The organism is Bacillus sp. EB106-08-02-XG196 (assembly GCF_013396335.1).
Taxonomy (GTDB): Bacteria; Bacillota; Bacilli; order Bacillales; family Cytobacillaceae; genus Neobacillus.
This window is the reverse complement of the sequence record NZ_JABWSY010000016.1, coordinates 1-57671: the sequence shown is the minus strand read 5'-3', so window position 1 is coordinate 57671 and position 57671 is coordinate 1. Positions and strand designations below refer to the sequence as shown.

At 38.1% G+C, this 57671-nt stretch carries 53 protein-coding genes (1 of these 53 running past the window's edge); 44 read left to right on the top strand and 9 right to left on the bottom strand.

Going from position 1 to position 57671, the window contains the following annotated elements; translation table 11 throughout:
• Window positions 1-482, top strand: partial view of a LysR family transcriptional regulator gene (locus MLOOGBEN_RS22520; RefSeq protein WP_179160524.1) — the 3' portion only. The gene continues 433 nt to the left of window position 1, outside the view; the window shows 482 of its 915 coding nt (coding positions 434-915); its start codon lies beyond the left edge, outside the window; the stop codon is at window positions 480-482.
• A gap of 89 nt (window positions 483-571) precedes the next feature.
• Here the strand turns inward: MLOOGBEN_RS22520 and MLOOGBEN_RS22515 are convergent, their stop codons facing one another.
• Entirely contained in the window at window positions 572-1591 is a 1020-nt protein-coding gene (locus tag MLOOGBEN_RS22515; RefSeq protein ID WP_179160598.1) for a YeiH family protein, read from the bottom strand.
• 139 nt (window positions 1592-1730) lie between these two features.
• Between MLOOGBEN_RS22515 and MLOOGBEN_RS22510 the strand changes: the two genes are divergently transcribed.
• The 7 genes from MLOOGBEN_RS22510 to MLOOGBEN_RS22485 all read left to right on the top strand — a co-directional run bounded on the left by MLOOGBEN_RS22510 (window position 1731) and on the right by MLOOGBEN_RS22485 (window position 9086).
• A complete protein-coding gene (locus MLOOGBEN_RS22510) occupies window positions 1731-2621 on the top strand; it encodes a LysR family transcriptional regulator (protein ID WP_179160523.1) in 891 nt (296 codons plus the stop codon).
• Between the two features lie 5 nt (window positions 2622-2626).
• Window positions 2627-2800: a hypothetical protein gene (locus MLOOGBEN_RS28985; RefSeq protein WP_218781291.1), complete on the top strand. Its 174-nt coding sequence runs from the start codon at window positions 2627-2629 to the stop codon at window positions 2798-2800.
• Window positions 2801-2886: 86 nt separating this feature from the next.
• On the top strand, window positions 2887-4401 hold the full coding sequence (locus tag MLOOGBEN_RS22505; RefSeq protein ID WP_179160522.1) for a long-chain-fatty-acid--CoA ligase: 1515 nt from the start codon (window positions 2887-2889) through the stop codon (window positions 4399-4401).
• Window positions 4402-4434: 33 nt separating this feature from the next.
• Window positions 4435-5490, top strand: coding sequence for a TauD/TfdA family dioxygenase (locus MLOOGBEN_RS22500; protein ID WP_179160521.1), 1056 nt, complete (start codon window positions 4435-4437; stop codon window positions 5488-5490).
• 93 nt (window positions 5491-5583) lie between these two features.
• Window positions 5584-6873 carry an MFS transporter gene (locus MLOOGBEN_RS22495; protein WP_179160520.1) on the top strand — a complete coding sequence of 430 codons (1290 nt, stop codon included), beginning with the start codon at window positions 5584-5586 and terminating at the stop codon, window positions 6871-6873.
• An 83-nt stretch (window positions 6874-6956) separates the two neighbouring features.
• Complete coding sequence (locus MLOOGBEN_RS22490) at window positions 6957-7955, top strand: TauD/TfdA family dioxygenase (protein WP_179160519.1); 999 nt, start codon at window positions 6957-6959, stop codon at window positions 7953-7955.
• 180 nt (window positions 7956-8135) lie between these two features.
• Window positions 8136-9086: an alpha/beta hydrolase gene (locus MLOOGBEN_RS22485; protein ID WP_179160518.1), complete on the top strand. Its 951-nt coding sequence runs from the start codon at window positions 8136-8138 to the stop codon at window positions 9084-9086.
• Window positions 9087-9227: 141 nt separating this feature from the next.
• On the opposite strand, the gene MLOOGBEN_RS22480 is transcribed toward MLOOGBEN_RS22485, so the two are convergent.
• Both MLOOGBEN_RS22480 and MLOOGBEN_RS22475 read right to left on the bottom strand, forming a co-directional pair.
• On the bottom strand, window positions 9228-9806 hold the full coding sequence (locus MLOOGBEN_RS22480; protein ID WP_095250039.1) for a biotin transporter BioY: 579 nt from the start codon (window positions 9804-9806) through the stop codon (window positions 9228-9230).
• 355 nt (window positions 9807-10161) lie between these two features.
• Entirely contained in the window at window positions 10162-10935 is a 774-nt protein-coding gene (locus tag MLOOGBEN_RS22475; RefSeq protein WP_179160517.1) for an SDR family NAD(P)-dependent oxidoreductase, read from the bottom strand.
• A 443-nt stretch (window positions 10936-11378) separates the two neighbouring features.
• On the opposite strand from MLOOGBEN_RS22475, the gene MLOOGBEN_RS22470 reads away from it, so the two are divergent.
• From MLOOGBEN_RS22470 to MLOOGBEN_RS22450, 5 genes are all read left to right on the top strand, one after another.
• Complete coding sequence (locus MLOOGBEN_RS22470) at window positions 11379-12434, top strand: TauD/TfdA family dioxygenase (protein WP_179160516.1); 1056 nt, start codon at window positions 11379-11381, stop codon at window positions 12432-12434.
• 154 nt (window positions 12435-12588) lie between these two features.
• Complete coding sequence (locus tag MLOOGBEN_RS22465; RefSeq protein ID WP_256989222.1) at window positions 12589-13878, top strand: MFS transporter; 1290 nt, start codon at window positions 12589-12591, stop codon at window positions 13876-13878.
• A 32-nt stretch (window positions 13879-13910) separates the two neighbouring features.
• Window positions 13911-14075 carry a hypothetical protein gene (locus MLOOGBEN_RS22460; protein ID WP_179160478.1) on the top strand — a complete coding sequence of 55 codons (165 nt, stop codon included), beginning with the start codon at window positions 13911-13913 and terminating at the stop codon, window positions 14073-14075.
• Window positions 14076-14387: 312 nt separating this feature from the next.
• On the top strand, window positions 14388-15110 hold the full coding sequence (locus tag MLOOGBEN_RS22455; protein WP_179160515.1) for a CoA transferase subunit A: 723 nt from the start codon (window positions 14388-14390) through the stop codon (window positions 15108-15110).
• A 48-nt stretch (window positions 15111-15158) separates the two neighbouring features.
• Entirely contained in the window at window positions 15159-15839 is a 681-nt protein-coding gene (locus MLOOGBEN_RS22450) for a 3-oxoacid CoA-transferase subunit B (protein WP_218781297.1), read from the top strand.
• A gap of 81 nt (window positions 15840-15920) precedes the next feature.
• On the opposite strand, the gene MLOOGBEN_RS22445 is transcribed toward MLOOGBEN_RS22450, so the two are convergent.
• Window positions 15921-16826: a LysR family transcriptional regulator gene (locus MLOOGBEN_RS22445; protein WP_179160513.1), complete on the bottom strand. Its 906-nt coding sequence runs from the start codon at window positions 16824-16826 to the stop codon at window positions 15921-15923.
• 142 nt (window positions 16827-16968) lie between these two features.
• On the opposite strand from MLOOGBEN_RS22445, the gene MLOOGBEN_RS22440 reads away from it, so the two are divergent.
• The 21 genes from MLOOGBEN_RS22440 (at window position 16969) to MLOOGBEN_RS22345 (ending at window position 39856) form a co-directional block, all read left to right on the top strand.
• The gene (locus MLOOGBEN_RS22440) at window positions 16969-17757 is read left to right on the top strand and encodes an SDR family NAD(P)-dependent oxidoreductase (RefSeq protein ID WP_179160512.1); all 789 of its coding nucleotides are present in this window, start codon (window positions 16969-16971) and stop codon (window positions 17755-17757) included.
• 184 nt (window positions 17758-17941) lie between these two features.
• Window positions 17942-18418 (top strand): 2,4'-dihydroxyacetophenone dioxygenase family protein, encoded by a 477-nt coding sequence (locus MLOOGBEN_RS22435; RefSeq protein WP_179160511.1) that lies wholly within the window; start codon window positions 17942-17944, stop codon window positions 18416-18418.
• Between the two features lie 250 nt (window positions 18419-18668).
• Window positions 18669-19451 carry an SDR family NAD(P)-dependent oxidoreductase gene (locus tag MLOOGBEN_RS22430; RefSeq protein ID WP_179160510.1) on the top strand — a complete coding sequence of 261 codons (783 nt, stop codon included), beginning with the start codon at window positions 18669-18671 and terminating at the stop codon, window positions 19449-19451.
• A 129-nt stretch (window positions 19452-19580) separates the two neighbouring features.
• Window positions 19581-20723: an acyl-CoA dehydrogenase gene (locus MLOOGBEN_RS22425; protein ID WP_179160509.1), complete on the top strand. Its 1143-nt coding sequence runs from the start codon at window positions 19581-19583 to the stop codon at window positions 20721-20723.
• 70 nt (window positions 20724-20793) lie between these two features.
• Window positions 20794-21237 carry a MaoC family dehydratase N-terminal domain-containing protein gene (locus MLOOGBEN_RS22420; RefSeq protein WP_368737818.1) on the top strand — a complete coding sequence of 148 codons (444 nt, stop codon included), beginning with the start codon at window positions 20794-20796 and terminating at the stop codon, window positions 21235-21237.
• A gap of 32 nt (window positions 21238-21269) precedes the next feature.
• Window positions 21270-21677, top strand: a complete 408-nt coding sequence (locus MLOOGBEN_RS22415) for a MaoC family dehydratase (RefSeq protein ID WP_179160507.1) — start codon at window positions 21270-21272, stop codon at window positions 21675-21677.
• 109 nt (window positions 21678-21786) lie between these two features.
• Window positions 21787-22551, top strand: coding sequence for an electron transfer flavoprotein subunit beta/FixA family protein (locus MLOOGBEN_RS22410; RefSeq protein WP_179160506.1), 765 nt, complete (start codon window positions 21787-21789; stop codon window positions 22549-22551).
• 20 nt (window positions 22552-22571) lie between these two features.
• Window positions 22572-23540, top strand: a complete 969-nt coding sequence (locus MLOOGBEN_RS22405; RefSeq protein WP_179160505.1) for an electron transfer flavoprotein subunit alpha/FixB family protein — start codon at window positions 22572-22574, stop codon at window positions 23538-23540.
• A 30-nt stretch (window positions 23541-23570) separates the two neighbouring features.
• Window positions 23571-24923, top strand: a complete 1353-nt coding sequence (gene accC / locus MLOOGBEN_RS22400; protein WP_179160504.1) for an acetyl-CoA carboxylase biotin carboxylase subunit — start codon at window positions 23571-23573, stop codon at window positions 24921-24923.
• Window positions 24924-24958: 35 nt separating this feature from the next.
• Entirely contained in the window at window positions 24959-25501 is a 543-nt protein-coding gene (gene accB, locus MLOOGBEN_RS22395) for an acetyl-CoA carboxylase biotin carboxyl carrier protein (protein ID WP_179160503.1), read from the top strand.
• A 32-nt stretch (window positions 25502-25533) separates the two neighbouring features.
• Complete coding sequence (locus tag MLOOGBEN_RS22390) at window positions 25534-27084, top strand: acyl-CoA carboxylase subunit beta (protein WP_179160502.1); 1551 nt, start codon at window positions 25534-25536, stop codon at window positions 27082-27084.
• Window positions 27085-27114: 30 nt separating this feature from the next.
• The gene (locus MLOOGBEN_RS22385; protein WP_179160501.1) at window positions 27115-27528 is read left to right on the top strand and encodes a hypothetical protein; all 414 of its coding nucleotides are present in this window, start codon (window positions 27115-27117) and stop codon (window positions 27526-27528) included.
• A gap of 70 nt (window positions 27529-27598) precedes the next feature.
• Window positions 27599-28687, top strand: coding sequence for a class III poly(R)-hydroxyalkanoic acid synthase subunit PhaC (gene phaC / locus MLOOGBEN_RS22380; RefSeq protein ID WP_179160500.1), 1089 nt, complete (start codon window positions 27599-27601; stop codon window positions 28685-28687).
• Between the two features lie 566 nt (window positions 28688-29253).
• Entirely contained in the window at window positions 29254-29823 is a 570-nt protein-coding gene (locus tag MLOOGBEN_RS22375; protein WP_179160499.1) for a hypothetical protein, read from the top strand.
• 299 nt (window positions 29824-30122) lie between these two features.
• Window positions 30123-31298, top strand: coding sequence for a thiolase family protein (locus MLOOGBEN_RS22370; protein ID WP_179160498.1), 1176 nt, complete (start codon window positions 30123-30125; stop codon window positions 31296-31298).
• Complete coding sequence (locus MLOOGBEN_RS29450) at window positions 31285-31416, top strand: hypothetical protein (protein ID WP_256989221.1); 132 nt, start codon at window positions 31285-31287, stop codon at window positions 31414-31416. The genes MLOOGBEN_RS22370 and MLOOGBEN_RS29450 overlap by 14 nt, the downstream gene beginning before the upstream one ends.
• Window positions 31417-31845: 429 nt before the next feature.
• The gene (locus MLOOGBEN_RS22365; RefSeq protein WP_179160497.1) at window positions 31846-33189 is read left to right on the top strand and encodes a 3' terminal RNA ribose 2'-O-methyltransferase Hen1; all 1344 of its coding nucleotides are present in this window, start codon (window positions 31846-31848) and stop codon (window positions 33187-33189) included.
• A complete protein-coding gene (locus MLOOGBEN_RS22360; protein ID WP_179160496.1) occupies window positions 33189-35789 on the top strand; it encodes a polynucleotide kinase-phosphatase in 2601 nt (866 codons plus the stop codon). Before MLOOGBEN_RS22365 ends, MLOOGBEN_RS22360 begins: the two co-directional genes overlap by 1 nt.
• 72 nt (window positions 35790-35861) lie before the next feature.
• Entirely contained in the window at window positions 35862-37154 is a 1293-nt protein-coding gene (locus MLOOGBEN_RS22355; RefSeq protein ID WP_306430763.1) for a glycosyl hydrolase family 18 protein, read from the top strand.
• A 134-nt stretch (window positions 37155-37288) separates the two neighbouring features.
• Complete coding sequence (gene dacB / locus MLOOGBEN_RS22350) at window positions 37289-38746, top strand: D-alanyl-D-alanine carboxypeptidase/D-alanyl-D-alanine endopeptidase (protein WP_179160494.1); 1458 nt, start codon at window positions 37289-37291, stop codon at window positions 38744-38746.
• Window positions 38747-38821: 75 nt separating this feature from the next.
• Entirely contained in the window at window positions 38822-39856 is a 1035-nt protein-coding gene (locus MLOOGBEN_RS22345; protein ID WP_179160493.1) for an ADP-ribosylglycohydrolase family protein, read from the top strand.
• A gap of 34 nt (window positions 39857-39890) precedes the next feature.
• On the opposite strand, the gene MLOOGBEN_RS22340 is transcribed toward MLOOGBEN_RS22345, so the two are convergent.
• Complete coding sequence (locus MLOOGBEN_RS22340; protein ID WP_179160492.1) at window positions 39891-40373, bottom strand: HIT family protein; 483 nt, start codon at window positions 40371-40373, stop codon at window positions 39891-39893.
• Window positions 40374-40532: 159 nt separating this feature from the next.
• Between MLOOGBEN_RS22340 and MLOOGBEN_RS22335 the strand changes: the two genes are divergently transcribed.
• A complete protein-coding gene (locus tag MLOOGBEN_RS22335) occupies window positions 40533-41258 on the top strand; it encodes a CBS domain-containing protein (protein WP_179160491.1) in 726 nt (241 codons plus the stop codon).
• Window positions 41259-41334: 76 nt separating this feature from the next.
• Here the strand turns inward: MLOOGBEN_RS22335 and MLOOGBEN_RS22330 are convergent, their stop codons facing one another.
• Window positions 41335-42066 (bottom strand): hypothetical protein, encoded by a 732-nt coding sequence (locus MLOOGBEN_RS22330; RefSeq protein WP_179160490.1) that lies wholly within the window; start codon window positions 42064-42066, stop codon window positions 41335-41337.
• A gap of 162 nt (window positions 42067-42228) precedes the next feature.
• On the opposite strand from MLOOGBEN_RS22330, the gene MLOOGBEN_RS22325 reads away from it, so the two are divergent.
• Together MLOOGBEN_RS22325 and MLOOGBEN_RS22320 are read left to right on the top strand one after the other, a co-directional pair.
• Window positions 42229-45180, top strand: a complete 2952-nt coding sequence (locus tag MLOOGBEN_RS22325) for a PD-(D/E)XK nuclease family protein (protein WP_179160489.1) — start codon at window positions 42229-42231, stop codon at window positions 45178-45180.
• A complete protein-coding gene (locus MLOOGBEN_RS22320; RefSeq protein ID WP_179160488.1) occupies window positions 45173-48373 on the top strand; it encodes a UvrD-helicase domain-containing protein in 3201 nt (1066 codons plus the stop codon). Before MLOOGBEN_RS22325 ends, MLOOGBEN_RS22320 begins: the two co-directional genes overlap by 8 nt.
• 42 nt (window positions 48374-48415) lie before the next feature.
• Here the strand turns inward: MLOOGBEN_RS22320 and MLOOGBEN_RS22315 are convergent, their stop codons facing one another.
• Together MLOOGBEN_RS22315 and MLOOGBEN_RS22310 are read right to left on the bottom strand one after the other, a co-directional pair.
• Entirely contained in the window at window positions 48416-48826 is a 411-nt protein-coding gene (locus MLOOGBEN_RS22315) for an acyl-CoA thioesterase (RefSeq protein ID WP_179160487.1), read from the bottom strand.
• A gap of 14 nt (window positions 48827-48840) precedes the next feature.
• Window positions 48841-49302, bottom strand: a complete 462-nt coding sequence (locus MLOOGBEN_RS22310) for an SRPBCC family protein (protein WP_179160486.1) — start codon at window positions 49300-49302, stop codon at window positions 48841-48843.
• A gap of 188 nt (window positions 49303-49490) precedes the next feature.
• On the opposite strand from MLOOGBEN_RS22310, the gene MLOOGBEN_RS22305 reads away from it, so the two are divergent.
• The 6 genes from MLOOGBEN_RS22305 to MLOOGBEN_RS22280 all read left to right on the top strand — a co-directional run bounded on the left by MLOOGBEN_RS22305 (window position 49491) and on the right by MLOOGBEN_RS22280 (window position 56201).
• The gene (locus MLOOGBEN_RS22305) at window positions 49491-50222 is read left to right on the top strand and encodes a DsbA family oxidoreductase (RefSeq protein WP_179160485.1); all 732 of its coding nucleotides are present in this window, start codon (window positions 49491-49493) and stop codon (window positions 50220-50222) included.
• Between the two features lie 168 nt (window positions 50223-50390).
• A complete protein-coding gene (locus MLOOGBEN_RS22300; protein WP_179160596.1) occupies window positions 50391-51035 on the top strand; it encodes an SDR family oxidoreductase in 645 nt (214 codons plus the stop codon).
• 185 nt (window positions 51036-51220) lie between these two features.
• The gene (locus MLOOGBEN_RS22295) at window positions 51221-51826 is read left to right on the top strand and encodes a DedA family protein (protein ID WP_179160484.1); all 606 of its coding nucleotides are present in this window, start codon (window positions 51221-51223) and stop codon (window positions 51824-51826) included.
• Window positions 51827-51879: 53 nt separating this feature from the next.
• A complete protein-coding gene (gene cls, locus MLOOGBEN_RS22290; RefSeq protein WP_179160483.1) occupies window positions 51880-53328 on the top strand; it encodes a cardiolipin synthase in 1449 nt (482 codons plus the stop codon).
• 162 nt (window positions 53329-53490) lie between these two features.
• Complete coding sequence (locus MLOOGBEN_RS22285) at window positions 53491-53931, top strand: hypothetical protein (protein ID WP_179160482.1); 441 nt, start codon at window positions 53491-53493, stop codon at window positions 53929-53931.
• A gap of 140 nt (window positions 53932-54071) precedes the next feature.
• On the top strand, window positions 54072-56201 hold the full coding sequence (locus MLOOGBEN_RS22280; RefSeq protein WP_179160481.1) for a sensor domain-containing protein: 2130 nt from the start codon (window positions 54072-54074) through the stop codon (window positions 56199-56201).
• Between the two features lie 32 nt (window positions 56202-56233).
• Here MLOOGBEN_RS22280 and MLOOGBEN_RS22275 read toward each other — a convergent pair whose 3' ends face one another.
• A complete protein-coding gene (locus tag MLOOGBEN_RS22275) occupies window positions 56234-56542 on the bottom strand; it encodes a hypothetical protein (RefSeq protein ID WP_179160480.1) in 309 nt (102 codons plus the stop codon).
• Window positions 56543-56778: 236 nt separating this feature from the next.
• Here MLOOGBEN_RS22275 and MLOOGBEN_RS22270 point away from each other — a divergent pair, with 236 nt between their 5' ends.
• Window positions 56779-57363, top strand: coding sequence for an undecaprenyl-diphosphatase (locus MLOOGBEN_RS22270; protein WP_179160479.1), 585 nt, complete (start codon window positions 56779-56781; stop codon window positions 57361-57363).
• Window positions 57364-57671 lie beyond the last annotated feature (308 nt).

Genomic DNA, 57671 nt, shown 5'->3' with positions numbered 1-57671 from the left:
TACATGCATCTATTAATGAATTAAAAAAAGAAAAAAATATTTGTTTTGAACATATTCATGAGGGTCACATTTGTATTGCGGTTGGTAAAAATTCACCATATTACTCTTTTGAATACGTAACTCTTAGTGATTTAGAGAATTCAAAATTTGTTCTATATCATTCATCGGATTATAAAAAGGTATTAAAATTAATAAAATTGAATCCCAATCAAGTTTTAATTAGATCAAACAGCAGCAGCCTTCTTTTTGAATTGGTAAAAGAAAGTCAAGCCGTTTTATTTTTGCATGATTTTTCTCTTAACCATAGTCCCATGGTTAAAAATGGAGAAATAAAAATCATTCCTCTAAGGGAAGAAAATTATTTTCCCATTGATTTCTGGCTTATATATTTAGAAACAAAAGGTTTAACAAAAGTAGCGAAGGAATTTATTGATGACTTTATTAAAAACCTAAAACAGCCTGAGTTCTTGCCGCCAAGCTAGAACTCAGGCTGTTTTATTTATATATATGTCGAGGGGCACTTCCATTATGTTGGGTCGCTGTTTTTAATTATTTGATATGATTTTTAAGTTTATATACTATAATACGTTAGTAAAGTTAAAAGCAAAGATGTAATGATTATGGCAATAAGCGGACGTATTGCTTTGGTACGTAATTCTTTTAAACTAATATTTAATCCTAAGCCGGTCATAGACATTGTTAAAATAAATGATGTCAAAGTTGCAATATCAGTCATAATTGAGTCTGATACTAAAACCTCAGAACCCATGATATAGGTCCCCACAAAGCTCATGACGATAAAACCAATTAAAAACCATGGAAACTCGAATTTTGCTTCTCCTTCCATTTTCCCATTCTTTTTCATCCAAAACATTAGGATAAAACAAAGTGGAATTAATAGAAATACTCGTGAAAGTTTAGCCAGTAATGCGTGAGCAAGAGCATCCTGCCCTGCTGGAACGGCTGCTAATGCAACATGACCTATTTCATGAAGACTAATTCCAACCCAGGTTCCGTAGTCTATAGAACTAATAGGCAATAAAGGAAATAATAACGTATAGATAATTGAAAAAACTGTGCCTACTAATGCTATAATGCCTACCCCCATAGCTGTATCTTCATCTTTTGCTTTTATAATTGGCGATACGGCTGCGATGGCAGCAGCACCACAAATACCAGTGCCAACACTTAGTAATAGAGAAAGATTTAAATCTGCTTTAAGCAATTTTGCAATGAACATTAAAACAACAATCGAAAAAATAATGGTTACGGCTCCTTTAAGCAATAGTGGAAAGCCCTCGTGAAATATGACGATCATGTTAAGCTTTAACCCGTAAAGTATGATCGCAAATCTTAAAAGTCTTTTTGCTGAAAATTGAATACCTGTACGTAATCTTTCTGGATATCCAAAAACCTGTCTATAAATAACAGCAAGTAAAATGGCACAAGCAAGTGGTCCAATGCGATTTAGACCGGGTATTGCTGCCAAAAAAAAGCCAGACAGGGCTATGATAAACGTAAAACCTATTCCATATACCAAAGATACATTTAGCTTTTTTTTCGCTTTTTGTTCATTATTTGGACTGGTCATTATTAATGCTTTTTGTTCCAATGGTTTTCATCCCCTCGATTGCTTTATGTATAATTATCGTAGCGAATGATTTACAATAAGTAAAATTAATGATTATTATAATGATAATAAGTAAAAACGATATAAAGAAGGAGATCGAATGGATCAACTATTATCTGTATTTATTTCTGTAGCTGATAAAAGAAACTTTTCCAGAGCTGCCGAAGAGCTTCATATGACCCAGCCTGCCGTTAGCCAGCAAATTCAACTATTAGAAAAATATATAGGCTCAAAACTGCTTCTGCGAACAAACAAAAGTGTGAAGCTCACAAAAGCAGGTGAAATTGTCTATTTCCATGCAAAAGAAATAACAGGCATATATAAACGAATGTCTATGCTCGTCAATGAATTAAATAACGAGCCAACAGGACTATTAAAAATTGGTGCCAGTTATACATTTGGTGAATATGTCTTACCACATATACTTGCAAAACTGAAGAACCTATTCCCGAATATTGTTCCTTCGGTACAGATTGGAAACACAAGAGATATTGCCAAAGCAATCCTTAGTCATGAGATTGATGTAGGGATAGTTGAAGGGGAAATATCTCATACAAACATATATATTAAAACAGTTTCCACAGACCAAATGTATATCATGGCAGGAGGTAAATATCCAATTTATTATAATAAGGAGGTTACACGAAGACAGGTAGAACAAGAGAATTGGATTGTCCGTGAAGAAGGCTCTGGAACAAGAGATGCAACAGAAAAATTATTTCAATCTTTGCAAATACGTCCCACTAGGTTAATGGAGTTCGGCAGCACACAACTAATTAAAGAAGCAGTCGAAGCGGGGCTGGGTATTAGTTTTTTATCAGAACTTACTGTTAAAAAAGAAAGACTGCTTGGTACTATTCAATTATTAAATGTAAAAGGAACACCAATAAAAAGGAATTTTTCAGTTATCACAGAATCTGTTGAATTGCATACGAAATCTATGAACTTATTTATTGAGTTAATAGAAGATTATCTAAAGAATCAATTATAGCAAAAATGAAAAAAGACAAAGCCTATGTTACTTGGGCTTTGTCTTTTTTTTTAGAAGTGAATGTAGAGAGCCTTGGAAGCAGCCCACCTGAACCTGGCTATGTTGAACCTTACTTTTGTATATTAGCAATTGTTATATACAAATTAAAATCTTTAATTTTATTTAATTATTATTTATGAGTATACTCAATGTAGTAATATTTAAAATATTCACAATAGTAAGCGTAAATAACGCTTCTAAGTGAGGAAAAGGGGTGGAAATCTTGATGAGTAATAATCTATACGAAAATCTGAAAAAAAGCGCAAGTAATTTCCCAGAAAGTATCGCTTATATCTATAGTGATAAAAGTGTTACTTATAGGGAACTAAATCAGCAGGTGGATCAATTGGCTGCTGGATTGTCTGCCCAAGGAATAGGGAAGGGAGATGGAGTGGCTCTTTTATTAGGAAATAGCTCTGAATTTCTCATTGCCTACTACGGCATTTTACGACTAGGTGCATTTGTTGTACCGATTAATCCTTTATTTACCCAAGGGGAAATCAGCTACATATTAGATAATAGTCAAGCCAAAGCGGTCATTGCTCACGTATCCGTAGAGCCGAAGTTATCAGAAGTAAAGAAACAATTGAAAAATCTAAAGTTAGTCATTTATACCGATGCTGATAATCAGGAATGGACATGGGAACATCTCATGGCAACAAGCCTGAATGTTTGTGGAAGCCCTTACATTGATCAAGAAGACCTTGCAGTCATTCTGTACACGTCAGGTACCACCGGGAAACCAAAGGGTGCGATGTTATCACATCGGAACTTAGCATCGAATGCAGACTCTATTTCAAAATTACTTGAACTCGATGAAAATGACCGTGTAGTAGCAGTCCTGCCAATGTTTCATGTTTTCTGTATGACAGTTTGTTTAAATGCACCAATTGCTTGCGGAGCAACAGTCCTGATCCAGCCTAAATTCAGCCCTTTCGAAGTGGTCAGCACCATTCGAGAAAGAAAGGCAACTGTGTTTGCAGGCGTACCTACAATGTACAGTTTTATCAATCAATTACCTGAAGTGACTGCGGTGGATTTCCAATCTATTCGCATGTGTATCTCTGGAGGTGCCTCGATTCCGGTCGAGATGCTGCATAAATTTGAAAACAAGTTTAACGTTTCAATCTTAGAAGGATATGGACTTTCGGAAACAGCTCCTCTCGTTGCGATTAATCCATTAAAAGGAACCCGCAAACCAGGTTCTATCGGCTTGAATATTCCAGCTGTCCAAAGCTTAGTTGTAGATGAGTTCGGTAAAGAATTGCCGAGAGGTGAAGTCGGAGAGTTAGTTGTTCAAGGGCCAAATGTAATGAAAGGATATTTGGGGATGCCGAAAGCTACATCAGCAGCTTTTAAAGACGGGTGGTTTTACACCGGTGATCTCGCAACAATGGATGAAGAAGGTTACATCTACATTGTTGACCGCAAGAAGGACATGATTATTGTGGGCGGTTACAATGTATATCCCCGTGAAGTAGAGGAAGTCCTGTATCAGCATCCTGCCGTTGTCGAGGCGGCCGTAATTGGAGTTCCTGATGGAGAATACGGAGAAAGCGTAAAAGCTTACGTCGTAGTTAAGGATGAGCAATTCACCATGAATGACATTATTGAATTCTGTAAGGATAAGCTGGTGAAGTACAAACTTCCTAAACAAGTGGAATTTTTTAAAGAACTGCCTAAGAACTCGACAGGGAAGATTTTGCGCAGAGAGTTAAGAGAATTGACTGAAGTAAAGTAAGAAAATAATCAAATTATTATAGGGGGATTATTTATGTCAACCATTTTAAAGGAAAAAGTTAAAGGGCCAGTAGCTTGGAAAGGCACTGACTTGGCTAAAGATGAATCATGGGTTTATTATTTGTCCGAAAAAACGATAGCTTCGCTTGATAACGCTTTAGCACATGTTAAACAAAAGGGTTTAAAAGCACCTGATTTTAACAAGGAGGACTTCCCGATTTCAGATCTCTTAGATGAAATCGATTACTTTGTTGAAGAGCTGGAGAATGGTAGAGGATTTCTATTAATTCGTGGATTACCAATTGAAAGGTATACAGATGAAGAAGCCAGCATCATTTACTGGGGTCTCGGCCTTCATATGGGCACTCCGGTATCGCAAAACGCTAATGGTGATCTTTTAGGGCACGTTAGGGATCAAGGTCTTAGCTTGGAAAATTCAAATGTACGCGGTTACCAAACGAAACTGCATCTTCCTTTTCACGCGGATGGATCTGACGTTGTCGGATTGTTAAGCCTGCGAAAAGGGAAATCCGGAGGTTACAGCAGTATCATTAGCTCGATGGCTGTTTATAATGAAATTCTGGAGAAGAATCCCGAATATTTAGGAATTCTCTGCCGCCCATTTAACTTTGATCGTCGTGGAGAGGAAGCGCCAGGAGAATCTCCAGTATTTACATCACCAATCTTTAGTTACTATGATGGAAAATTGAGCTGCCGATATGTCCGTTTATTTATCGAATCAGCACAAGCGAAAACAGGTATCCATCTGTCGAAAGTTGAAATTGAAGCATTAGACTTACTGGATTCCCTCCTTCATGATGAAAAGTTGCATTATAATATGCTGCTGGAGGAAGGTGATATGCAATTTGTCAATAATTATACGGTTCTTCACTCACGTACTCAATATGAAGACTATGAAGAACTGGATCGAAAACGTCATTTATTAAGATTGTGGCTCACGATGCCAAATGGCCGGGAAATTTCCCCGGATTTCGCGATGTTTATTGATGAGAATACGGGAAAACCGGGTCGCGGCGGTGTACCTCCTCGTAAACAAACAGCTGGCGGTATTGTAGAAACATTGAAGTAATTTTGCTTCAACATTTCGTAAGAACCAGTGGGAACACATTTTCAGATTTTAGGAAAATGTGTTCCTTATATAGGAAAAAGTGAGGATATATAGATGTCAAGCACTCCAAAGTATTCTTGGATTATTTTATTATTTCTAGTTCTTTCCGGTATGATCAACCAAGTAGATAAAATTATCATTGGTTTGGTTTCCGTTCCTTTAATGAAAGAGTTACATTTAAGTCCTTCGCAATGGGGAATTGTAGGAAGTTCATTCTTTTGGTTCTTTACCTTCTCCTCTTTCATTCTTGGAGGTATGGCCGATTCCAAAAACACGAAAAAAATGTTATCGTGGATTTCTTTGATCTGGTTGATTGTTCAATTTACAACCCCTTTCGTTTCCAGTTTGTCTCTGCTTGTGTTAACAAGAATGATTTTGGGAGCAGGTGAAGGTCCAGCTCCCGCTCTATCTACGGCAATCATAGGAAAATGGTTCCCGAAACATAGACACGGAATAGGCTTTGGTGCTGTTCTCTTAGGTACGACAGGGGGTTCAGCGATTGCTTCGCCATTATTAATCTCCTTGATTGAACATTATGGATGGAGATCTGCATTTATTGCCATGGGTATTCTTGGCCTGATTGTGTTAGTTTTATGGCAGATTTTCGGTAAAGAAAGCCCAAAAGAAATCGGGCTGTCTGACATTCATCAAAAGGAGCAACAGTCGTCTAGCCTCACTAAGGTTTCATGGCGCCAGTTTTATCCGCATCTTTTATCTAAAAATTTTATTTTGACCGTTTTGTGCGGTGGGTGTGCCTATTGGTTATTGTCCGTTCAAGCGGTATGGTTTCCAGCCTACTTTGCCAAAATTCAACAGTTTAATGGTCAAACATTAAAACTAGCCGTGTCTTTACCTTTTCTTTTTGCAGCTTTTTGCCAATTTGGATTTGCTTTACTTTCAGATCGGCTTTATCGGAAAACAGGAGATATTCGCAAAGCACGAATTAATCTTGCTGGTTTCATGATGGTGTTATCCGGTTTATGTATATATCTAGCAAATACCGTGACTTCAACGTCTATGTCCATAATATTCTTTACCCTTGCACCTGGTTTTGCGTATGTCATTCTTTCACTCGCGCCCGCCATTTTGATGGAGTTTTTTTCTCCACAAAACATTGGAAAGGCACAAGGGACCTTTATTGCTCTTGCAAGTACAACAAGTATTATTGCTCCACTCGTCTTTGGATATCTTATCCAAAATGCAGGGACTGAGGCAATAGGTTATGGTTATGCGTTTCAAGCCTCTTCTATAGGGATGCTGATTATCGGACTATTATTTTGGATCGGTGTACGTCCCGCAAAGCAAGGCCACACAATGATTGAAGCAGAGGAGAAAATAAGTTAAAAATAATATTTTTATATAATTGAAAATTATTAAAGTACAAAAATAGTAAATTGGCAATAGTCCATTTTGAAGGAGGAGTTTTAATGTCAATCATTTTAAATGAAAAAATCCAAGGGCGTTCTGCGTGGAAAGGTATTGAACTGGCTAAAGATGAATCATGGATTTATTATTTATCCGAGAACACGATTGCTGCTCTTGAAAAGGCTGTATTACATGTTCAACAAAAGGGATTAAAAGCACCTGATTTTAATAAGGAGGATTTCCCGATTCCTGATTTAGCTGACGAAATTAAATACTTTGTTGACGAGCTGGAGAATGGAAGAGGATTTCTATTGATTCGTGGATTGCCAATGGACCAGTTTACTGACGAAGAAGCGGGCATCATTTACTGGGGTCTCGGACTTCACTTGGGACTGCCGATAATCCAAAGCAAAACTGGGGAACTTTTAGGGCATATCAAAAACGTAGGTAAAGACTTTAGTGATAATACAAAAGTACGTGGTTACCAAACGAATGTACATCTTGATTATCACACAGATCTTGCTGATGTGGTCGGATTACTATGTCTTAAGAAAGCAAAATCTGGCGGTTTAAGCAGTATCGCAAGTGCGATGTCGATCTATAATGAAATTCTGGAGAAGCACCCAGAGTACCTTGAAATTCTCTATCGTCCATTTGCCCATGATCTTCGCGGGGAAGAAGCACCTGGTCAATCTCCAGTAGTTCAAACACCGATCTTTAGCTATTACGATGGTAAATTAAGCTGCAGATATATTCGCCAATATGTCCAATCAGCACAAACGAAAACAGGGATCCCTTTGTCGGAAGAGGAAATCGAAGTATTTGATTTTATCGATTCCCTCACTCATGATGAAAACTTCCATATAGATATGATGATGGAACCGGGTGATATGCAATTCGTTAATAATTATACTGTTTTTCATTCACGGACTCATTTTGAAGATTACGAAGAAGATGACAAGAAACGCCATCTATTAAGATTATGGCTCATGATGCCAAATGGAAGGAAAATTGCCCCGGATTTCGAGTTTTATATTGGAGGAGCACCCGTAACTAGATAAAAAGCTGGTGGTAGTTATAATCACCATTATTTCTTATATCAAGTGAGATGGTGATTTTATTCAACGAAATATGGTGAATAAAATCACCATTTTATGTTTTTAAATGCCTTTTGACAGGAATGAAAGGTTTGGATATAGCCGAGTTAATTTTAATATTAATTGAAGTGAGGATGATGTTCCATGGTAAATATAGATCCGCAAGCAGAAAAATATTTACAAGCATTTAATCAGATGCCGCCTATTCATAAAATGGATCCTAAGACAGTAAGAGATATGCTGGCAAAGGCACCGCGCCCTGCTGTCAAATTAGAACCGCTTTTAAAGGTAGAGAATTTGATGCTTCCTGTAAGCCAGGAAGAAGAAATCAAATGTCGGGTATACATACCAGAAGGGCAAGGTCCCTTTCCTCTATTTATATACTACCATGGTGGGGGATGGGTTCTTGGAGACATTGAATCGACGGATGCAAGCTGTCGAATGATTGCTAATAGAACGGAAAGCATTGTTGTATCCGTAAACTATCGTCTTGCACCAGAGTATAAGTTTCCGACTGCAGTCGAAGACGCATTTGAGGCTTTGGAATGGGTGTATGAAAAAGGGACTTCCTTTAATGGAGATGTTTCAAGATTGATAGTCGGAGGGGACAGCGTAGGTGGAAATCTAGCAACAGTAGTTACGTTGATGGCGAGAGACAGAAAAGGTCCCAACATCACTGCTCAGGTCTTACTTTATCCTCCGACAAACCTTGAGTGCAATACGGAATCCCATCAAACATTTGCAAAAGGATTTGGTCTGGATCGCGAACAGCTTATTTGGTTCCGTGATCATTATTTAAGGAATGAAGAGGACAGGTGTAATGAGTACGCTTCACCCTTGGTCGCTGAAGATTTAAGTGGCCTCCCGAAAGCATTAGTAATCACAGCGGAAAATGATGTGCTTCGGGATGAAGGAAGGGCTTATGCTGAACGTCTGAAAAAATTTGGTGTGCAGGTTGAATATGAATGTGAACCCGGTATGGTACACGGCTTTTTTGCACACATGGCTATTTTCTCTGAGAACATTGAATCAACAGTTAAGAGGATTGACAAGTTCTTGAATCGCGCAAAATATAAGATAGATTGTATGAAATAAAACTAGCCTCAATATTTAAAAAGTGTTCCGTATTTTGGTGCTTTCTTTATAATATGAAAAAAGAAATGACGTATGAATTGTAAGTACGTCATTTCTTTTTTTTTTAAATCGCGTTAGTGATTTTGTTTTTTACTGAAGTTTTTATGCTGATTTTGATAGATTATTTTTTTCTGAAAACAATAATTTAGCTGAAATTAATCGATTTCGAACTAAGATACCAATCCACGAAGCAAGGGAAGCCTTGATTAAACCAACAACTATAAATGGTGTAAATCCTCCCGCAAAGGCGGCTGTCCAAGAAAGATTTGCAGCAACTTTCAACCAAACAGTCCCAAATGTCAAAGTGATTAGCATACCAATACTATTTGCAATCACTGCATTTTTGAGGTTGAAGGATGTTTTTTCCATGAACCAACCAATAAGGAAGGCTGTTGGAAGGAAGCCAACTAAATATCCTCCTGTTGGTCCGATAAGCTTTGAAAATCCACCAGAAAATTCTGCAAATACAGGTACCCCTGAAGAACCGATAATTAAATATAAAATAACTGAAAATGATCCGTAACGTGACCCAAGGATTGTTGCTGCTAATCCAATGGCAAGTGTTTGTCCTGTAATCGGAACGAGCGGAAGTGGAATGGTTATTTGGGCCAATACGCCAATGATTGCCGAAAAAAGTGCCGTAACAATCATCATTCTTAATTTTACTTGTTGATTTTTCATTTTGTTTTCCCCTTGTCGTTTAATTGTTAACTAATATACATATTTGGTTGACAATTAAACTATATAAATATTAAAAATATTTGTCAACACTAAGTGGATAATAAATGATATATACTTTTTTATTCCTCAAGTGTAATTAGCATGCTTAGTGTATGAAAGGGTTTTTGTCTATCCATTTGTGAAATAGTAATTTATTAATCTTTATTGAATGGGGAGACCATTTTTTGTACGAACGTGACTTTAGTTGAATAATTTATGTAAATTAAAAATCAAGAAAACTTGCCAATACAGTGGCAAGTTTTCTATTTTATTACCCAAAATCTATGTCAAACAGTTAACCTATAAACTCTTTATTTTAGAAATAAACGGTATTTCCAATGCCGCCAGTTACCGGAATAACATCGCCAGTAATCGATGCCGCCAAAGGCGAGGCCAGGAAGGTAACGACATAAGCAATTTCCTCTGCAGTTATCAAGCGGCCGAGGGAATTCAGTGATTCTACATGGCGTATAGCTTCCTCATTCGTGACCCGGCCTCTAAACGTTTCAGTATCGACGATCCCTGGGTAAACAGCATTAACGTTAATTCCGTGCTTTCCTAATTCCAATGAGGCGGATTTCGTCATATGGACAACAGATGCATTACGCGGACCAGAACTAAAATAATTGCCGCCAATTCTGGCAGCCAGACCACTTATATTTATTATACGGCCCCATTTATTTTCTATCATATAAGGTGCAACCGCTCGGATACAGCGAAAATAGCCCATGTACTTTTCTTCAAAATCTTTCAAAATAAGTTCATCTTTAATACTATAAAAATCCTCTGGCTCCTGGCCGCCAACACGGGCTCCGCTGTTGATTAATATATCAATGCTTCCCATTGCTGCTGCTGATTGTTCAATTAGATTTAAGATAGAGTTAGGATCAGTGGTATCTGCCACGATCGGATAGATATTTCGCCTCGTTTCTTGTGCCAATTCCTCTGCAGCGATCTTTAGAGTGGATTCGGTTCTTGAACAAATCGTACAATCTACACCTTCTAGAGCCAACTGGCGGGCAACAGCTTTACCAATACCACGGCTTCCTCCAACAATAAGTGCCTTTTTTCCGGATAACTTTAAGTCCATAGTTCAACCTCCTGTTTTGATTCGCTAGTAATAGTCGAAAGTAATTTTTTTGAATATTGACTCATTTTGATTCTACCTTTTAATAATAATTATATAAAATTAAAGATTTTAATTTGTAATTAAGTTTTACTAATATATTATGATGTTGAAATTTTCCATTGTACATGGGGGCACTATTTTTATATATTAGTGTTATTTACATGCAAGTTAAAATCTTTAATTTTTTTTTACTGAAAATTATGAATATAATTAATGTAATGACTATTAACACAGTCAAAATGCTATTAAAGCGATTCTTGTAAATAAAGGGGGGAACATCGTTCAATAGTATTAATTGTTTGAACAAGATTTACAAAAACGAGGGAGTCAATCTTTTGGAAGAAACAGCCCGAACATTGTCTACTAAAGAAAAGGTTGCATTAGAAAACGAAGGAGGAGTATAGGTGCCGTCCATTTTAAAGGAGAAAATTCAAGGACAAGCAGCATGGAAAGGTATTGATCTAGTAAAAGATAGTTCATGGATTTATTATTTATCTGAGAAAACGATTGCTTCTCTTGAAAGCGCTTTATATTTTGTGAAACAAAAAGGTTTAAAAGCACCAGATTTTAACAAGGAGGACTTCCCAATTCCTGATCTCTCAGACGAAATCGCTTACTTTATCGACGAGCTGGAAAATGGGAGAGGATTTCTGTTAATTCGTGGATTACCAATGGAAAGATATACGGATGAAGAAACAAGCATTATTTACTGGGGTCTAGGAGTACATATGGGCATTCCGGTAGCGCAAAACGCAAAAGGTGATCTTTTAGGGCATGTTGTAGATCAAGGTCTCAACATTAATGATTCCAATGTACGCGGTTACCAAACGAAAGCACATCTTCCCTTTCACCCAGATGGCTCTGACGTAGTCGGTTTATTAAGTCTCAGGAAGGCTAAATCGGGGGGATTTAGTAGTATTGTAAGTTCGATGGCTGTTTATAATGAAATTCTCGAGAAGTACCCAGAGTACCTTGAAATTCTCTATCGTCCATACTTCTTGGATCGTCGTGGTGAAGAAGCACCAGGAGAATCTCCAGTATATTCCTCACCAGTCTTTAGCTATTACAAAGGTAAATTGAGCTGCAGATATAATCGTGGATATGTCGAATCTGCACAAGCGAAAACAGGTATCCAATTGTCAAAGGAAGAAATGGAAGCATATGACTTAATGGATTCTCTCCTTCATGATGAAAACATGCATATCGATATGATGATGGAACCTGGTGATATGCAATTCGTAAATAATTATACCGTTCTTCATTCACGTACTATATATGAAGATTATGAAGAACCCCAACGCAAACGACATTTATTAAGATTGTGGCTTACGATGCCAAATGGGCGAGAAATTGCGCCGGATTTCGCTATGTTTATTGATGAGAAAACAGGTAAAGCGGGTCGCGGCGGTATTCCCGTCCGTGAAAAAACTGCTGGCGGCATTGGAGAAAACATGAGGTAATGATTTTAATAAAAATCAGGTGGTTAAACAAAGTAGATTTACTTTTAAAAACCGTATCATAAGAAAACGAATTGCTTCATGTAATGGGAGTGCCTCTTAGATTTTACAAAAAGATTTTCCTATATATAGTAGAAGAGAAGGGGAGATTATTACATTGAAAACACCAAAATATTCTTGGATTATATTATTAATTCTTGTTGCTTCCGGAATGGTCAACCAAGTTGATAAAATTATCATCGGTTTAGTCTCCGTTCCTCTAATGAAAGAGTTACACTTAAGTCCTTCACAATGGGGAGTTATTGGAAGCTCATTCTTTTGGTTCTTTACCATATCCTCTTTAATTATTGGTGGCATGGCCGATTCCAAAAACACGAAAAAAATGTTTACTTGGATCATGTTAGTATGGTTGGCTGTTCAATTTACCACACCATTTGTTTCCAGTCTGTCTTTATTAATGTTTTCAAGAATGATCTTGGGAGCAGGAGAAGGTCCAGCGATTGCTATATCAACTTCTCTAATAGGAAAATGGTTCCCTAAACACAGACATGGTATAGGCTTTGGTGCTGTTCTCTTTGGAGCAGCAATCGGACCAGCGATTGCTTCTCCATTATTAATCTCCTTGATCTCTCAAAATGGATGGAGATCTGCTTTTATTGCAATGGGGATTGTTGGACTTATTGTTCTAGTTTTATGGATGATATTCGGAAAAGAAAGCCCAAAAGAAATCGGGTTACCTACAATTGAACATGAGGAAAAGAACTCATTCATCTCTTCTAAGGTTTCTTGGCGTCAATTTCTTCCGCATCTTTTTTCAAAAAATTTTATGTTTACCGTTTTGTGTGCAGGTTGTGCCTATTGGTTATTGTCTGTTCAAGCGGTTTGGTTTCCAGCATACTTTACCAATGTTCAACATTTTGATGGAAAAACATTAAAAATGGCAGTGTCATTGCCTTTTCTCTTCGCTGCCATTTCCCAAATTGTCTTTGCCTTGATATCAGATCGGATATATCGCAAAACAGGTGATATTCGAAAAGCACGAGTAAATCTTGCAGGTATTACAATGGTGCTATCCGCTATTTGTTTATATCTTGGAAGTGTCGTGAATTCAAGTGCTATATCCATCTTGTTCTTCATTCTTGCTCCAGGTTTTGCCATTGTTATTCTATCACTCGCACCCGCTATGTTGATGGAATTCTTTTCTACCAAAAACATTGGAAAAGCACAAGGGACATATGTTGCTCTATCAAGTTCAGCAAGTATTATTGCTCCAGTTATATTCGGGAATTTTATCCAAAATTCAGGAACTGAGGCAATTGGATATGGTTATGGGTTCCTAGTAACTTCATTGGTTATGTTTGTTTTCGGATTATTGTTTTTGACCATTGTACGTCCTGCGAAGCAAACTAACACAACGATAAAAACAGAGGAAACTGTGATTATTTAAAAATCATGATTTAATCGAGGAGGAAACGAAATATGTGTAAAAATAACATGGCTGTTGATGGAATGGATTGTTGTGTAGATTGCAATGAAGAATTAGCCATTATGGAGCGAAATCGCAGTAAGTGCTGGAATTGTCTGGATAAGATCTCCGAGACTTACGCTGATGATCATATTGATGAGGAAGATGGAGTAATGTAACAAAATATGAATTTATGATATTTAGCAGCCAATCTATGCATAAGTACCGACTAATTACATATTGTTGGTGTGTGTAGAAATGGAATAATAATATGGATTAAGCCTTGGCGAATGGCTGCATGATTAAAAGGGCCTCCAAAATGGAGGTCCTTGATTATTTTTAGGTCCTAGGGTTTTATTGTAAGTAAAACTTACATACAAATTAAAATTTTTAATTTTATTTAATTTTTACTTATGAGTATAATTTTTATCATACTATTAAAATTATCACAAACTGTCAGAATTTTTTTATTAATGTAGGGAGTGAAAAGAATGGCTGGTCAAGGTAAGATAATCACAGAATTTAATGAAGCGATTCAAGATATTCAAGATGGTGCAACCATCATTGTTGGCGGGTTCGGACTATCGGGAATTCCCGAGAATCTAATCCTGGCGTTGGTGGAAAAGGGAACAAAGGACTTAACGATTGTTAGTAACAATTGTGGGGTCGATGATTGGGGACTGGGTCTTCTCCTTGCAAATAAGCAGATTAAGAAAATGGTAGCTAGCTATGTGGGGGAGAACAAAATCTTTGAAAAGCAATTTTTAAGTGGAGAATTGGAAGTAGAGCTTGTTCCGCAGGGGACACTGGCTGAAAGAATTCGGGCAGGAGGAGCTGGCATCCCTGGATTCTATACGCCGACTGGTGTTGGTACCCAGATTGCGGAGGGCAAAGAAGTTCGACATTTTAATGGGAGACCGCATATTCTTGAAAAAGGGATAGTGGGTGATTTTGCCTTTGTAAAGGCATGGAAAGGCGACTTGTTAGGAAATCTTGTTTACCGGAAAACAGCGCGCAATTTTAACCCACTCGCTGCAACCGCAGGGAGGGTTACAATTGCCGAGGTGGAGCAAATAGTTGAAGTGGGTGCTCTTGAACCGGATGAGATTCATACACCTGGGATCTATGTCCAAAGGATATTGGAAGGAAAGAATTATGTGAAAAGAATTGAACGCCGTACCGTCATACCTACTAAAATCACCATTGAAGGGTAAATACCTGTTAAAATTACAAAGCAGTTTTTCTAGGGGGAATATATAGTGATGGATACCAGGACAAAAATCATTAAGCGTGCAGTTCAAGAGATTCAAAATGGAATGAACGTAAATCTTGGGATTGGAATACCTACTTTGCTTGCCAACGAAATTCCGAATGATGTTCATGTATTATTACAATCAGAAAATGGCTTGCTTGGGATTGGACCTTATCCTTTTGAAGGTATGGAGGATCCTGATCTTATAAACGCAGGGAAGGAAACGGTTACAGCAGTTAGCGGAGGATCGTTCTTTGATAGTGCTGAGTCTTTTGCCATGATTCGAGGAGGACATATTGATTTGGCCATCCTAGGTGGTATGGAGGTATCTGAACAAGGAGATCTGGCAAATTGGATGATCCCTGGAAAAATGATCAAGGGTATGGGAGGAGCGATGGATCTTGTCCATGGTGCCAAAAGAATCGTGGTCATTATGGAACACACCAATAAGTACAATGAATCCAAGATTAAAAAAAGCTGTACCCTTCCATTGACCGGTCAAAAAGTTGTGCATCGATTAATTACGGATTTGGCTGTGTTTGATTTTACACCTGAGGGCATGATTCTTATGGAAACTCAAGAAGGTGTTACAGTTCATGAAGTAATGGAGAAGACGGAGGCTTCCTTTACGATTAGTCCCAATCTGAATTTAGGTAATGGGGAGCTGCAAAAGGCTTCGATAACAATATAAAAGAAATAATACTAATAGATTCCTATAAAAAGAGAAGCACTAAGTCCACTTTGGACGAAGTTGCTTCTCTTTTTTTCTGTATTAACTTTTAATAATTTCAGATTTAAGATAATGGATATATTTGTTGCCAAAAGTGGATAAATGTTTATTTTCTGATCGAACTAAACCTAAAGAAATATTAACAGTGCTATGATTCACCAGATCTACTGGAATAATATCTCCATTGATAACGGAAGGATAATTTTTCATAACGAAATCAGGAGCAAATGTAATGGCCAAGTTTTCATTGATGGCTTGTAGAACGCCGGCCATATTATTTGATGTAAATAGGATTTTTAAAGGCTTATATCTCTTAAAAAAATCTTGTACAAAATATTGCATTAATTCACCTTTATAGGTGACGAGAGTTTGATCAAGTATATCATTTGGTGTTACGGTACCAAGAAACGCTAAGGGAGAATGCTTAGAAACATATACTTTCTGCTTCCCCTCAATAAAAGCTTCAAAAGCTATTCCTTCCATGTTTACGCTCAAATCACTTGAATATGTAATCAGTCCGAAGTCAATTTTATGCTGCCTGACATCTTCAATTACAGCATTTCCACTTTTTTCGGTTACCTCAAGATTTACGTGAGGAAAATCATGTCTAAAAGCTGATATTGCTTTTACTAGAAAGGTCATTAAACCTGGTAGAGAAGAAATTTTTAGTTCCCCCACTTCTGTGGAATTCATTAAGTTGGCTGTCTCTTTTATTTCTTCAAGTTTTTTTTGTACTTCATAGGCTAGTTTTAGAATGATTCTGCCTTCGTCCGTTGGGACAGCACCATGTCCCCGTGACCGTTTAAGAATTTTAATCCCTAGCTCCTTTTCAAAGTTGGTAATGGACTGACTGATTGTGGATTGAGTTACATGTAGATTCTGTGCCGCAATAGACAGAGAATTGTATTTAGCAACTTCAACGATATATAGTAATTGTTCAATATTCATTGCTGTACCCCTTTTTAAATATTAGTAAAACTTAATTACATATTAAAATCTTTAATTTTATTTCATTATAATTTATTAGTACAATCAATATCAATAAGATTTTTAAAATCTTTGAATATTCTTAATAAGGAGGAAATGTAAAATGTCATTAAAACAATTGTTTGATTTAACCGGACAGACAGCAATCGTTACCGGAGGCGGCAGCGGGCTAGGGCGTGTAATGGCACTGGCTTTAGCAGAGGCAGGTGCAAACGTAGTAGTTTGTTCTCGTAGGTTAGAAGTTTGTGAAGAAGTTGTAAAAGAAATAGAGGCATTAGGAAAACAAGCACTTGCTCTAGCGGTTGATGTAACAAATCCTGAATCTGTCGTTCAAGGCTTGGAGAAAGCTGTTTCTCATTTCGGAAAAATTGAAATTTTAGTCAACAGCAGCGGAACGGTTTTTGAAACACCTGCTACTGAAATGCCTTTAAAACAGTGGCAATCTATGCTTGATACAAATGTGACTGGTACATTCTTGATGTGTCAAGCTGTAGGAAAACAAATGATTGAAAACGCATACGGAAAAATCATTAACATTTCTTCTAGTATTGGTTTTAAAGGCGTTGACCCAGAAGCAGTAGATTCTGTAGGGTATACAACTAGTAAGGGTGCCGTTATGACTTTAACGAAGGATCTTGCAGTTAAGTGGGGTCGCCATGGAGTGTATGTAAATTCCATTGCTCCTGGAGTGTTCACTACTGGAATGAATAACCCAGAAATACCGGGAACACTTGTACACAAAGCAGGTCCTTTCATTGCTTCCCAAGTTCCAGTTAGAAGGTTAGGCAATGACAATGATTTAGTAGGTGCTCTCCTATACTTTGCTTCAGCAGCTTCTAATTATTGTACAGGACAAATATTGGTTCTTGATGGGGGCCTTGGGGCTAAGTAAATTTCATCCAAACAACGAGCAGTGTAAATTAATCAAACTTAATTGCACATTAAAAATGTTAATTTTACTTAGCTGAAAATTAAAAATATACTGATATTATAAATTCGAAAAAGTTAATTAGCTGAATCATGTAAGCGTTAACAGCGTGCGAATTTAAAAACATACAATGGAAGAGGGAATTGTAGTGAGTAATGTAAAAAATGTACAAGCAGCAGTAGCATATCATGCAGGAAATGTTAATGTAGATGAATTGCCTTGGGTTCCTTATTTCGGAGATGCGAAATTTAAATTGCTTAAAGCCAATCCTGTGACAGGACAGAATATTACCTTATTATATGTACCTGCGAAAATGCAGCTTCCGGCCCATTTTCATCCTGGACAAGTCATTGTTTATACTGTACAAGGATCTTGGAGATATCTCGAGGAGTCTTGGATTTCCAAACCTGGCGATATGGTTTTTGAACCTGCTGGCTCCACACATACACCTACAGCTGTAGGGGATGACGACGTTATTACATTCAATATTGTGGAAGGAACATTAGACTATTTGGGTGAGAATGGAGAAATTATTGCACGAGATAATTGGGAATCATTCCTGAAAAGATACCTTGACTATTGCGAGGCTGAAGGAATTGAACCAGTTGATGTGACTGCGTTTTAAAATTAAATCTGTTATAAAAAGAGAAGCCCTGTGTCTAAGTGACGAAGAGGCTTCTCTTTTATTATGGGTAACTCTTATTAATTTCAGGAATTTAGAAAAATCGATAGTTTTCACTATCTATATATTAGAAATACTTACTTATATATTAAAATGTTTAATTTTATATAATTTATACTAATGAGTATAATCAATAATATAATAATGTTTATAAATTTTAGAATTTTCCGAATGTAAAGGGGCTAAAAAACATATGCCAACAGAAACTGTTTTGATTACAGGCGCTACTAAAGGGATCGGTTTGGAATTCGCAAAAGTTTTCGCAGACCATCGCAATAACTTGGTATTAGTTGCCAGGAACGCAACGTTGTTGGAACAACAAGCTGAGATATTACAAAAGGATTATGGAGTTCAAGTAAATACTTTTGCCGGTGACTTAAGCAGCCAAGCAACAGTAGAGAACTTGCATCGGTACTTGAAAAACGAAGAAATCAACATCGATATTTTGATTAATAATGCCGGGGCTGGCGGATTAGGATTAATGACGGAATTGGATATTAAGAAAGAATTGGAATGCCTGCAGCTCAACATGATATCGCTTACGTATTTAACCAGACTTATAGCGGGTGAAATGGTTAAACGAAAGCAAGGTAAAATTTTAAATGTGGCTTCAACGGCGGCCTTTCAGCCAACTCCAGGGATGTCGATGTATGGGGCAAGCAAATCGTACGTCTTAACCTTTTCAGAAGCGATTGCGGAAGAATTAAAAGGAACCGGAGTTCATGTTAGTGTATTATGTCCCCCATCAACCAAAACGCCGCTCACAGAAGGATTGGCCGCAACAGGAACAAAAATTTTCATTAAGAACTTGATGGACCCAGAAGCAGTTGCCAAGTACGGCTTTGCAGGGTTAATGAAGAATAAAACAGTGATCATTCCAGGTTTTAAAAATAAAATTATGGCTAAATCAGTGGGATTGCTGCCAAGGAAGTGGGTAACCATCTATACCCGAAAGATGATCGAGCAAAAAGTATAAATAGCGATTTAATTCCCATCCCTTGAAAAGGAGGGGATTTTTACAGCTATCTTCGGAATGAGCAATCGCTCGCTCAACATACTCGGAAGAAATAGGATACGCAAAATATATTAAAAGAGGAGTCTAACAATGAACTTTTTATTATCAGAAGAACACCAGATGATGCAAAAAATGGTGCGCGAGTTTGCACTGAACGAATGTGAGCCTACTGCAGCACAGCGAGATGAAGAAGAATACTTTGATATCAAGATTTGGAGGAAGATGGCAGAACTTGGCTTATGCGGAATCCCTTGGCCGGAGGAATACGGTGGTGCCGGTGCCGATTATATGAGTTATGTGATCACGGTGGAAGAACTTTCCCGGGTGGATGCTTCCATAGGGACTACTCTTGCTGCCCATTCATCGTTAGCCGGATGGCCGGTTTTTAAGTTCGGAACGGAGGCACAAAAACAAAAATATTTGCGAGCCATGGCAGAGGGAAAAAGCATGGGTGCGTATTGCTTGACAGAATCTGGATCTGGATCTGATTCCAGTGGAATGAAAACATCTGCGGTACTCAAAGGCGATGAGTGGATATTGAACGGTTCGAAGATTTTTATTACCAACGGTGGTTATGCGGATATCTATATTGTCTTTGCCCAGACCAATCCGGAACTAAAGCATAAGGGGATTACCGCTTTTATTGTAGAAAAGGACTTCCCAGGTTTTTCTGTAGGAAAGAAGGAGAAAAAGATGGGCATTCGCTCCTCCGCAACAACGGAAGTGATTTTTGAGGACTGCCGTGTGCCAAAGGACAATCTCTTGGGACAAGTAGGTGAAGGGTTTAAGATTGCTATGATGACCCTCGACGGCGGTCGGAATGGAGTAGCTGCCCAAGCGGTGGGAATTGCTCAGGGAGCGTTTGATAAAGCAGTAGAATATGCGAAGGATCGCGTCCAATTTGGCAAACCGATTAGCGCGCTTCAAGCTATACAATTCAAATTAGCCGATATGGCTACTAAAATAGAAGCCTCTCGTTTATTGACATATCAAGCTGCCTGGCGAGAGGATCATGGAATCCCTTATGGGCATCAATCGGCAATGTCCAAACTGTTAGCCGGAGACACTGCAATGGAAGTTACGCTAGAGGCTATCCAAATATTTGGAGGATATGGTTATACAAGGGAGTACCCGGTAGAACGTTATATGAGAGATGCTAAAATCACTCAAATCTATGAAGGAACACAAGAAATTCAGCGTCTTGTTATAGCTGGAAATCTGCTGAAACAATAAAGAAAATTCAAAATTTAATCAACCTAAGTAAGAAGCTACTATTTTAAAGAGGTGGAAGAACTTGTCAGATGTGAAAGATTTAGTTGGACTTGAGTTAGAACCATACAGCATGGCAGTGGAAAAAGGGAAAATAAAAGAATTAGCCATAGCCATTGGTGATGATAACCCGATTTACTACAGCTTAGAGGCAGCCAAGGATGCAGGTTTTGAGGGCATTCCCGTTCCGCTTACCTTTTTGCAAGTCATTGAATACCATGGCGGATATGGCTTTCAGGAAAAAATGGAGGTATTGAAATTAAACCCAGTAAAAATATTGCATGGTGAGCAAGATTATGAATATCTTGGCGATATTTATGCCGGAGATGAGCTTCATGTTACGAGTAAGATTGTTCGGGCAGATACCAAAATTGGTTCTTCTGGCGGAATGGATTTTGTTACGGAAGAAACCAGATTTACCAATCAAAAAGGCGAATTAGTGGCAATTGCTAAAATTACGTTAGTTCACCGTCATTAAATAGCAGCTGATGATAGGGGGAGAAATAAATCATGTATTTTGAAGATTTGCAGGTGGGAGATTCATTCCCAATTCTGAAAAAAGATCCGATTACACGAGTTCAGCTCGTAAGATTTGCAGGGGCATCCGGAGATTTTAATCCACTGCATACCGTTGAAGAGGTTGGGGAGCAAGCTGGCACAGGTATTATTGCTCACGGAATGTTAATCATGGGGATGTTATCACAAGGAGTTACATCATGGATACCACGAAAAAACATTAAGAGAATACAAGTGCGTTTTAGTAAAATGACGCATCCCGGAGAATCTATCGAAATTGTTGGCAGAGTGATAGAGAAAAAAGCTGATAAACTCGTTGTGGGTGAAGTATTGGCGAAAAACTGTGACGGTGATGTGAAAGTTTCAGGGATTTTTGAAGCGATATTACCATCAACGAATTAGTAGAGGAATCGTATTCTCCTAACTTGCAACGTGTTTAATTTAAGTACGAAAATCCTTTTTCGGTTCTATACTGTTTTTTAAATATTACATCAGAAGGGGATACGAAAAAATGAACATTTTAGTATTGATGAAACAAACGTTCGATCCGGAGGAAAAAATTGCGTTCCAATACGGCACCGTTAGTGAAGAAGGGGTAAACTTCATCATCAATCCTTACGATGAATATGCAATTGAAGAGGCGCTTCAATTGCGGTCATTGCACGGTGGAGAAGTAACGGTTATCACGGTAGGACCTGAACGTGAAGAGAATGGGCTGCGAACGGCGCTTGCTATGGGTGCGGATAAAGCGATTATCGTTAATAGCGAAGATTTAAATCTTGATGAACACAGTACAGTTAAAATTCTTGAGTCAATTATTAAAAATCGGGAATTTGACATCATATTAGCCGGTAATGTGGGAGTTGATTATGGTAGTGGACAAATTGGTCCACGCCTTGCAGAGGAACTCAATATTCCACAAGTGACGACGATCACGAAGCTTGCGATTGTTGGAACCGAAGCTGTGATCGAGCGGGACGTTGAAGGAGATAAAGAGGTTGTCTTGGTATCTCTTCCAGTTTTGGTCACAGCACAACAGGGACTAAATGAGCCGCGATATCCTTCCTTGCCTGGCATCATGAAGGCGAAGAAAAAGCCAATTGAGCGGATTGAAATTGATGATTTACATATCGAAGACGTTCTAGAAGTAAAGACAATAACTACCGAGACATTTTTTGCGTCGAAAAAAGGAGCAGGACGTATCCTGGAGGGGACCATCGAAGCTCAAGTTTCAGAACTGGCTGTACTTCTACGCAATGAAGCGAAGGCAATCTAACACGCAGGAGGAGAACTAACATGAGAAAAGTACTAGTGGTGACGGAAGCTAAAGCTGGGAACCTAAGAGGTGTTTCACTGGAGTTGTTGACAGCTGCGCAGCGCATTGCGGAAGGCGGAGAAATAATAGCTGTGGCTTTCGGCAGTGAAGCTGTTCATTATGCACATGTTTTAGGGAAACATGGTGCAAATAAAGTATATATTGTGGGCAACCAAGAACTCGATGTATATACAACCGATGCTTATTCTCAATGCTTGAGACAGATTATTGATGAAGTGGAACCAGGAGCTATTTTATTACCACATACATCAATCGGGAAAGATCTTGCACCGCGCATTGCAGCGCGGTTGGGGCTTGGACTTATATCTGACGTCATTGATGTTCAGGTGGAGGATGAAGACGTTATCTTTACACGTCCTGTTTTTTCCGGAAAAGCGTTTGAGAAAAAGAAAGTAGTTTCTGGCATCCCATTCGCAACTGTACGGCCAAATAACATCCAAGTGGCAGAAATCAACGGAACGATTGAGATTGTCCATTTTTATGCTGAGATCAAAGACTTAAGGACGATTGTTAAGGAAGTAATACGCAAAACAACAGGCGGTGTAGATCTATCGGAAGCGAAAGTTGTCATCTCTGGCGGAAGAGGGGTTAAATCCCCGGAAGGATTCAAGATGCTTCAGGAATTGGCCGAGGTCCTAGGTGGGGCGGTAGGTGCTTCCCGTGGTGCATGTGATGCTGATTACTGCGACTATTCACTGCAAATCGGACAGACGGGAAAGGTTGTCACCCCAGATTTGTACATTGCCTGTGGAATTTCAGGTGCCATTCAGCATTTAGCCGGGATGTCTAACTCAAAAGTTATCGTGGCGATTAACAAAGATTCGGAAGCCCCAATCTTTCAAATAGCCGACTACGGTATTGTGGGTGATTTGTTTGAGGTGGTTCCTTTACTAGCGGAAGAATTCAAAAAAGTACTAGTAAACTCTTAAATAAAATTACTATTGGAAAGGAACTTGTACATGTTTAAAAAGGTTCTTATTGCTAATCGAGGAGAAATTGCTGTTCGTGTAATTAGGGCGTGCAAGGAAATGGGGATATCCACGGTTGCCGTTTATTCTGAAGCAGACCGAGAAGCCCTGCATGTGCAAATGGCGGACGAAGCATATTGTATTGGACCCTCGGCATCTTCGCAAAGTTATTTGAATATTGCCAATATAATTAGCGTTGCTCAAATTACGAATGCGGAAGCTATCCACCCTGGTTATGGTTTTCTGGCAGAGAACGGTACTTTTGCAGAAATTTGCTCGGATTATGACATTGCATTTATTGGGCCAGAAGCAGAAGCCATTAATAAAATGGGGGATAAAGCGGTCGCGAGAGATACGATGAAAAGTGTAGGAGTACCTACCGTTCCTGGAACAGATGGTCTAATTGAAGATCTTGAAGAAGCTGTTACGATAGCAAAGGAAATTGGATTTCCCGTCATTGTTAAGGCAACTGCTGGCGGCGGCGGCAAGGGAATGAGAGTAGCGGAGGATGAAGAGGAATTACGCAAAGCCATCCGTCAAGCTCAAACAGAAGCAGAAACGGCATTTGGAAACGCCGGTGTGTATTTAGAGAAATACATTGAGGAACCACGCCATGTGGAAATTCAAATTATTGGGGATATGCTTGGTAATATCATTTTTTTAGGGGAAAGGGACTGTTCCATTCAAAGACGCCATCAAAAACTGGTTGAAGAAGCACCGTCACCAGCCCTTGAGGAAGATACTCGTAAACAGATGGGTGCAGCAGCAATCGCCGCTGCAAAAGCTGTTAACTATCATGGAGCGGGGACTGTTGAATTTTTATTAGATAAAAACGGTCATTTCTATTTCATGGAAATGAATACCCGAATACAGGTAGAACACCCTGTTACAGAAATGGTTACAGGTATTGACTTAATCAAAGAGCAAATTTTGGTGGCAGCAGGCTACCCTCTGACTTATAGACAGGAAGATATTAAAATCAATGGCTGGGCAATTGAATGCCGTATCAACGCAGAAAACCCGGCAAAGAATTTTATGCCTTCTCCAGGGAGAGTTGAAATGTATCTTCCTCCTGGGGGTTATGGTGTACGAGTAGATAGCGCTCTTTATCCTGGTTGCGAAATTTCTCCTTATTATGATTCAATGGCAGCAAAAGTGATCGTATGGGGAAAAAATCGTGAAGAGGCGATCATGCGCATGCAGAGGGCACTTGATGAATTTATTATTAGTGGAATCAAAACTACTATTCCATTCCATCAAAAACTTTTCGAACATGAGAGTTTTGTAAATGGACAGTTTAACACAAAATTTATTGAAACAAATCCAATACCGTTAGAAGTGTAATTCATCAAGTTAACCATGATTAAGGAGAGATAGAGATGTTTAAAATTCAGGAAATAAGAGAAATCATTAGACTATTTGATGATTCGACAGTAGACTGCTTAGAACTTGAAAAGGGAGATACTCGAATTTTCGTTAGAAGAAATTCAATGCTAAATCCTTCTGTTATACAAGGTAATGAATCAATTAATCTGGCTATTCCTGCTGTTTTGGATGCACCTGTTCTTGTAGCCGCAACCAAGTCGAATGAAATTTCAGAAGCGTCTTTTCAAGCGGCAGCGACGAAGGAAATTACTGAGAAAGAAGAAAAAACACCAAAAAGTCTTGGAAATGAAAACCTATTAAAAATTGTTTCCCCTATGGTAGGGACGTTTTACATGGCACCGGCAATCGATGTGGCTTCCTATGTGAAAATTGGGGATAAGGTTGAAAAGTCAACCGTTGTCTGTATCGTTGAAGCTATGAAATTGTTTAATGAAATTGAAGCAGAAATGGATGGAGAGATCGTGGAGGTACTCGTCAAGAATGGTCAGCTCGTAGAATACGGACAACCGCTTTTCTTAGTGAAGCAGACATCATAACATAATTCCAGGAGAGGAATTGGTATTTTTCAATGAGCACAGTTTATGAGAAGATTTATGATCTATGGGATCGGAAAAGTAAGATCGTGCTTGGCGGCGGTGACGAGCGCATTGATACCCAGCATAATCGAGGGAAACTTACTGCAAGGGAACGAATTGATCTATTTTTGGACGAGGATTCCTTTGTGGAATTAAATTCTTTTATCAAACACCGTGCAACCAACTTCGGCATGGATAAATTGGAAAGTCCAGGCGAAGGTGTTGTGACGGGTTATGGTAAAATTCATGGCCGTCTAGTTTACGTATTTGCCCAAGATTTTACCGTTTTTGGCGGTGCACTAGGAGAGATGCATGCGTCTAAAATTTGCAAAATTATGGATTTGGCTGCAAAAAATGGGGCACCGATTATTGGTTTAAATGATTCAGGCGGTGCAAGGATACAGGAAGGCGTTGTTTCTTTAGACGGATACGGTCAAATTTTTTATCGAAATGCCATCTACTCTGGTGTAATCCCGCAAATATCAGTAATCATGGGCCCTTGTGCTGGTGGGGCAGTTTATTCTCCAGCCATAACGGATTTTGTGTTTATGGTGGAAAATACCAGTCAAATGTTTATTACAGGTCCAAAGGTCATTGAAACGGTTACCAGGGAGAAAATTTCAGCGGAGAATCTTGGCGGTGCAAAGGTTCATTCTTCCATTAGTGGATGTGCGCATTTTACTGGTGATTCCGAACAAGAGGTCTTAGAAGAAGTAAGAAAATTAATTTCCTTTCTGCCTCAAAACAATACGGAAAATCCTCAGTCTTTAGAATGCATGAAAGAGGATGATTGGCGGGAAGATTTGCTGGACCTAGTACCTCTCAATGCAACGAAGGTATATGATATTCGCAAGGTATTAGAACAAGTATTAGATCAAGGCTATTTTATGGAAGTTCAAAAGGACTATGCGAAAAATATCGTGGTTGGTTTTGGAAGAATTGATGGGAATAGTGTAGGAGTAGTTGCCAATCAGCCTAAAGTAATGGCTGGCGGTCTAGATATTAATTCTTCCGACAAGACTTCCAGATTCATTCGATTCTGTGACTCTTTTAACATCCCAATCATAACTTTTGAAGACGTAACAGGTTTTTTCCCTGGAGTCAATCAAGAGCACGGAGGTATCATTCGTCATGGTGCAAAGATTCTCTACGCCTATTCAGAAGCAACAGTTCCTAAAATAACCGTCATATTAAGAAAAGCATTTGGCGGGGCCTATGTCGCTATGAATTCAAAAGCAATTGGTGCGGACATTGTATTTGCTTGGCCAAATGCGGAAATTGCCGTAATGGGACCGGAAGGCGCAGTAAATATTATCTTTGCAAAAGAAATTAATCAAAGCAGTGATCCGGCAGCAACACGTTCGGAAAAAATTGAAGAATATCGAAATATGTTTGCGAATCCTTATGTTGCGGCTTCTCATGGAATGGTGGATGACGTGATCGACCCAAGAGATACAAGAAAAGTTCTGAAACAGTCTTTAGAGATGCTTAGAACAAAAAAAGAAGTAAGACCTAAAAAAAAGCATGGGAATATTCCATTATAGGATATGTTCCAATAAAGAGGAGGAGAAAAGATGGTAAAAAACTTTTATGATATGTGGAAAAATTATTATTCAGAATATAGTAATCTGGTGGATGATCAAGTAACGAAGGAATTTCCAACTCAAGCGATCAGCCAGATATTGGAGATGAACATTCTATTCAAACAAATGTTGAATGAAACAACGGAACGTTATTATGAATTTGCAAATCTACCATCAAGAAATGATCTTGCACATGTTTCCTCTCAGATTGTCAATGTAGATGCGAAAGTGGATGATTTAGAAGAATTTATACAAGATTCCAAGGATAATCAAAGAGATACAGTAGAACTGCAACGTGAAATAACAAATTTGAAAAAGGATATGAAGAGTCTTGATTCAAAACTGAATCAAATCTTAACTTTATTAAATACGCTGAAAGTTACGAATACAAAAGGATCTGTCTAACAGTCCAGAAAAAAATGCGAATTGAAAAAGGGTTTATTTTATCAATTAAAATATGGTAAGGAGTGGTGTTATGAACAATCATTTGTCCAAAGAATACGAAAATTTTATCGAAATGGTACCTGAGGAGTATCAACAGATGTATAGACGTTTAAAAAGCGTATCTCAAGTGTTATTGAAGGATGCCGAACCAGAGGTCGGCCCAACTCCGAAAGAAGTCATTTGGACTCGTAATAAAACCAAGCTATATCGATATATTTCGGAACAACCAAAAAAACATAAAACTCCGCTTCTCTTGATTTATGCACTGATTAATAAGCCATATATCATGGATTTAACCAAGGGTGGCAGTTTAGTTGAATATCTGGTGAATCGAGGCTTTGAAGTCTATCTCCTTGAATGGGGTACACCAGGCATTGAAGATAAAAATATGAAATTAGACGATTATATTATCGACTACATCCCACGGGCGGTTCGTAAAGTTTTGCGAAAATCGAATGCGGATGAAATGTCTATTCTTGGATATTGCATGGGCGGTACAATGACTTCAATATTTGCTGCTCTGCACCCTGAATTGCCCATTCGTAACCTAGTTTTTATGACAACTCCGTTTGATTTTGAAGATACAGGCCTTTATGGTGCTATGCTGGATGAGCAACATTTTGATATTGATAAAATGGTGCAAACATACGGTAATATTCCACCTGAAATGATTGACATTGGTAACAAACTACTTAAACCGATGGCAAACATTTATGGACCTTATGTTAGTCTTTTTGATCGTGCTGAGAATGAAAGTTTTGTAAAGAGCTTTAAACTTCTGCAAAAATGGTTAAACGATGGCATTCCATTTCCGGGTGAATCCTATCGTCAGTGGATTCGCGAATTTTATCAAAAAAACAAGCTGATTAAAGGGGAACTCGTTATTCGTGGCCGTCAGGTGAGTCTTGCGGAAATCACTGCTAATGTCCTCAACCTATCGGGTGAAATGGATAACATTGCTCCACCGCATCAAGTAGAAGCATTGATGAATCGCATATCCAGTAAAGACAAACAATATATAAACTTACCAGTTGGGCATACGTCTATTGCTTTTGGAAGTAAAGCTTCAAAAATAACATATCCAACGATTGGTGATTGGTTAGAAGAGAGATCAAACTAAACGTAAATACTAACAAATGAATAGATCTGTATAACAAAATTGAAGTAGTTTTTGAAGATAAAAACTATTAGTTTACAAGTTTAATATTAAAACCACTCACAGACCCCGGCATTAATGACAGGCCGGTACTAAACATAACAGGAGGTCTGTAAGGGTTTTCGATTTCACTTGCATTGCCAGAATTTGAAGTTGTCACCATGTAATAACAATACAAGAGTCGGTTTAGGTATAGGTGGTAATTAGGTTGATTTTGTTAAACTACATTGTTAATCTCTCAATATTTTGCCTTTTTGTAATTATGCCTCTCGTAATCCGTTCATTTATTAATCATAAGCCAATTAACAAAGTGCGACTTTGGGTAGGGGTTTATGCAGGATGTTTACCTTCATCCTTGTAATGGTATCTATAAAGCAACAAGGGTAATCAGCAGCTAACCATTTAAATATAAATAAATATTTGCTTTACAAATGGCAGTATTACCTATGTAAGTAAAGTGAATGAAGGAACTTTAATTGAGATTACATTACCATCGGCTAGTTAAATATGTCCTAATAGGAGGAAATGAAATGACGGTAGTTAATAAAATCAAAAAAAATGGTTCATCTATAGACCAACTATGGAATCAAGCGATTCAAAAAATTGATGATTGGGATAAAGAAGAAAATTTTCGAGAAGAAGTTCTGCTGCAATCTTCAAAACGATTGGCTGAAAATGTGAAACAAAATCAAACAAATGTAAGCGAACTCATAAACCAAATTACAAAAGAACTTTTTGAATTGGAAGAAATGTCACGAGAACAATTATTGACATCAACTACAGGTTTGCACAATCTAACCCTATTAAATTCATTTGAGGAAATTAATAATCAAGTGGATCAAATTAAAAATCTATCATCAGAGCTCCTCATAAGTCCTTTAGATAATCTATTAAATGGTAATTACTCTGAAACTATTATAAACACACTAGATAAATATATTGTTTATAGACGAAATTATCGAAATTTGTATGTGAAAAATATAAAAGAAACATTTTCTATTATCCAAAAAAATCAGATAATATTCCTTAATTTCTTAACAAATCCATTTGAGAATGTATTCTTTCCTTTAAATAAATATATGGTGCCTTCAAACGAATAAATGAATAAAAAAATTGTGAGAGAGGTGAGATTATGTGGGTATGTAACACACATATGAAACAATCACTGCCAGCTTTAGATGCTCCCCATGTTAGCAAAGCTTGGTATCAAATTAAGTGCTCACTTTGTGAAAATTTTGCGATTGCAAAAGTTTATTATAATTACCAAACTTACCATTTTTCAAAACAACCCATGTATTCTATGTCAAAAACTTCCTCGGAAAAATCAAGTTAATTAAAGTGAAGAGTCAAGTAAAACCGCGGACAAAACCGCTATTTTAGGTAAAGTGGGGGATAGTGAATGCAAAATGTATACTTAGTTGAGGCACTCAGAACTCCAATAGGGAGTTTCGGTGGTGCATTGAAAGATGTAGGTGCTGTACAACTTGCAACGACTGTTGTTAAGGAAGTGTGGCAACGATCTAGTCTTTCGGCTGAATGCATTGATGAGGTAGTACTAGGAAATGTACTAAAATCAGGACTCAAAGGAAACCCAGCAAGACAAGCAGCTATCCATTCTGGGATACCTGTGTCTGTACCAGCCATTACCATTGATAAACAATGTGCATCTGGATTGCGCGCGATTACATTAGCCTATCACCAAATTCTTGCAGGAGATTCAAATGTTGTGATTGCAGGGGGGACAGAAAGTATGAGTAATGTCCCGCATTTGGTGATGAATGCAAGGTGGGGACAGAAATTGGGAGATTTACGGACAGTGGATGCACTCTTTCATGATGGACTTCACTGTGCAATAGAAGGTTACCATATGGGGATTACAGCTGAAAATTTAGTAGAACGCTATCTTATTTCTCGAGAGGAACAAGATATTTTTGCGTTAGAGAGCCAGCAAAAAGCTATTAAAGCTAAAGAACAAGGTAAATTCGAAGAAGAAATTATTCCTGTCGCTATTAAAAGCAAGCATGGTGCCACTCTATTTACAGAAGATGAGAATATAAAAAATACTAATCTAGAGAAATTACTAACATTAAAACCAGCTTTTAAAGAGAATGGGACGGTGACAGCTGGAAATGCTTCGTCATTAAATGATGGGGCAGCTGCAGTCATTGTTGCTTCTGAACAAGCTGTAAAGGAATACAATTTAAAACCACTTGCCAAAATTCGTTCGGTTGCGAGTTCCGCTGTTTCTCCTTCTATCATGGGCATTGGACCAGTCCCGGCGACACAAAAAGCTTTAACCAGAGCAAATCTTACAATACAGGATATCGAATTGGCAGAGCTAAATGAAGCATTTGCAGCACAAGTCCTGGCAGTAAATAAGGAATTAGGTTTGCCAGAGGAGATTATTAATGTTAATGGAGGAGCGATAGCATTAGGTCACCCAATCGGATGTTCAGGTGCACGGATTTTGGTTACCTTAGTTCATGAATTAAGACGTCAAAAGAAACAAATTGGGTTAGCCTCCTTATGTGTGGGCGGAGGACAAGGCGTTTCAATCATCATTGAAGCAGTATAATGCTGCATGGAACAATAATGGGGAATTAGTTGGTTTGAAGATTCGCTTTACAGATAGACAATATCATTACCAAAAAGCATCAAACTTTTTATGGTTTGATGCTGTTTTATTTTTGTAAATAAATCAACTAATTGCAATTTATTTAGTTTTAAGGTTCTTTCTAAGATTTAATTGTTTTTTAGGTATGCTGTGTTAAAGCTGAATGTTGATTTTACTGTGTTAGGAAAATAAGCGGAGAATTTCCGTTTAAATTGGGAATTCCCCATATTTCCTTCAATAAGCGGAGTTTTTCCGCTTATTGTATCCAATCCATTGGATTTTGTACTATTTAAAGCAGTTAACCGGAATAGTCTGCTTATATCTGCTTCTTAAGGTTCCTTTTTATACCATAGCCGGAAATTCTCCGCCTATGAATAATCAACCCTCCAAGCATCACAGGGAAAAACCCGAATAACAGAATTTTTATCAACATATTTCTAAAATATCCATTTTTATGTAATGATAATGGTAATGGAAAAATACTTCAGAAGAAAGTGAAGTGCATTGTATGCAGCTATCTTTAACCGTAAGGGGACCTGGTGCAGATGTGGTCTCGTACCTAATCGCGAAAAACCCTAATAATCCGTATGAGCGGGATGAGAAAGGCTTCAAGGTCCGCCTTGTTTATCCTATTTTCACAAAAGAAGAAGTACAATTTGTTATCTATGTAAAGCCTGACCCGATAGATTTAGTGCGAAACTCAGCCGATTTATATGATATTACCCATTACATAAATGACCGAGAGTTCGCGGTTAGCAGTTTATTTATCACCACTATCCGTAAGGCACTAGGTACAGCCTTGAATGGAAAACCGGATGAAGAGTATTTGAAGTGGGTGGACCATCCTTTTGACATGGAGCTCTCATTTGGACCGGTGGCAACGGATTTGCATGATCAAGAGATTGCTGATTTGTTTGAACCCATCGGTTACAAAGTGAAAGTTGAACGGGGTGTGAGCACCATCCAGGAAATAAGCTCTGCCCGATTTGTCACACTATCTGGCAGCCAAAGCGTCCAGAGTGCGTTAAAGCATGTTTCTATCCTCATTCCAGTAATCGATAACTATAAACATTATTTTTTAGATGAAAGAGAAATTGAAAAACTGGATCGATACGGGGAAGGATGGCTAGAAAATCATCCGTTGAAGCAGTTCATTGTAAAACGTGCACTCCGTTTTAATGCACTTATTTCTCAATCAAAATACTACGAAAAGAAACAACACATCCCTAATCAGGATCATAGCCTTAAGGTCCGTTTAAATGATCTTCGTTATGAATATATATTGAACCATATAAAAACACTGCCCTATAAAGAAACCATTGTAGACCTTGGTGCCGGTGAAGGGCGACTCTCTGCCCAACTGGGTTTTGTCGAAGGTGTTAAAGAAATTCTATCGATTGAGCCCTCGAATAAATCACGACTTCAAGCTATAGATCGCTTTGAGCAAGTGATTGCAAAAGAAGGGTATGTTCAACCGCAATCATTACCAGGGTCATTATTTTATTTTGATAATCGTTTGCAAAATAAAGATATTATCATTTTGTGTGAAGTAATCGAACATATCCATGAGGACAGGCTCCCTAAAATATTTGATACCATCCTGAATGACTATCGTCCAAAGACGCTGATTGTGACGACACCAAATCAAGAATACAATGTGCTCTATGTGATGGATGAAGAAATGCGTCATGACGACCATCGTTTTGAATGGACAAGAGTTGAATTCGCACAAAATGTTGAGGCATGGACCCGAGACTATCCATATCATGTAAATATTCAAGGGATTGGCGAAGAGCATAAAACATATGGTCATCCAACCCAAATGGCCATTTTCAGAAGGGAGGAGGAGTAATGACAACGATCCATTTACCTCACGCCGGTATCGTCCTGCTTGTCGGACCCTCTAATACCGGAAAAACAACTTTATTAAACCAATTAATTCAAGAAGAACAAATTCTCGCTTCTGAAGTGGTCAGTTCTGATCAATTCCGAGTACTGGTCAGTGATATTGAATTTATTAGCTGGAACGGCCGTCCCAAAGACGAAAGTGACGCACTGTTTAACGAATATCAGCAAATATCTGGTGCTGCGTTTGACGCCATGGATTATGTCATTGCAAAGCGCTGCCAACTCAATAAATTAACATTTATCGATGCTACCCATTTACGCGAGGATGAGCATGATAAATACCTGCAAATGGGGAAGAAATATCACGTCCCTGTAATTGCAATGGTCTTAAATATATCAGAAACGGAATTACTAAGACGAGATAGTGAACGGGCTTTCTCTCGGGGCAGAAACCGAATCAAGCAGCAGTATCAACATTTTAAAAATGTGCTTCGGTTCATTAAAAAGAAACCATATCGTCGTGTCTATATGCTTGGCGAAGACGAACTTCAAATACTCAACATAAATCGTCTTGAAAACCCGCTTTTTATCGATGTAGGAAACGGAATCGATTTTATCGGGGATATTCATGGCTGCTTTGATGAATTTATTGAAATGTTAACCCAATTGGGGTATCAGGAAAATGAAGAAGGTTACTACATTCATCCTGAGGGGAGGAAGATTCTTTCACTTGGTGATGTGTTGAGCCGGGGGCCAAAATCAATTGAAACACTGCAATTTTTTCAAAAGCATGTAGAAGCCGGATTTGCCTATATGATTGACAGCAACCATGGCTGGAAAATTGCCCGCTGGCTCGATGAGAAAAATGTAAAGATGGCTCATGGTGATGAAAATGTTGCCGCTGAATTTGAGGAATATGAACGTAAAAATGGCAGTGAAGCTGCAGAAAAGTTAAAGGGGCTTCTAAAAGAGGTGCTTTTAGAAGCAAAATCTCATTATATTGTTCGGAAAAATGGGGTTAATGCAGTTGTAGCCGCCCATGCAGGCATTAAGGATTACTATATCGGAAAACAGTCAGCGCGTATTTCTGATTTTTGCCGTTATGGTGATAGTGAGGGGCTGGATGAACACGGGAAGCCGATTCGAAAAGATTGGTCCATTTCTCATAAATCAAGTGAACTTATTCTTTGGGGGCATGATCCAAAGCCGCAGCCATTACTGGTAAACAACACTCTTAATATTGACCAAGGTGTTGTGTTTGGAGGAAGTTTAACCGCCTATCGTTATCCGGAACAACAATTTGTTTCGGTCAAGGCGAAACAGGACTATGCGAATGTGCCAGACAATCCGTTGAAGGAATGGGAACTCAATAGGCTGGCACCCCCGAATATCATGAAATTCTTAGAAGGTTATTCCGTGTTGACGGAACATTACGGCGAGATCATTATTTATGACGATGGAGTGAAACCAGCTTTGGATGATGTATCTCATTACACTCTGCCACTTGAGGATATCGTCTATCTTCCACCAACGATGAGTCCGACACCAAAACCTTCCAGGCTGGAAGGGTACCTTGAGCATCCAATGGAGGCATTTGAATACTATCAAGCCAATGGTGTTGAAACCATGGTCGTGGAGAAGAAACATATGGGCAGTCGAGGCATTTTGTTTTTATTTAAAAATAAAGAAATTGCCAAGGAGTATATAGGCAGGGAAACATTGGGCACCATTTATTCCCGGACAGGCAGGCCATTTTTTCAAAAAGAATTGCAAGAACAAGTAGTCAGCAGCTTGAATGAGGATTTAGTGAAAAATGGTTATTTTGAAAGGTACAACACCGATTTTGTGCTCCTTGATGCTGAGATTCTGCCATGGAATTTAAAGGCGAAGGATCTGGTTTTAAACCAATATGCACATGTTGGGGAAATGGCATTGCTTGACCGCACGAAGTTGAAAGGTTCACTTCAACAGGCTATTGACAGTGGCAAAGATGTCCTGAACTGGGTTCAGCAAGTGGATGTCGGGATTGAAAATGCTAAAGTCTTTAATGAAGTATATCAGAAATACTGTTGGGAAACAGAAGGTTTGGAAGGAATTCAAATCGCACCTTTTCACACGCTGGCTCACAGCTCGGAAACATTTTTTGACAAGCCTCATACTTGGCATATGGAGAAAAATAAAGAATTCAGCGGGATTTCTCAATTGTTTTTGGAAACAGAATACCGGGTTGTAAACGATGAAGCAACAATGAAAGCGGCCATTGAATGGTGGGAGGAAATGACCGAGGATGGACATGAAGGATTTGTTGTTAAACCCGAATCGTATATTACGCGCCATAAAGGAAAACTACTGCAGCCAGCGATAAAAGTGAGAGGCCGCAAGTATTTGCATATCATCTATGGAATAGATTATCTGCTTCCTGAAAATTTATCACGGTTAAAGAAACGCAATCCAGGAAAGAAACAGCGTAATGCTTTAAAGGGATTTTCCCTTGGGGTCGAGGGTGTTAATCGATTTGTAAAGAGAGAGTCACTGGAACGTGTTCATGAATGTGTGTTAGGAATACTGGCTTTAGAAGCAGAGCCTATCGACCCACGATTATAAGCAAGACAAACGGACTGTTTTTTCAGTTCGTTTTTTTCATTGAAAGAGCAATATTACAAGATAAATCACCATATGATGATGGTAAAGGGGTGTGAGAAAATGGTTGTTCATGTGGTGAGTACGGGAGAAAATTTATGGGCAATTTCCAATAGGTATGGAGTATCCATGCAAACCATTGTTGAGCTAAATGGATTGCCATCCACTAGTTCTCTCGTTCCAGGCCTCGCCTTGTATCTTCCCGACAACCAACCTTCAATCCGCTCCTATAAAATAAAACCAGGTGACCAATTTTGGGAATTAGCCCAGAGATTTAATACCGATATTACATCGATTTTAGGGGCAAATCCTGGGGTTGACCCGAACCAGCTTTTTATTGGTCAAATTATCAACATTCCCTCACCAATAAAATTAAGAATATCGACATTAGGATTTCTCGTGCCATCAGGTGGGAGTGTGGTTCTGTCAATATTAGATTCACTCGCCGGACAATTAACTTATTTAGCGGTTGTGGCGTATTCATTTACAGCAGAGGGTTATGCCTATAACGAAATTGAGGATTCAGCGATTGTAGCACGAAGTAAAAAATTGAATGTTACACCATTGTTGATGATCCGTAATTTTACGGGAGTTGATTTTAGTGCGGAGTTAGCAGGTCATGTACTAGCTAATCCTGTTTACCGCAGGAATTTGGTTCTTAGTATTGTGAATTTGACCAGGCAAAGGGGATTTGGCGGGGTATCGATTGACTTTGAATTTATTCCACCCCCTCAGCGAAATGATTTCAATCTATTTTTAAGAGAATTAAAGAATGCATTGGGAGAATTGATCCTGCAAGTAAATGTGCATGCGAAAACGGAGGATATTCCAACGAATCGGATTATTGGGGCATATGATTATGCCGCCATTGGGAGCATAGCGGATATGGTTGCGGTGATGACGATTGATTATGGATATCCAGGCGGTCCTCCGGATCCTATCGCACCGATATGGTGGATGGAGCAGGTTGTTCAATACTCCATCACCCAAATCAATCCTCGTAAACTACAAATTGCCCTCCCGCTTTATGGCTATGATAAGGTGGTCGGAACGAATACTACACATGCCATGTCAGTTGTATCAGCCCAAAATCAAGCCATTTCAACAGGATCTCCAATCCAATTCGATCAGCACTCCATGTCCCCTTGGTATCGGCATTATCGTGCCGGGGTAGAACAGGTGGTGTGGTTTGAGGATATTAGAAGTTTCATAGAAAAATATCGATTGATGGATGTTTACAATCTATTAGGGACTACCTTTTGGCAAATAAGCTTGGCGGCACCACAGAATTGGGCTTATTTGAGTGAAAATATTGTCGTTATGAAATAAGGTCATTGGTTTTTTGGGGCAGCGCGGATATATTTATTTTTGAGGAAAATTAGGAAAAAAATTAATTGGAAAATGGTAGAAAGTTTGTATTTTAGGAAAGACTTTATGAAAAAAGAGAAAGTTGGAAATGAATTTTGCTGAAAAGATTGAATTTGATCGTTCTAATTATATTAATAGCAGCATTAATCCCACAATCACATCCAGTACTCGCGGATAATAATCTAACTCAGCAGTTGAATCAGCTGCTAAATGAAGATCCTCATTTACAAGGGGCTATTGCAGGAATCAGCATACGTTCTGCGGAAACTGGTGAAGTAATTTATGATCATTTAGCAGATGTCCGCCTGCGCCCGGCTTCTAATATGAAGCTGCTAACAGCTGCAGCAGCGTTATCTGTTTTAGGTGAAGATTATACCTTCAAAACTGAGTTGCTCTCAGACGGTGCAGTAAAAAACAAAACGCTCAAAGGTAACCTTTATTTAAAGGGGAAGGGCGACCCAACACTCCTCAAAACAGACTTCGATAAATTGGCGGCAGAAATTAAGAAACACGGCATAAAAAAAATCACCGGTAACCTAATTGGCGACGATAGCTGGTACGATGATGTCCGGTATTCTGAAGATTTACCATGGAGCGATGAACAAGCCTATTATGGAGCACAGATTTCCGCTTTAACTGCTTCACCAACAAAGGATTATGATTCTGGCTCTGTAATGATAGAGGTGAAACCTGGCAATAGCAAAGGTGATAAGGCTGAGATTAAGGTCACTCCTGATACTGACTTTATAAAGGTTGTCAATCAAACTGAAACGGTGCCTGAAGATGGAAACAAGAAAGTAAACATTGAGCGGGAACATGCTAAAAACACTGTTACGATAACTGGCACTTTACCTGTTAAATCCAAGCCAGAAAAGGAGTGGATTGGTGTCTGGGATCCTACGCGATATGCGTTAGACCTTTTTAAACAATCACTTACTGAACAAGGGATTCAAGTTTCAGGAAAAATAAAAACTGGTACCACCCCAACAAATGCTGAAATAGTACATACCCATAGTTCCATAAAACTTTCTGAACTACTCGTACCTTTTATGAAGCTAAGCAACAATGGTCATGCGGAAACCTTAGTTAAAGAAATGGGGAAAGTTGAAAAAGGGGAAGGCAGCTGGGAAAAGGGTTTAAAGGTCATGGAAGCAGAGTTAACCAAATTCGGGATAAACCCCAAAACGTTGGTGCTGAGGGATGGGTCAGGGATATCTCATGTCAATTTAGTTCCGGCTACTGTGTTATCGCAATTACTATTTTCAGTCCAGCAGCAAAGTTGGTTTCCAGCCTTTCTGCATTCACTACCGATATCAGGTGCAAGTGAAAAAATGGAAGGCGGTACGTTACGTAACCGGATGAAAGGTCCGGAGGTTAGAGGGAAGGTCATTGCGAAGACTGGAACCATCTCAACCATCAGCACCATATCCGGTTACGTTAACACGAAAAGCGGACAAACCATAATATTTTCTATCTTGTTAAATAATCTATTGGAAGACTCAAAAGGGAAGAAAATAGAAGACAAATTAATTACGATAATAGCCAATCAATGATGAGTTGTTGTCTCTTAGATACAACTTACTTTTTCTGTTAAAATATAGGAAAATACGTAAGGAAGGGGAATACATATGCAAACTATTAATGAACAGTTTACGGGCTGTCTGATTGGCGGGGCAATTGGCGATGCGTTAGGATGGCCAGTAGAGTTTTTACGACTAGAAGAAATAAAAAAGAAATACGGACCACAGGGGATAACGAATCTAGTAAAAAGTAGAAATAATCTTGTTGAGATTACTGATGATACGCAGATGACAATTTTTACTGCCGAAGGGTTATTACGAGCGGAAAATAGAGGTAGAAACAAAGGAATCGCACATATTCCTTCGGTGGTCCATCGAAGCTATTTACGCTGGCTTGATACCCAAGTGGTGGGCAACGACGTAGAAAAGGACGGCTGGATTCATTCAATACAAGCTTTACATATGAGGAGAGCGCCAGGAAATACCTGTTTAGATGCACTGATGTCAGGAAGAATGGGGACCATGGAAGAACCACTTAATAATAGTAAAGGCTGCGGAGGTGTGATGCGGACTGCACCTATTGGATTATTTTTTAAGAAAGAGGAGGCATTCAAACTTGGATGTGAAAGTGCAGCCATTACACATGGACACCCAAGCGGATATCTTTCTGCCGGTGCACTTAGTTATATAATCGCAGCCATTATTGAAGGGGTAGATTTAGAAACTGCTGTGGAACAGGCTTTGGCAGAGTGTGAAAAATACCCATCAAATCAGGAATGCAGTACGCTTATTGAAAAAGCAATCACGTTAGCTAAATCAGACATACCCGATATACGAGCGATAGAAAGTCTTGGAGAAGGCTGGGTCGGTGAAGAAGCTCTAGCCATTTCGATCTACTGCGCATTGAAATATCAAGATGATTTTGAAAAAGCTGTAATTACAGCCGTTAACCATAATGGCGACAGCGATAGTACTGGAGCGATTACCGGAAATATTTTAGGAGCTTATCTAGGAATCAATAGAATTCCAGAAAATTGGGTACGAGAAGTTGAGTTATCTGAGGAATTGACTATACTAGCAGACGATTTAGTTAAGAAGTATGAAAATAGCGAAGAATGGCATCAAAAGTATCCTGGTTGGTAAAAAAAGAAACAGACTTTTTCGAAAGTCTGTTTCTTTAATTTAAAGCGGTTCTTAAGGCTTCGATGGCTTTCATAACCTTTTGATTATTTTCCACCGTATTCATTTGATTACGTGCATGTAGCAGTACAGGTCGAACAGATTCAACAGAACGGCCAAATTCATTCATCCATTCGTAACGTGGAACCATCCAGGTATGAAAATGATGGGTAGTATCTTCGTTGTAGAAATAATAAACATAGTCAATTCCTAGCACATCGCGCTGAGCTTTTCTGATCGATGCCATACTATTTATGTAATCAAATCTTTCTTCCTCGGTAAGTTCATCTAAGCATTTAATATGTCTTTTTGAAGCGAGAATGACTAATCCTTCAATGGGATAGGCAACATCCTGGTGAGCATGGAAATGTTCTGTTTCAATAATTACGCCCCCATCTGGCTCTATCATGCCACTTGTCAAAGCACAACTTAAACATTCAACCTCAACTGTCTTACCATTTGATAATGTTATTGTTCTCATCTATATTCCCCTCCATAAGCATCCTGAATTATCTTACAACACCAGCACTAAAAAGAATAGTTTAAATAAACTATCTTTATAAAAAATGGGGATAGTGTAATTTTCACAATGAATATATAATTAAAGATAAATAAGTAAACATATTGGCAGGGGTAGAGCATGAAACCAGTGAAAAAAGGACAAATCCTATCAGAACGTTTTGAGGTTGCATTTAATCAGGTACACGATGCGATGAAGGATATTGTCAAAATTAATGATGAGAGATTTGTAGTGTTAGTGAAGGTTGGGGCTAAAAAATATCAAATCATCGAAACGTTTAAGAAAGACTTGGAGCAGTACGCGAAGCTGCGGAACGCTATTGTTCATGAAAAAATGGAAGTAGGCTATTATATCGCTGAACCAAATGCTAGAGTGGTGGAGCATATTGAGAAAATTGCCAATGTTTTTAACCGCCCTAATTATGCTTTATCGATTGCGACTAAGAATGTACTCTACTTTGATTATAATGATAGTATCCTAGATGCTACTGAGGCGATTCGTAAATATAATTATTCGAAATTTCCGATATATAAGAATAAAGAGTTTGTGGGTCTTTTGACAGCAGGGGCGATTGTAAAATGGATGGCGCAGAACATGGTGAGCAGTTCTGTGAATCTAGAGGATACCCATATTTTTGATATTATGAAATACGAAAAAGACCATCCGATTGATTTTGTGGCGAAAAGCACGAATATATTTGATGTTGAAACCATTTTTGAAAAGTCGCATAAGCTTAAGAAGAAATTAGAAGCTGTTATCATTACCGAAAACGGGAAAAAAGATGAGGCACCACTCGGAATTGTTACTCCATGGGACTTGATTGAGATTGATTATACGGTGGAGTAATGAAGGAAGGAGCGTACCGATATCGGTATGCTCCTTCTTTATTATTTAGCTTCAGCGCCAAGAGTTTGCGCTTTTCTTATGGCATATCATCAAAGTTGAATTCGCTTAGCTGATCCATATGGCTGGCAATCATCGCAATAATGGTGCTTGCTTCTTCTTTGCTGAAAATGAAATGGGACTCGTCTTTGATTAATTCTTCATCAGTGGTCCAAATCCGATTAATTCGTTTTAGCACACCGTCACCGGTTTCCGGGACAACCCCAAATTGATAAGTCACTTCGACCTCATCTTCATGCTTGAAGGCTGTAACCTCAGGTGTGTTCCATTCTACATCAATCTCTTCAAAAATATCATCCTCATTTACTTCCTCAGCCTCATAATACACCACACCATCGTCATCGGCCATTTCAAAACAGTCTTCATCGTCTACGTACACTTCATCTGAAGTAAGATAGACACCGTCGTCTGTGAAATGATCATCATCGTTCATATAATCATGCAGGCTTGCGTGGACCTCATCGATTATATCTTCTATGTCCGAAAGGATGACTTTAGCAGTATGCCCACTGTCAACATCAAAGGTATCGATGTAAAATTCTTCGTTCTGAGGATCAAAGAACAATGTGCAAAAATAGTCTCTATCGATTTCTTCTGTATTCACATCTTCTGTTTCTACAAAAAATTCGATCCTCGGGTGTTTGGCAGCTCTCTCAATGGACATTTGACCAACCTGATCATACTCTTCACAAATAGATTCCAGGTGATCTTGAAGCTCGCCGCAAACTCTGTCAAACCATTCTAACGACATTAACATCCCATCCTTTCAAGGTAATCGGAGTTATTATCTCCAACATGTTTGTAAATATGTTTAATCCATGCATTTTTGTAAAAACATGGATTTTCCTGTCATCCTGTAAAGGTAAAATGATATAATGTGACCAATAATGTGAGTCTACAAAGGTGGGGTAACATGCATTCGATAGTCAATGAACTAAACCAAATCTGTACTCAATATCTCATAAAAGAAAAAGTCGTCATTGTTGATTCTTTCGAAATCGGAGAACAAATCAATGAGGCTTATATTAAGGCGGGACAACGGGCGATTAATCTTAAGTATAAGACGGTACTTAATCTTGCCAGGAATCTTGTGGAATTACATGGTGATGAGCCAATAAATGTACTAGATGGAACAGTTGGCGTTCATTTTACCTATAACATTCTGAAAGAATTAAAGAACCAGAGGAAACTGTGTTACTTTTCAGAAATGGAAATTACACCTTCCTTTAGTCATGCCATTTATTCAACGCTTCAGAATCTTAGGCTTGCAGGTTACAATGCGGGAACAATTAGGAAAGACGCTTTCCTTGCTTCTGAAAAAGCAGAGGATTTAGCAGCAATTTTAATAGAATATGAAAAAATGCTTGATACCAATCATTTTACTGATAAAGCCTCCATCCTTACCAAAGCAATACATTTTGCCCAAAGGAATGAGAAGGCAGTCTTTATACTACAGTCCAATTTGCACCTAACACATCTCGAAGAATTGCTTCTTCGTCAAATCCTGCCGGAAGGATCTTTCAAACTGCCTCTTGCTCCTGTTTTAGGGGTAAACATCCCAGAAAGGTCAAGTTTATCCTCGATATCCTGGGGAGAGCCAACGCCGTTAAGCTGCCTCTACCAGCTTGATGAAGCAGGAGAAGGAACAGTAAATATAGATATTTTCACTTCAAAAACAGAGGAAATGGAAGTAAAACATGTATTAGAAAAGATAAAATCCTCTAGAGCACCGCTGGATGGGTGTTTTGTTTTTTATACAAATGCTGATGCTTACATAGCACCGTTTTTCAATTTAGCACAAAAACTTGATATTCCAATAACCTTTGGTGAAGGGCTGCCTGTAGTTTTAAGTCGGCCTGGACGGTTAGTTTCGGGAATAGTCACTTGGATCCAATCTAATTATAGTGTTCAATCCTTTATTGATTTGCTGAATGAAGGTTTAATCAACCTCGGTGACGATTCACCTTCAAAATCCAAAATCGTAAGAGTTCTCCGGGATCTACAAATCGGTTGGTCGAAGGATCGGTATCTAACACAGCTTGATAGTGAACGGAAGCGATTAACTGAAAAAGGGGAAGAGTTTGAAAGTCGAATAAATGAAATAGTGTGGTTACATCAATGGTTTTCAAAGATTTTTAAAAAGCTCCCTGATAGTAATCAAACCTTTAATTATAAAAAGTGCTTATCCAGCATTGCCTATATTTTAAAAATTCATAGTAAAAGCAGCACAAAACTTGATGAAATTTCAAAAACAACGCTTTTGGAAGAAATCGAAAAAATTGTTCCTTATGCCGATGAGGAGTTAGTTAGGCACGATGTATTTGAAAAGCTGAACGACCTGCTGCTTTCGATAAGGGTGAATCAATCGCGTCCAAAACCCGGATACCTGCATATTACTTCCTATAAAAAAGCTATCTATCACAGTGCACCGAATGTATTTTTCTTGGGGCTTGATAATCGGAAGTTTCCCGGGAATTCAGGAGAAGATCCATTGCTGCTTGATACAGAGCGTATTGCACTTGGGAATAAAATGCCATTACTACGTGAAAGGGGTCAGGAAAACACCTATACGCTACTGCAAGCTTTAGCTCATTCAACGGGAAAGGTGATAGTAAGCTATTGTGATTTTTCCATCAATGATAATCGTGTGATAAACCCTGCTCATGTCATTCTACAATGCTACCGGATGATGACAGGTAATAAAGATGCTGAATTCAAAGACGTAAAATCACAAACATCAGACCTCTTTTCTAATGAGATTTTTGAGGATAAAGACTATTGGACTAAGAAATTAATCGACGACATTCCTTCACAGCTCAACGAAGGGATTCTTAATCATTTTCTAAATGTCAAACAAGGTCTTTCAGCAGAGAGTGCTCGTTTTACAGAAAGCTATTCCGAATATGATGGATTAGTACAAATGGACTCAAGCCAGTATGACCCGCGGATTAATCAGGAAAAAACAATGAGCGCAGGGAAATTGGAGACACTTGCAAGGTGTCCTTATTCTTACTTCCTCAAGGAGGTATTAAGAGTGAGGCCAATCGAGGAGGTTTCCTATGATGCGAATAAATGGTTAGATCCAGCAACTAGGGGCAGTCTTCTTCACAGCATTTTTGAAACCTTCTATAAGGAAGTAACACAACACAATGTTAAGCCGAACTACGCCATTCATTACGATAAAATAATGGAAATAGCTGTGGGCCACATTGAAAATGAAAAAGAAGTTCTGCCACCGCCCAATGAACGGGTTTATCAGCGGGAAATGAACGATATCTTTGCATGCTGTGATATCTTTCTAAAAGAAGAAGAGATTCATGGTGAGCAATACAATCCACTCCATTTTGAATATTCATTTGGTATTGGAGACAGCGAACCAGCCACTATTAAACTGCCATCAGGAGATGTAAAGATAAGGGGAATCATTGACCGTGTCGACCAATCCCTTGATGGCAGGTACCATATCATCGATTATAAAACGGGAAGTACGTATGGATATGAGAAAAATAAAGTTTTTAAAGGCGGTCGTCAGCTTCAGCATATGATTTATGCCTTAGCAATTGAACAGCACTTAAATTTAGATGAAGGTGCTGTGGAGGAAAGTTCTTATTACTTCCCGACCATGAAGGGAATGGCACAGCGATTTCCTAGGAAGCAGGACGTTACTTTAAGAAGGAATGGTTTAGATATTTTGCAAAAGCTCATTGACGTGATTAAACTTGGTCATTTTGAAATGACAGAGGATGAAAATGATTGTAAATTTTGCGAATTCAAGCTGGTTTGCCGCCGCCACTTCTATGATAAAGACTCCCTTGAAAAAAAGCAGTCTAATCAAAAGCTAACGGGGGTTCGTGCATATGACTAAAAAAATTATTGATCAAGAGGCAAGAGATAAAATTAAAAACAATCTGCAAACCAATTTCTTAGTCGAAGCGGGTGCGGGCTCTGGTAAAACAACGAGCCTCGTCGACCGGATGGTAAACCTGATTACCACTGGAGCAGCGGAAATCCAAGAAATTGTAGCGATTACCTTTACAAGAAAGGCAGCAGACGAGCTAAAGGTACGCTTCCAATCAAAATTAGAAGCAGCCTGGAAAGAAGAAAGTGACCTTGATATTAAATTTCGGTTGTCGGAAGCACTTCAAAATATGGAACGATGCTTTTTAGGTACCGTTCATTCCTTCTGCGCCAAGCTGCTTCGTGAACGGCCAATTGAAGCCAATTTGGATTTAACCTTCAAGGAATTAGAAGAGTCCGAGGATTTAGAGCTTTTAGAGGAATCGTGGCAGCTTTATTTGCAAAATTTATTGGATGAAAAACCAAATCAATTTGACCAAATCAATGAATTGGGTATTAGTATGGATCAGATTTTCCCATGGGTAGAAAATCTAAAAGAATTCTCTGATGTTCAGTGGATTACAGAAACTGTTAACAAACCCACACTCACATCAGATTTTCAATCCTTTATGAAGATGATAAAAGAAGCGTTGAAAGCAATACCAGATGAAGAACCCTCAAAAGGTTACGATTCCTTACAAAAATCGATCATAATGGCTATTCAAAAAGAAAGATTGATGGATGTAACGAAGGATAAGAACATCATCAGTATTTTCGAATTATTTAATAAAAGCTTAAAACCGACATTAAATCGCTGGCATTCTAAAGAGGATGCGAAGTTTTACAGTGAAAAAGTCACTGTTTTTCTTGAAGTGTCAATCAAGCCTTTGCTCCAAGCTTGGAAGGAATATTGCCATCCATTTATCGTAGATTGCATTCAAGAAGCATTAACTGTCTATGAAGTCTTAAAAAAAGAACGCTCATTATTAAATTTCCAGGATTTAATGTTACACACCTCACAGTTGTTAAAGAAAAATCCTGAGGTAAGAAGCTATTTTCAAAAAAAATACCGTTTCTTACTTGTGGATGAATTTCAAGACACGGACCCACTTCAGGCTGAGATTATGTTTTTTCTAACTAGTGAGAATCCAAGTGAACAAATATGGACTAGGTGCACACCGAAAGTAGGCTCACTTTTTGTCGTGGGGGATCCAAAACAAGCGATTTATCGATTCCGTCGAGCCGATATTGATACATACAATCGTGTGAAACAGTTAATGGAAGAGCATGGCGGTGAGGTCCTGCAATTAGTCACAAACTTCAGATCTGTTGATACTGTAACGGAGGAGTTAAATACTGTATTTGAAAAGCATTTACCAGCTGTCGAAACACTGTATCAAGCAGCCTATCGACCATTAATAGCACACCACATCGATGAGGGCGTTGAATTTACTGGAATCAAACGTTTAACAGTTCCTGCAGACATCAGTAAAAAAGAAGAAGTAATCCTAAAGGATGCAGAGAATATTTCCCTTACCATTCAATCTTTGCTTAATAGTGGGTACCGGGCTAAGGACTTTATGGTACTAACAAGATACAATGATGGCGTTTCAGTATATGCAAAGATAATAGAGGCAATGGGGATTCCCGTCAGTATTTCGGGTGAGGTAGTCCTGGGAGAAACAAGAGAGTTTCAGGATTTATGGATTTTATTAAAATCCTTTTTAGATCCTACAGATGAAGTGAGTTTTGTTGCAGTACTTCGCGGGATTTTCTTTGGTATCAGTGATCAAGAGCTTTATGAATGGAAGCAAGCAAAAGGGAGATTTTCTATTTATAGTGATATTCCAGAGGCTTTGAATTCAGTGATCAAGGAAAAGTTTAATAATCTATTAACCATATTAAAGTTATGTCAACAAAGAATACAGCAGTTACCACCAACTTCTGCCATAGAAAGTATTATGGAGATAGTAGGCTTTTATCCCTTGCTTTTAAAAAATGGCCGTAACAAACGTACCTATAAGAGTATGCTGCAAATGATGGAAAACTTACGTAAACAGGAGGCTTCAGGGAATACCAACTATAAACAAATACTGGATTCTCTAACAAAATTGCTTTTTGAAAAAACAACAGTCGCGAATATAGAGGAAGAGGCTGACGCAGTTCGGGTAATGAATGTTCATAAAGTAAAGGGACTTGAGGCGCCCGTTGTTTTCTTGGCTCACCCTGCCAAACAGGTGAATCCGGTCTCCTTTCTATCACAGCATATCAAACGAGAGGACTATTCCTCACAAGGATACTTTAAGTTTACCGTGAGAAATGGTTTTCAGGATAGGGAAATTGCGGTTCCTCTAAACTGGGAGACCTATAAAAACGAGGAATTAGAGTACCTTACAGAAGAAGAATTGCGGATTATTTATGTCGCAGCCACCCGGGCGGAAAAAGCACTCGTCATTAGTTCAAACGGAAGTAATAAGAAAAATCCTTGGAATGTCCTTTTTGAGATGGAAAACATTGAGGAATTGGAGGTTTCTGTCGTAGAGAAGGTCGAAAAGACAGTTGCCAATGAAATCACTTTTGCTGAGTACCAAGCAAAAATGGTTAGTAAGCTTGCTTGGCTGGAGCAAACCAAAGAAAAATCCTTTGAGCACTGGACACCAACAAAGGATAAGGATTTTTCAGATGTATTCGAAATTGAACGGGAAGCAGGCGGCGGAAAAGAGTGGGGGACCCTGATTCATGATGTCCTTGAAAAAGCTGTTCAAGGTCATGATGTTACCAAGTACATCAAGGCGGCATTAAGCAGCAACAAAATTCCACTTTCAAAAGAAGATGAGGTGATTACGTATCTTACCAACTTACGGATTTCGGAGATATGGGATGAAATCCAAACAGCTGATGAAGTCTTAACGGAAGTTCCTTTTACCTTAAAAGTTGAAAAGAATGATTCTCTTTATGCACAAATTACAATGAATCCTGAAGATAAACATCCTTTTTTTGTAAAAGGAATCATTGATCTTATCTACAAAAAGAATGGTGAATGGAACATTGTGGATTACAAAACTGACCGCGCAAAAAGGAAAGAGGACTACGAAAAACTGCAAGCTTATTATAGTGCTCAACTATCCTTTTATAAGCAGGCATGGGAAGAAATAACGAAGGAAAAAGTGAAGAGAGAAAGTCTTTACTTTCTAGAACCAAATAGGGTAGTTCACTATTAACAATAAAAATTCCTCATTATAAAAAATGGGGAATTTTTATTGTTACTTATATTCAAGTTCAAATTGTTCGATTCGTTCCCTGACAAAATCAGGAACGGGGCAGGGTTCCATGGTTTGATGGTCGACACTCACGTAAATAATCTCAGCCAGGAGAACGGGTTCGATTTCATCTTCTCTTGTAATCATAAAATTCATCGTCATGCTTTTATTGCCAACTCTTTCCATCCGGCACCAAATGGTGAGCCAATCATTTAAAAATGCAGATCGTTTATAATCGATGGTCGATTTTGCAAGCACAAAATCAAACTTTTCATCGTGTTGAAGAAGCTGCTGGAAATATTCTGTGACGGCAACATCAATATACGTTAAGTAATGAGAATTAAAAACAATCTTTTGACCATCAATTTCCGAATAACGCACTTTTAATCGATGTGAGAAACGATAATCTACCATTCTAGGCTCCTTTCTTATTTCACCAATGCGTGATCCTTCTCGGCAACTTCTTTAACCTTTTCAACAAATTTCACCACTGTCTTATCACTGGCAAACCATAAAAATAATTTGAAAATTGCTTTTAATGGTTTATTTGTTGTTGTGTATTTAAAACGTGATTGATGTTCGTTTATTTTCGTTAATTCATAGCCAGAGGTAATCTCAAAATAGTTGGCTAGGTTAAATCCAACCTTCATTTTCTTATGATCAGGAGTGTCTAAATAAACCAATGTTTCAACATCATACTCTTCAACCCGTTTCCCTTCTTTATACTGCTGACGATAGATACTGCCAACCCCTTCTTCTGTCACTTTCACGGGAGTTTGGCTAACCACCTGCGGCATAATTTTTTGCATATTTTCTAAAGAACCATCAAATAATGCCCAAATCTTTTCAATAGGAGCATCAATTTCTATTTCTTTTGTCCATTCCTTCATCCGAGAACACCTCTTAGTATATAATTATTTAAAATTTTCCGAAAAAATAACATGTTGAATTTAATATTCTATTTTTTGCGTGAAACTCCTTTCTATTTTACCAAACTTGGTTTGTAAGCATGATTTTTAAGTTTTTTAAGAGGCTATGATACTATAAGAAGGAATCAAAGAGAAAAAGAGGTGCAATCATGAAAATAGAAGTATGGTCTGATTTTGTCTGTCCATTTTGTTATATAGGAAAGCGTCGTTTAGAAGAGGCACTTACTCAATTTCCACATAGGGACAGTGTTGAAGTAGAATTCAAAAGCTTTGAGCTGGATCCTAACTCTCCCCCATACAGTGGCAAAAGTATTCATGAAGCATTAGCATCAAAATACGGGATGAGTATTGAACAAGCAAAGCAAGCCAATCAAAATGTTGGTCAGCAAGCAGCTACTGTAGGACTGCAGTTTAATTTTGAGAACATGAAGCCAACGAATACATTTAACGCTCACCGTTTGGCAAAGTTTGCGAAAACACAAGGTAAAGAAGCTGTTATTACCGAGAAACTTCTATATGCTTATTTTACGGAATCCAAGAATGTAGGCGACCTAGAAACTTTAGCAGATATTGCTGCAGCGTCAGGGCTTAATCGCGAAGAGTCATTGAAGGTCCTTCAAGATGAAAAAGCGTATGCAAATGATGTTAGAATTGATCAATCGATTGCTCAGCAGTATCAAATTACAGGGGTACCGTTTTTTATCGTTAATCAAAAATATGCCATATCGGGTGCCCAGCCAACCTCAACCTTTGCAGGAGCACTCCAAAAAGTATGGGAAGAAGAAAATCCAGCTCCGGTACTACAGGACCTTTCAACGGTTAGCGCAGAAGATGCAAGCTGTGTGGATGGCAACTGTGTAATTCCAGAAAGAAAAGAATAGCTCTTTAGGAAAAACTGCATCTATTAGGTGCAGTTTTTGTTATTAGCAATGTGAAGGGTTAGTAAATTCTGAATATCTTGGGAGTTTACCCTCCCATTATAGTGCTTTTTGAATAAGTTGGTTTGCCAATGAAATAATAGTCGTAAACAAGGTAAGGAGCAAACAATGATGAACGTATTGGTGGTTGGAGCGAATGGTCAGGTTGGTAAACTTCTTGTCAACCAACTCAGAGGCAGTTTGGAACATACAGTTAAAGCAATGGTTAGAAGAGAAGAACAAGCTGAGGCATTTAAAAAGATGGATTTAGAAGTAGCGGTGGCCTGTTTAGAACAAAGCGTAGAAGATATTGCTCAGGCAGCAAGAGGCTGTAATGCTATTGTGTTCACTGCTGGATCAGGTCGGCATACGGGATATGATAAAACTCTCCTTATTGATTTAGATGGTGCGGTGAAAACGATTGAAGCGGCAGAAAAGGCCGGGATTAAACGCTTCATCATGGTTAGCGCCATTCAGGCACACAGAAGAGAAAACTGGCATGAGAAAATGCTTCCTTATTATGCGGCAAAATACTATGCAGACAAAATGCTTGAACAAAGTGAACTAACCTATACGATTATTCGTCCAGGCGGGCTATTGAGTGAGCCAGGGACTGGAATGATTACAGCAGCGGAAGATATACGGAGCGGGAGGATACCCCGTGAAGATGTGGCAACAACTATTATCCATTCCCTAACAGAAGAAAATACATATTACCAATCCTTTGACCTCGTTTCAGGTGGTGTACCCGTTAGTGAAGCACTAAAACTTATCTAACAAACAGGTAAAAATGGATATCTGTGTAGAAAAGCATTTGAATCTCAAATGCTTTTTTCGTTGGAAAATGGTTTTAAATTTACCCGCGAAAAATATAGTAGTTAGAAGTGATGTCCCATTTTGAAACTTTTCCGACATCCAAACGTAATTCTATAAAAGCTATTTATCATTCTTTGGAGGGTATTATGGATTTATGGATTAAAGAATTTATTGAACAATTTGGGTATTGGGGCGTGTTTCTCCTCATTGCACTTGAAAATATATTCCCTCCTATCCCATCAGAAGTGATTCTAACATTTGGGGGCTATATGACCGCTCAAACTAAACTGACTGTTCTTGGAGTTATTGCAACTTCCACGTTAGGCTCAGTGTTTGGTGCTGTTATCCTTTACCTGCTTGGGACCATTTTAAATGTAAACAAATTGGAGGGTATTATTGAACGATACGGGCGGTTCCTCCGTTTAACAAAAGAGGACCTCTTTCGAGCAGACTCGTGGTTTGATAAATATGGTATCTGGACAGTCTTTTTCTGTCGTTTCATTCCACTCATACGCAGTCTCATTTCGATCCCTGCAGGTATGGCGAAAATGAACTTTTGGCTGTTCATCAGTTTTACAACCTTGGGCACCATCATTTGGAATACAATGTTGATAAATCTTGGAGCACGAGTAGGAGAAAATTGGGAAGCAATAGCGGAGAGAATAGACCATTATTCTAATTATTTATATGTACTCTTATTTATTCTCCTTATCTTCGTCATCGGATGGCAGAGAAAAAGAAGAAGATACTAGTAGAAACGAAGAGTTAATTGGCAATAATTATGTTAGTTGAGAGGGTTTTTACTATGAATATTACGTCTATCTTATTAGGCTTACTTCTTATTCTGAATATCATGTTGGCCCTCGTTGTTATTTTTCAAGAAAGAAGGGACGTTGGTTCTACTTGGGCCTGGTTATTAGTTCTATTTTTCATTCCAATCCTTGGATTTGTGATGTATCTTTTATTAGGGCAAAATTTAAGTCGAAAACGGCTTTTCCAATGGGATGATCTCAAAAAGACAGGATTTGAAAAAGAATTAGAAACGCAATTGACTAAACTTCGTTTAAATCAATTCTATTACCGGAATGATGTTACCAAGAATAATCATGATTTGATTTATATGCATATGATTAACAATCAAGCCATCTTAACAGAGGATAATAGTGTTGAGATTTTTACAGACGGTAAAGAAAAATTTGAACAGTTATTTAAAGATATAAAAGCAGCTAGGAATTATATTCATATCCAATATTACATTATTAAAAATGATAATTTAGGAAAAAAACTTATTGAGGCTTTGACTTCAAAAGCAAAGCAGGGAGTAAAGGTACGAATCCTTTATGATGAATTAGGTTCACGAAGCTTGCCGAAAAGATCATTTAGAGAATTTCGAAAAGCTGGAGGTCAAGTGGAGGTCTTTTTCCCATCTAAATTTCGGTTTATTAATCTAAGGATGAACTATCGGAACCACCGAAAGCTAGTTATTATTGATGGGAGTATTGGCTATGTTGGCGGTTTCAATGTTGGTGATGAATATTTGGGACTTAATAAAAAATTTGGTTATTGGCGGGATACCCATCTAAGGATTCAAGGGACGGCTGTTTATGCTCTCCAGACCCGTTTCATCCTGGATTGGAATCAAGCCTCCGATGACCAAGATGTTGACTATGTACCGAATCTATACCCAGAAGATATCTCTCATGGGAAAATCGGTATTCAAATTGTAACGAGTGGTCCTGATTCTGAGTTTCAACAAATAAAGAATGGCTATATAAAAATGATTATGTCTGCAAAAAAGTCAATTTATATCCAAACTCCATACTTTATACCTGATGAAAGCTTGTTAGATACCCTTCGTATTGCCTGTTTATCGGGAGTGGAAGTCAATATTATGATTCCAGATAAACCTGATCACTTATTTGTGTATTGGGCAACTCTCTCGCATGTTAGTGAATTATTAAAAGTTGGCGCTAAGGTATATATTTATCAAAATGGTTTTATCCATGCAAAAATGCTGGTTGTCGATGAAGAAATCTCATCTGTTGGGACGGCGAATATTGACTATCGAAGCTTTAAACTCAATTTTGAAGTCAATGCCTTTTTATATGATGAAGGTGTTTCTAGAAAACTAACGAAAACTTTTAAAGAGGATATAATGGTATCGAAGTTACTAACGTTTGAAGGTTATCAGAAACGTTCTTTAGAGGTTCGTCTTAAAGAATCTGTTTCTAGATTGCTATCTCCTATTTTATGAGTAACCCTATAGCTAAAGCTAGGGGTTTTACGCTGCTTTTTGATAAAAAAGAACAGTGTGATAATTCAGTTTTCTGCAAAATAGGTGTATAATAAAAGTAGGAAAACTACTTCTTGTTCGACCTGATTTTTTCCTAATTTATTTGGAGGAAGATGGAGGAAAATGAACAAATCAAAGGTATTATCCTACAGTACAGGTACTTTATTGGCATTGGTTGGGATTGGGGCTATTGTTGTTGGAGTGGGATTAGTGATTGAACCGAGTGGAGATCGTATTGGATTACCTCTGGAGCTCCTAAATAACTCTCCATTTGAAGACTTTTTAATCCCAGGATTTGCGTTATTTGTTATCAACGGTTTCGGTAGTTTAATCGGAGCAGTATTGGCATTCTTGAATAATCGTTATGCAGGATTCACAACCATGATTCTTGGAATTGCGATGATCATCTGGATTACAGCTCAAGTAATTTGGATTGGATGGGAAAGTGTACTGCAGCCGATTTTTCTAGGTGTAGGACTTGTTGAATTAGCTTTAGGATTTTTGTTAACCGACTGGACAATAGAGCATGGAAGGTTTCATCGTCATCATCCACATGCTCATTAATAAAAGTTAGCCTATCCCATAAGGGGTAGGCTATTTTTAAAATTTATGAACTCTTGTCTTTTATAAGAAGTTTTTTGGGAAATAGTAATACTAAATGCAACTTAGAGGCTTAGCGATATTTGGAGGAGGTAACCATAGGTGTGGGTCTTGTAATTAAGATAGGATTAATCATTGGTACTATTGTTATCATTTCTTCCTATATTCGTAAATTTTCTAAAAATTATAGCAAATATCAATTAAATGAGCAGTATTATAAATCTTTATATGAACAAAATCCTGATGCTGTGATTATTTTTGATACAGAGGGAAAGTTTATCAGCGCTAATAAAGCTGTATCACTTTACGGGTTTAGTGAGGATGAATTACTTCAAAAGCCCTTTGCAGAATTTCTTCTCCCTGAAGACTTAGAAATGGTAATGGGGCATTTTAGCCAAGCTCTAGACGGAAAGGCGACAGCCTATGAATGTTCTATAATCGATAAAGAGGGATCTCAAAGGGAAATTAGTGTAACAAATATACCTATTTATGTGAATGAGAGTATTACTGGTGTATATACAATCATTAAAGATATAACACAGCATAAAAAAGCTAGAATCGATCTTATAGAGGCTGAAGCCAAATATAGAAGCCTAATAGAAAATTCGTTAGTAGGGGTCTATATACTTCAAGATGGAAAGATCGTTTACGTTAATCCGAGGCTTTGTGAAATGTCAGGTTATAGTTTTGATGAATTAGATGGTTTGGGGATTAATGAATTTATTTATCATGAGGACCTGACAATTGTTAATGAAAATATACTAAAACGCTTCAATAATGAAACAGGTTCAGTTACATACGAATATCGAGCAATCCGTAAGGATAAAAGCGTTATTACCCTAGAATTATATGGTTCAAAAATCGTTTATAACGGCCGGGACGCTATCATTGGAACCGTTATAGATATTACCGAACGAAAAAATAATGAAAAAATGATTAAGCATATGGCCTATCATGATCAATTAACAGATTTGCCTAATAGATATTTGTTACGTGAAAAACTAAATGATACTGTAAAATATTCAAGAAATAATAATCAGAAATTTGCGTTGCTGTTTTTAGATTTGGATCGTTTCAAAGCCATAAATGATACAATGGGCCATGAAATTGGCGATAAAGTTTTAGTTGGAATTGCGGAAAGACTAAAAGCTTGTGTGAATCTAAAAGATGTCATTTCTAGGTATGGAGGGGACGAATTTTCAATTCTTCTTCCTAACTCTGACGAACAAAGAGCGGGAGAAGTCGCACAACAAATTATAACCAGCTTATCTGTCCCTTTTATATTTAATCATCATGAATTTATGGTTACTCCAAGTATAGGAATTACTGTTTTCCCTACCGACGGTGAAAGCTTTGGCACGTTAATGAAAAATGCAGATTTAGCTATGTATCATGCAAAAAGCTTAGGCAAAAATAATTTTCAATTCTTTACTGATGAGTTAAATAAAAAAGCTCAACATGAATTAGATTTAGAAGTAAACTTACGAAAAGCACTCGAACTATATCAATTCGAATTATATTACCAGCCACAGTTCAATATAAAAACCAATCAGCTTTGTGGAGCCGAAGCGCTTATGAGGTGGATACATCCTGAAAAAGGCATCATTCCACCTGCAGCTTTTATTCCTTTAGCAGAAGAGACTGGACTGATTATTCCAATGGGGGAGTGGGCAATACGAACAGTCTGCCTAGAAAATAAAAAATGGCAAATGGCTGGATATCCACCTATCACTGTTTCTGTAAATATTTCAGCAAAACAATTTTTTCATTCAAATTTGGTTGAAATCGTACAATCCGCATTAATCGAGGCGGAACTCGAACCAAAATATCTAGAACTAGAGATTACTGAAAGCATTACAATGAATGTAGAACACTCCATTTCGACACTTTTAGAATTAAAGAAAATTGGGGTGAATATCAGTATTGATGACTTTGGCACGGGATATAGTTCACTGAATTACCTGAAGAGGCTGCCAATCGATAAATTAAAAATTGACCAATCTTTTATTCGAGACTGTCCTAATGACATAAACAGTAATACTCTCGTCCGAACGATAATTGTAATGGCACATCTACTTAAACTTCAAGTCAAAGCGGAGGGAGTAGAAACACAAGACCAAATATCCTTTCTGCTAGAACAAGGCTGTAAGGAGGCACAAGGGTACTTTTTCAGCAAACCTATACCTGTCCCAGATTTTGAAACGAAATATATGAAAAAACGCTTGGAATTGTGATCCGAGCGTTTTTCTACTAGTTAGATTTAGGTTTACCTCTTTAATCGCTTAAGGACGCTATCTTCAAATTCAGCTTGATCTATATCTAATCCAATTACTTCATTTCTAAAGGACTTAAAACGTCCATTCTCCACCTCAAGCGTGAAATATCCTCTAGAACTAGTTAGGTTTATATCCCCAATGATATTTTTTCTTCTGGCAGGATCAAACAAATTTACTAAATTAGGATTGCTTGGATGTTGTTTAAACCGACAGCCCTGTTCCACACAAACTCTCACAATATTACGTACCTTAGGATGAGCAATACTTTCCACCTTTTTAATTACTTCCTCGTTCGCCATAGGGTGTGATTCTCCTTTCCATTCCTTCAACAGTATGCTATTGGTAAGGGAAATATGCATATCTATTAAAGTAACGTATTAGTCTATGTACTCATTCAAAAAAAAGAATAGAATTCTCTCGGTTTAAAATTAAAATCTTACCAAATTGTAAGGTAAATGTAAGGAAAAGAAATTAAGGAATGGCTATGATTGTCATATACTCCTCTTTAGTAGTAGTTAAGGGGAGGTGTTATTTTATGAATGAGAGTTTATTTAGATTAATTAATGATTTAGGAAAACAACATACTTTCTTTAATCCTATTTTTGTCTTTATTGCGGAATATACGGTTATATTCTTAGCCTTAACGGTAATCACTTTCTGGTTTACCCGTGTAAAACAGAATCGAATGATGATTATTTGTGGTTCAACCACATTTGTCATAGCTGAGATTGTTGGGAAGGTAGCTGGAAAAATCCATTCCAATAACCAGCCCTTTGCCGAACTGTCAAACGTAAATCAATTAATAGAAAAAGCGGTTGATAACTCATTTCCAAGTGACCATACTATTTTGTTTTTTTCATTTTGTATGACATTCTGGATATTTAAAGGTGGTAAGGGATTTATTTGGATACTGCTTGCAATTCTAGTTGGTATATCTCGTATTTGGGTAGGGGTTCACTATCCAGCAGATATCATGGTTGGGGCAATCATCAGTATCATTTCAGCGTTTCTGATGTTTCGAATTGTTCCTAAATTAAGTCTGACTCAAAAATTACTGGGGATGTATGAAAAAGGAGAATCCATTATCCTGCCATTAAAAAAGGACAATTATCAAGGTTAATTATTAATATAGAAGAAACCTGCTTAATCTACCAAATTAAGCAGGTTTTTATGTTAGGGGATAAAATAAATTGGAAGGTTTTACATATTGCAGTGTGTCTTGCAGGGTGTTATTATAAGAAAGTTCCTTCGCGGAGAGGTTAACAACATGATGAATTTTAAAAAATGTGTTGACTCTAATGGAGAGAACGTGGTAAGATATATTTTGTCGCTGAAACAAGTGACGCATTGTTCTTTGAAAACTAAACAAACAAGAACGTCAACAAACAATTTTTTAGCTTTTTATAAAAGCTAAGCCAACGTAACATT

What these genes read in the sequence shown, in the direction of transcription:
- MLOOGBEN_RS22515 (WP_179160598.1), bottom strand. Translation starts at nt 1,591, where the DNA reads ATGACCAGTCCAAATAATGAACAAAAAGCGAAAAAAAAGCTAAATGTA.
- MLOOGBEN_RS22510 (WP_179160523.1), top strand. Translation starts at nt 1,731, where the DNA reads ATGGATCAACTATTATCTGTATTTATTTCTGTAGCTGATAAAAGAAAC.
- MLOOGBEN_RS28985 (WP_218781291.1), top strand. Translation starts at nt 2,627, where the DNA reads ATGAAAAAAGACAAAGCCTATGTTACTTGGGCTTTGTCTTTTTTTTTA.
- MLOOGBEN_RS22505 (WP_179160522.1), top strand. Translation starts at nt 2,887, where the DNA reads ATGAGTAATAATCTATACGAAAATCTGAAAAAAAGCGCAAGTAATTTC.
- MLOOGBEN_RS22500 (WP_179160521.1), top strand. Translation starts at nt 4,435, where the DNA reads ATGTCAACCATTTTAAAGGAAAAAGTTAAAGGGCCAGTAGCTTGGAAA.
- MLOOGBEN_RS22495 (WP_179160520.1), top strand. Translation starts at nt 5,584, where the DNA reads ATGTCAAGCACTCCAAAGTATTCTTGGATTATTTTATTATTTCTAGTT.
- MLOOGBEN_RS22490 (WP_179160519.1), top strand. Translation starts at nt 6,957, where the DNA reads ATGTCAATCATTTTAAATGAAAAAATCCAAGGGCGTTCTGCGTGGAAA.
- MLOOGBEN_RS22485 (WP_179160518.1), top strand. Translation starts at nt 8,136, where the DNA reads ATGGTAAATATAGATCCGCAAGCAGAAAAATATTTACAAGCATTTAAT.
- MLOOGBEN_RS22480 (WP_095250039.1), bottom strand. Translation starts at nt 9,806, where the DNA reads ATGAAAAATCAACAAGTAAAATTAAGAATGATGATTGTTACGGCACTT.
- MLOOGBEN_RS22475 (WP_179160517.1), bottom strand. Translation starts at nt 10,935, where the DNA reads ATGGACTTAAAGTTATCCGGAAAAAAGGCACTTATTGTTGGAGGAAGC.
- MLOOGBEN_RS22460 (WP_179160478.1), top strand. Translation starts at nt 13,911, where the DNA reads ATGTGTAAAAATAACATGGCTGTTGATGGAATGGATTGTTGTGTAGAT.
- MLOOGBEN_RS22455 (WP_179160515.1), top strand. Translation starts at nt 14,388, where the DNA reads ATGGCTGGTCAAGGTAAGATAATCACAGAATTTAATGAAGCGATTCAA.
- MLOOGBEN_RS22450 (WP_218781297.1), top strand. Translation starts at nt 15,159, where the DNA reads ATGGATACCAGGACAAAAATCATTAAGCGTGCAGTTCAAGAGATTCAA.
- MLOOGBEN_RS22445 (WP_179160513.1), bottom strand. Translation starts at nt 16,826, where the DNA reads ATGAATATTGAACAATTACTATATATCGTTGAAGTTGCTAAATACAAT.
- MLOOGBEN_RS22440 (WP_179160512.1), top strand. Translation starts at nt 16,969, where the DNA reads ATGTCATTAAAACAATTGTTTGATTTAACCGGACAGACAGCAATCGTT.
- MLOOGBEN_RS22430 (WP_179160510.1), top strand. Translation starts at nt 18,669, where the DNA reads ATGCCAACAGAAACTGTTTTGATTACAGGCGCTACTAAAGGGATCGGT.
- MLOOGBEN_RS22425 (WP_179160509.1), top strand. Translation starts at nt 19,581, where the DNA reads ATGAACTTTTTATTATCAGAAGAACACCAGATGATGCAAAAAATGGTG.
- MLOOGBEN_RS22415 (WP_179160507.1), top strand. Translation starts at nt 21,270, where the DNA reads ATGTATTTTGAAGATTTGCAGGTGGGAGATTCATTCCCAATTCTGAAA.
- MLOOGBEN_RS22410 (WP_179160506.1), top strand. Translation starts at nt 21,787, where the DNA reads ATGAACATTTTAGTATTGATGAAACAAACGTTCGATCCGGAGGAAAAA.
- MLOOGBEN_RS22405 (WP_179160505.1), top strand. Translation starts at nt 22,572, where the DNA reads ATGAGAAAAGTACTAGTGGTGACGGAAGCTAAAGCTGGGAACCTAAGA.
- accC (WP_179160504.1), top strand. Translation starts at nt 23,571, where the DNA reads ATGTTTAAAAAGGTTCTTATTGCTAATCGAGGAGAAATTGCTGTTCGT.
- accB (WP_179160503.1), top strand. Translation starts at nt 24,959, where the DNA reads ATGTTTAAAATTCAGGAAATAAGAGAAATCATTAGACTATTTGATGAT.
- MLOOGBEN_RS22390 (WP_179160502.1), top strand. Translation starts at nt 25,534, where the DNA reads ATGAGCACAGTTTATGAGAAGATTTATGATCTATGGGATCGGAAAAGT.
- MLOOGBEN_RS22385 (WP_179160501.1), top strand. Translation starts at nt 27,115, where the DNA reads ATGGTAAAAAACTTTTATGATATGTGGAAAAATTATTATTCAGAATAT.
- phaC (WP_179160500.1), top strand. Translation starts at nt 27,599, where the DNA reads ATGAACAATCATTTGTCCAAAGAATACGAAAATTTTATCGAAATGGTA.
- MLOOGBEN_RS22375 (WP_179160499.1), top strand. Translation starts at nt 29,254, where the DNA reads ATGACGGTAGTTAATAAAATCAAAAAAAATGGTTCATCTATAGACCAA.
- MLOOGBEN_RS22370 (WP_179160498.1), top strand. Translation starts at nt 30,123, where the DNA reads ATGCAAAATGTATACTTAGTTGAGGCACTCAGAACTCCAATAGGGAGT.
- MLOOGBEN_RS22365 (WP_179160497.1), top strand. Translation starts at nt 31,846, where the DNA reads ATGCAGCTATCTTTAACCGTAAGGGGACCTGGTGCAGATGTGGTCTCG.
- MLOOGBEN_RS22360 (WP_179160496.1), top strand. Translation starts at nt 33,189, where the DNA reads ATGACAACGATCCATTTACCTCACGCCGGTATCGTCCTGCTTGTCGGA.
- MLOOGBEN_RS22355 (WP_306430763.1), top strand. Translation starts at nt 35,862, where the DNA reads ATGATGATGGTAAAGGGGTGTGAGAAAATGGTTGTTCATGTGGTGAGT.
- MLOOGBEN_RS22345 (WP_179160493.1), top strand. Translation starts at nt 38,822, where the DNA reads ATGCAAACTATTAATGAACAGTTTACGGGCTGTCTGATTGGCGGGGCA.
- MLOOGBEN_RS22340 (WP_179160492.1), bottom strand. Translation starts at nt 40,373, where the DNA reads ATGAGAACAATAACATTATCAAATGGTAAGACAGTTGAGGTTGAATGT.
- MLOOGBEN_RS22335 (WP_179160491.1), top strand. Translation starts at nt 40,533, where the DNA reads ATGAAACCAGTGAAAAAAGGACAAATCCTATCAGAACGTTTTGAGGTT.
- MLOOGBEN_RS22330 (WP_179160490.1), bottom strand. Translation starts at nt 42,066, where the DNA reads ATGTCGTTAGAATGGTTTGACAGAGTTTGCGGCGAGCTTCAAGATCAC.
- MLOOGBEN_RS22325 (WP_179160489.1), top strand. Translation starts at nt 42,229, where the DNA reads ATGCATTCGATAGTCAATGAACTAAACCAAATCTGTACTCAATATCTC.
- MLOOGBEN_RS22320 (WP_179160488.1), top strand. Translation starts at nt 45,173, where the DNA reads ATGACTAAAAAAATTATTGATCAAGAGGCAAGAGATAAAATTAAAAAC.
- MLOOGBEN_RS22315 (WP_179160487.1), bottom strand. Translation starts at nt 48,826, where the DNA reads ATGGTAGATTATCGTTTCTCACATCGATTAAAAGTGCGTTATTCGGAA.
- MLOOGBEN_RS22310 (WP_179160486.1), bottom strand. Translation starts at nt 49,302, where the DNA reads ATGAAGGAATGGACAAAAGAAATAGAAATTGATGCTCCTATTGAAAAG.
- MLOOGBEN_RS22305 (WP_179160485.1), top strand. Translation starts at nt 49,491, where the DNA reads ATGAAAATAGAAGTATGGTCTGATTTTGTCTGTCCATTTTGTTATATA.
- MLOOGBEN_RS22300 (WP_179160596.1), top strand. Translation starts at nt 50,391, where the DNA reads ATGAACGTATTGGTGGTTGGAGCGAATGGTCAGGTTGGTAAACTTCTT.
- MLOOGBEN_RS22295 (WP_179160484.1), top strand. Translation starts at nt 51,221, where the DNA reads ATGGATTTATGGATTAAAGAATTTATTGAACAATTTGGGTATTGGGGC.
- cls (WP_179160483.1), top strand. Translation starts at nt 51,880, where the DNA reads ATGAATATTACGTCTATCTTATTAGGCTTACTTCTTATTCTGAATATC.
- MLOOGBEN_RS22285 (WP_179160482.1), top strand. Translation starts at nt 53,491, where the DNA reads ATGAACAAATCAAAGGTATTATCCTACAGTACAGGTACTTTATTGGCA.
- MLOOGBEN_RS22275 (WP_179160480.1), bottom strand. Translation starts at nt 56,542, where the DNA reads ATGGCGAACGAGGAAGTAATTAAAAAGGTGGAAAGTATTGCTCATCCT.
- MLOOGBEN_RS22270 (WP_179160479.1), top strand. Translation starts at nt 56,779, where the DNA reads ATGAATGAGAGTTTATTTAGATTAATTAATGATTTAGGAAAACAACAT.